Origin of the sequence: Stenotrophomonas sp. PAMC25021 (assembly GCF_004795795.1) — a bacterium.
Taxonomy (GTDB): domain Bacteria; phylum Pseudomonadota; class Gammaproteobacteria; order Xanthomonadales; family Xanthomonadaceae; genus Stenotrophomonas; species Stenotrophomonas muris.
The window spans coordinates 3,111,249-3,167,040 of record NZ_CP039255.1 but is presented as its reverse complement, the minus strand read 5'-3'; the positions used below and the strand labels follow the sequence as shown (position 1 = coordinate 3,167,040).

Sequence of the window (55,792 nt, the reverse complement as noted above, 5' to 3'; positions counted from 1 at the left end):
TCGTGCCGTGGAGGCGGCCAGTTCCGGTTGCCCGCTGCTGGCCAGGAACACGTGCGGCTGTGCACGCGTCACCGCCGGCAGCTGCCGGGATGCTCCGGCCAGCATCGCACCACGGTTCCACCACAGGCTGGGGTCCAGCGCGATATAGCTGTTGAACAGCGTCGGCTCCTGCAGCAGCGTCTCGACCACGAACAGGCCAGCCAGCGACTCACCGATCAGCGCACGCTCGTCTGTGGTCGGGTAGCGCTGGCGTACCTGCGGCATCAGTTCATCGCGCAGGAAGCTGCGGTAGGCCGCCGAGCCACCGATGCGTGGCGCGATCTTCTGGTCCTGCGGGTCGCTGCTGGGGCCGGTCATGTCGCGGCGGCGCTCGGTATTCTCGATGCCGACCAGCAGGAACGGACGCATGCTGCCATTGCCGGTCAGCACCTGCACCAGCCCTGCCACATGCAGGAAATCCTCGCCGATGCCGCCATCGGCCATGTACAGCACCGGCAGCGGCGCCTTCGGATCCAGGCCCCAGGGCTGCGGACGATAGACATTGATGCGGCGGGTCTCGCCCAGTGCCTTCGACTGCACGGTGAAGGTCTCGCCGATCACCAGTGGTGCGGCCGCAGCGGTCGATGCCGGCGGTGCTGCCGGCACGGTGGGAACAGCTGCGAGGCCCGGCCCTGCGGCGGCCAGCAGGATCAGAGCGGAGAGAGCGACGACGCGCATGCGAACTTCCATTTTCGAGAGGACGGCCAGCATAACTGCGCCGGCGCCCTCAACGGCGATCCAGTTCGATCACGGCCTGGCAGGCACGGAGCTGGTCGTCGGCATCGCGTCCGATTCGAACAAGCGCTGCCGCAACCTCTGCTCGTAACTGGGCGCCCGCATCACGTTCGCCGGTGCGGGCGGCGGCTTCGGACAGACGGCCGGTATGGCACGCGGCGAGGTCGTCGCGCAGGCGGAGAGTGCCAGCGCGCAGGGCAGCCACCACATCGGCATCCACCTCGGCCGCGCGCTCACGATCCTGTTCATGTTGTTCCCCCAGTGAGGCCATCGCCTCGCTCCGTTCTTCCTGATCCCGGCGCAACCGCCGTTCGGACTGCACCGCGCCGGCCTGTTGCTCCACATCGGCACGCGCCATCGCGAGGTCGCTGCGATCACCGCGCCAACGCCAGCCAGTCATGAACATCAGCAACGACCACAGCAGCAGCGACGCCATCACCACCAGCATGCGCGGCATGGGTCACTGCTCCGCCAGGCAACGCGCGTGGCGCTGCTGCTGGCGCTCCCACACTCCCCAGCACACGGTGTTGGGGCGGCCGTCGATGCGGGTTGAACAGTCGTAGCCCCCTGCCCGCCTCCACAGCAGCAAGGCATCGCAGGCCTGGTGATACTCACCCTGCAGCAGATGCCGGCGCATCGACGACGCGCGCCAGTTGCCGATGCCGTACTGGTAGAGGAAATCGACATAGACGTCGTACTCGCCCTGGCTGAGCGCCACACCGGGCAGCGACGCGCGGAACTGCCCTTCCTCCCTGGCCAGATGAGCCTGCACGGCATGCAGCGCGCGTACCGGCGTGGTGCGGTCGCCCAGCCTCACCGGCGTGCCATCCTCGCGAACGGTCGAGCCGAAGCCATAGGTGGGCCGGTCATTGCGCGTGGGCACCACTGCGGCGTCGGTGTATCCCTCGCGGTCAACGATGGCGATCAGGCCCGCAGCACTCAGCGCAAGCGCGGCGACCAGGCTGCGTACCGGCAATGTACTGCCGGGCCGGCTCATTCGCGCTCCCTGCGGCGCCATTCGCGCAGCCAGCGCCAGCCCAGATAGGCAATCTGCGCCGCCAGGTAGATGATGGTGAGGACCACGACCAGGCGGTCCAGGGTGATGCCGGCTGCAAGCGCACCGGCGACGGTAACCGGCGGCGCCGACTTGATGGCCGCCGCGCCGGCCGTGCTGATGATTTCTTCTTTCATGATGGGTCCTGGAGGGAATGCAGGCCGCGTCGCATCGACGTGGCCCGAAGAGGTGCCCGCCCCGCTGCCGGCTCGGCACGAGGGTTGTTCCGGTCGGGAGGCGGGCGGAAGATCGGTTCCGCCGCTCATGCGGCCTGGGCGATGCCCTCCATCCAGCCACGTACGCGCTGGAAGCCAAGTTCGACCAGGTTGAGGTAATGCCGGTTGGATACCGGCCGCTGCCCGCTGTTGGCCAGCAGCAGATTCGCCGTTTCGAATCGTTCGACCTTGCGTCGGCCACGCCCGCAGTAGTAGCCGCGCAGCGCACAGGCCATCGCCACGTTGTCACGCGCGACCGCCGTGATGATGTCTTCGATCTGCTGCGCCAGCTGATCGGTTTCCAGAGGCTTGTAGCCCTGGGCCCGCCCCGGCATGTCACCACGATGCTCGATCAGCACCGCCAGCAGGTTGCGCGACTGGAAGCCGAGGTATTCGCAGTCGCGATGCAGCGCATATTCGCCGCCCCAGTGCTCCAGGCGGCTGCGGACATACTCACCGAACGTATCAAGCTGCATGGGTGGCTTCTCCTTTGACGGGCGACGGGGCCGGACCGAACACATCCGGGCGCAGGGATTCGCGGCGCACGGCGCCCGCAGTGGCCAGCTCGATGCGCCGGCACAGGCGCGCGCCGGGCAGCTTGTGGCCGCGGGCGATCATGTAGAGGGTCCGCAGCGCGCAACCGGTCTGGTGGGCCAGGCGGCGCATGACGGGACAGCTGGGGGTGCCGTAGCCCCCTTGGGAGATGGCGTAGTCGATGAGGTTCATGGGCCACACATTACTGCCACGGTAATGGATAGTCAATACCGTTTTGGTCATTTGCTGGATTGGTAATGCAGCGCACCATCTACAGATGGACGCCAGTACCGCTCGCACCCTCAACATGCGCCTCCGCGTGGCCGCCGCCGGCGGCCCGGCCGAGTGGGCCCGCCTGTACGGTGGCACCCGCTGGGCCCAGCCCCAGGTCAGCCAGTGGATTTCCGAGAGCAACCCGAAGAGCATCGGCCATCGGCTTGCGCGCGATCTTGAATCAGTGATGCAGCTTCCACATGGAACGCTGGATCGCGTCGATCAGGACGGAGACGTGTCGCTTCAGTCTCAATCTACGGGACTGGATTTCGAGAAAATGAGCGCTGCGGTCAAGGTGCTTTCGCACTACCTGGAGCTGGTCGGCGATCCACCGGAATGGATCTACGATCCCGTGCTGCTGGAGACCGCATTCATGGTCGTGGACGAGTTCGGTCAGCCCTCTGCACCGGACAATGTGCTCGACCTGACGAAGCTTCTGGCAAGACGGATCAGGGAGGCAAAGGATGACTCACACGCGACTCGAGGAGCTCGCACAGCGGTTGGCCGCTAGGACCCAGGAACTGCGCGGCGAGCGCACCCCGGCGCCGGCATTGCGGGTGGTGGCGGGAGACGCACATGTGGTCCGCGGGGAGAGGCGCATGGACGCGATCATGCGCGAGTGGCATTGCCGCATGATCCGCAACGTACGCCGACGCTGGGGCGAACCCATGCAGCATGTGATCGATCAGGCATGTTGCGGTGTGGTCAACATCGAGCAGCTCGCCGACGACGCACTGATCCAGTTGCACAAGGACATGGAGCGCGCGGAGGAGTGTATCCGCGAGGGCATTTCCTTCCACGACGCCGGGCTGTTGCGCGCGCATTACGGCTGACAGCGTCCCTGGCCGGCCGGAAACGGCCGGTTCTGATGAGATCAATTACCTGAAATTACCTTTATTGTTACCTTAAAGGTAATTTTTTTAAGGTGAGCGACGTGGGGGCAGCAGCGACGGAAGCGGGTGCGCGGAGCGCCGCCTCCCCGCACCCGCTGCCAGCGGGCGCCGGGGAGTCGATAGCACCTGCAACACCGCATCGTTGCAGCGGCGCTTCCCCCATTGCGGAAGTGCTTTGAAGGAAGCAACAAAAAAGGCGCCCCTTGGGCGCCTTCTTGATCGTCAATGCAATGGTGGGCCGTGAAGGATTCGAACCTTCGACCAAAAGATTAAAAGTCTTCTGCTCTACCGACTGAGCTAACGGCCCGATGCATCGCCCGGCCTTTCGGCGGGGTCCGCATTCTACCCTACTTTGCCGGGTCGCGCGAAGTACAGGGGTGTTGCGTGTCCCGGCCAGCGGCCGGCACTACCCGGTCGGGTCAGCCCGCTTAAACCTTCCGGGCCTTCCACGCATCCCATCCATGTTCACCACCCGGAGCCACGGATGCGCCTCACCTGCTGTCTGATCGCCATCCTGCTGTTGCCCTGCACAGCAGTGGCCTCGACGTCCCAGGTCGTCACTGACGACATCGCCCGCTTCTGGGCCACCTATGACGCGGTGCGCGCCGAGCCTGATGCCGAACGCCGCGTGGTGCTGGTCCAGCAACGCTACATCGATCCCGGCAGCCCCGGACTGCATGCACTGATGCAGGTCCGCAACTACACGGCCCGCGAATACGCCGAGGCCATGCAGTCATGGCCACGCTTCTGGACTTCGGTACGGCCGTTGACTGCGAACGCGCAGCAGGCCAGCGCCACGCTGGACCGGGACCTGGACGCGTTCCGCGCGCTCTACCCTGCACTGCGTCCGGCCACCATCACCTACGCGATGGGCGTGCTGCGTACCGGCGGCACCACGTTGGGCGACAAGGTGTTGATCGGGGCGGAGATGGCGCTGGGCGATGAGCGCGTGGACGTAAGCGAGCTGCCCGAGCCGATGCGCGGCCGCCTGCGGATCTTCTACGACAGCCGCCCCGGTGCGAACAACGCGCAGAACAACCTGCACGAGTACGTGCATACCCAGCAGCGCGAGACCACTGGCAGCCTGGCCCAGTACGCAGTACGCGAAGGCGTGGCCGAATACGTGGCAGAGCGCATCAGCGGTCGCCGTCCGGCACTGCCGCTGTACGCCTATGGGCCCGCGCACGAGGCACAAATCCGCACGCGCTTCCTTGCCGAGATGCACGGTGACAGCCTGGACAACTGGCTGTACAACAGCGCGCGCAATCCGTTCGGGGTGAGTGATCTGGGCTACTACGCCGGATACCGCATCGCGCAGGAGTACATGCGCCAACAGACCGACGAGGGGGCCGCCATCGCGCGGATGATCGAACTGGACTACGCCGATCCGGACGCGGTGCGCGGCTTCATCGAGGCATCGGGATGGTTGCAGGCCCGGTAGGTCAAGGAGTGCGAACCAACGGTTCGCACCCACCGGGAGGGGCGGCTTGCACACACCAAGAAGGGGCGGTTCGCACCTGCAGTGAAGCCGGCCAGCGGCCGGCTCTACCAGACGCGGTCAGGCGTACAGCGTGGGGTCGGGCACGCCGGCCTCGGCAAAGCCCTGCGCGCGCAGGCGGCAGGCATCGCAATGACCGCAGGCGGCGCCGTGAGCGTCGGCGTTGTAGCAGGACACGGTCAGGCCGAAGTCCACGCCCAGGCGCACGCCTTCGCTGACGATCTGGCCCTTGCTGAGGAACTGCAGCGGTGCGTGCACCTTGATGCCCGCACCTTCCACGCCCGACTTGGTGGCCAGGTTGGCCAGCGCCTGGAACGCCGCCACGAACTCGGGGCGGCAGTCCGGGTAGCCGGAGTAATCCACGGCGTTGACGCCGCAGAAGATGTCGTTGGCGCCAAGCACTTCGGCCCAGCCCAGGGCCAGCGACAGCATGATGGTGTTGCGCGCCGGCACATAGGTGACCGGAATGCCGGCACCGCCGGCCTCCGGCACGTCGATGTCGTCGGTCAGTGCCGAGCCGCCGATGCTGCGCAGGTCCACGTCCACGGTCTTGTGCGCGACCACGCCCTGGGCCTTGGCCACGCGGGCGGCAGCGTCCAGTTCGGAGGTATGGCGCTGGCCATAGCGCACGCTCAGGGCATGCACGGCGAAGCCCTGTTCCTGGGCCATGGCGATGACGGCGGCTGAATCCATGCCGCCGGAGAGAAGCACGACTGCCTTCTTCATGGGAAAAACATCCGGTTGGGAGGGGAAAGCCAGCACGCTGTCCCGCGCCGGAGTTACATCAGGGAACGCTGCGCCGGCTCATCGGCCCGGCTCGTCGTTCCACAGGATTTTATGCAACTGCATCTGGAAGCGCACCGGCAGCCGGTCTTCGACAATCCAGTCGGCCAGCTGCCGCGCGGTGATCTCGCCCTTGCTGGGCGAGAAGAACACGGTGCAGCGCTGCACCAGGCCGTGCTCGGCGACCATCGCCTTGGCCCAGTCGTAGTCCTCGCGGTTGCAGATGACGAACTTGATCTGGTCGCGGGCGGTCAGCAGCGGCAGGTTTTCCAGGCGGTTGCGGGCGGCTTCGGCCGAACCCGGCGTCTTGATGTCGACGACGCGCGACACCCGCGGGTCCACCGCGCTGACGTCCAGCGCACCGGAAGTTTCCAGCGAGACGTCCATGCCGGCATCGCACAGCTTTTCCAACAGCACCAGGCAGCGCTTCTGCGCCAACGGCTCGCCACCGGTCACGCAGACGTGGCGCACGCCCTGGGCCAGCACCTCGGCCACGATGTCGTCGATATCCCACCAGGTGCCGCCGTGGAAGGCATAGGCGGTGTCGCAGTACTGGCAACGCAGCGGGCAGCCGGTCAGGCGCACGAACACGGTTGGCCAGCCGGCGGTATCGGCTTCGCCCTGCAGCGAGGTGAAGATCTCGGTGATCTTCAGGCGTGGCAGGGGCGACTGCACGATCTCACTGGGCGTGGCGGCGGCGCTGGACGGAGTAACGGCGGTCATGGCGGGTACTTCTTGGTGGGACACGTGGCGGGTGGGCTACCGTGGCCGGTAACGAACGCAGCCGAGCATGGCTCGGCTCTACGAAAACAACCGGGCAGACAGGGCCCGGCGCTGCCGGATCCGGGCGGGTTTGCCGAACCGGAAACGAAAGCAGCCGAGCGTGGGCTCGGCTCTACAGGGCACCTATTGTACGCCGGGTCAGCGGATCTGCTTGCCGAGGCGGATGGACTGCAGACGGTCCTGCGCGGTGCGCGCGGCGTCCGAGCCGGGGTACTGCGCCACGACGGCCTCCAGCGTCTGCTGGGCCTGGTCGACCTTGCCCTCGCCATACTGCGAGAGGCCGACCTTGAGCAGGCCGCCGGCGGCCTTGTCGTGGGTCGGATAGCGCGAGAGCAGTTCGCGGAACTGGGCCTCGGCCATCGGGAAGTTGCGGGTGGCGTAGTAGCTCTCGCCCAGCCAGTACAGCGCGTTCGGCGCGTAGACGCCGTTCGGGTACAGCTGCAGGAAGCTCAGGAACAACTGCGCCGAATCATCGTACTTGCCGGCCTTCAGCGAATCGAAGGCGACGTTGTAGGAGGTGCGCTCGTCGCCGGTGGCGGCAAGACTGCCGGCATCACCATGGACGGAAGGCGGCCGCTCGGAAGTGGCCGCCGCTGCGGGTTTTGCCGGGGCCGGTGCGGCCTTCGGCGCGCTCGCCGGAACGGGCGGCAGGGCCGGGGCGGCATTGCCCCCTTCCAACCGGTTCAGGCGGCTGTCCAGATCCAGGTACTGGTCCTGGGCGGACTGCTTGAGCTGGGCGTTGTCGTGCTGCAACTGCTCGATCGAGGCCTGCAGGCTGGTGACCTGCTGCCGCAGCTGATTGATCTGGTTCAACAGGTCCTGGTTGGCGCTGTTGTTGTACATCTGCTGCTCGAGCGCGCCGACACGGTCGGCCAGGCTCTGTCGCTGTGCATGCGCCGGTGCGGCAGCCACGAGGGCTGCCGCAACGACCAGCATCAGTTTGATGCCAATGCGCATGGATTACTGCGCGGTGTAGACGATTTCGACGCGACGGTTCTGCGACCAGCAGGACTCGTTCGACTCGGTGCAGACCGGACGCTCTTCACCGTAGGACACGACGGTCAGCTGCGAAGCCGAGCCACCGTTGGCCTGCAGGGCCGAGTTGACGCCGTTGCCACGACGCTCACCCAGGGCCTGGTTGTACGCGCGCGAACCGCGTTCGTCGGTGTGGCCCTGCAGGGTGATGCGCGAGGACGGACGGTCACGCAGGTACTTGGCGTGGCAAGCCATGATGGCCTGGAATTCCGGCTTCACGTCTTCCTTGTCCAGGTCGAAGTAGACAACGCGCTGGCGCAGGCAAGCGTCGGTGTCCAGGTCGCCCGGGCCATACAGGCCGGAGGTCGACGGACCGGTCGGGGTGGTGGTGGAGGTGCCGGTGTCGACCGGGGTTGCCGGCTCTTCCTTCACCTTCTTCGAGCAACCGGCCAGGACGGCCACAGACAGCAGGGAAACAAGCAGAACGCGGGTGGACTTGTTCATGGCGATACCTTTGTGGCTCCTAGGCCGATGAGGGGTTCAAGACAGCGAAAATATTAACACTCTTTTAGCGCTGGGTACGGTATGGGGACCATGCCGGTTCGCGCACATCTCCGTCAGCCAGAACCAACCGCTGGCGCACGCGCGCATCGGCGGAAACGGCGTACAGCACACCACGGCCACCCTCGCGGGCGGCGTACAACACCATGCTTGCGTTGGGCGCAAAGCTCGGAGATTCATCCAGCGAACCCGGGGACAGCGTGCTCCAGCGGGGCGAACCCAGCGAGCTGTCCATCATCGCGATCTTGTAGCTGTTGCCCGAGCCCTGCGCAACGGCGATCTTCTTGCCGTCGTAGGACACCGAGGGCTTGGCATTGTAGTTGCCCTGGAAGGTCACGCGCTCGGCACTGCCGCCACCGGCGCCGACCTTGTAGACCTGCGGGCGGCCGCCGCGGTCGGAGGTGAAGTACACCGCGCTGCCATCCGGCGCCCAGGTCGGCTCGGTGTCGATGGCGAAGTGGTTGGTCAGCTGGGTCAGCTGCTTGCTGCCCAGGTCCATCACGTAGATTTCCGGGTTGCCCGAACGCGACAGGGTCAGGGCCAGCTTGCGGCCATCGGGTGAGAACGCCGGGGCGCTGTTGATGCCGCGGAAGCTGGTGACCAGTTCGCGCGCACCGGTGCCGATGTTCTGGATGTAGATCGCCGAATTGCCACGCTCGAAGCTGACGTAGGCCAGCTTGCTGCCATCCGGGCTCCACGACGGCGACAGCAGCGGCTCGGCCGAACGCACGATGGTCTGCGGGTTGTAGCCGTCGGAGTCGGCCACCATCAGCGCATAGCGCATGGCATCGCCCTTGCCGCTGGCGGTCACGTAGGCGATGCGGGTCCAGAAGGCGCCGCGCACGCCGGTGATCTTCTCGTAGATGGCGTCGGCCATCTGGTGGGCGACGTCGCGCATGGCGTTGCCACGGGCGGTCATCGCCAGGCCCAGCAGGCGCTCGCCCTTCGGCACGTCGAACAGTTCGTACTCGACGCGGTAGGCACCGGCACCGGCATCGAGCACGCGGCCGACCACGATGTAGTTCTGCTTCAGCGCGCGCCAGGTGGCGAACTGGATGTCACCGCCACGCACGGGCTTCTCGACGATCTGCGCTTCCGGCAGCGTGCGGAACTGGCCCGAACGCTCCAGGTCGGCGCGGACCACGCCGGCGACGTCGGTCTGCGGAGCGGCCGACGAACCCTGGTAGGGCATCGGCACGATGGTGATCGGCAGGGCGGAGGCATTGCCGCCGATGATGTCGATATCCAGCCCCTTCTGCTGCGCGACGGCAGCAAAGGGCAGCAACAGGGCCGCAAACACGGCAAGCCAGCGAGGCATCTTTTTCATGGAGCGCTCAATAGGGGGAAACCGGAACGAGGGATAACAAAGCGGGAGTGAACCGCTTCGCAATCATGAACCAAGGGTACGTGAATTCCGGGTCAGTTCCAGCCCGTCCTCTCACGCACCGTTAACGTCGTGGCTAACATCGCACCTGCCTGCCCCGGGCACGCCGCCCCTCGGGGCGGTGTTCGACAGCAGCCTGCAGCCTGCCCGGCCGAAACCGAGCACGCCAGAGGCAAGCGCGACATCCGTGGGCAGGAGTGGCCCGAGGCCACCCCTGCCCTGCCCGCCTCAGCGATCCTGGGCGGTAAAGGTGAAGTTGAGCGTACGCGCGAACACCGACTCGAAGCCGCGGTACGGCAGTGGCTGCGCATTGAGCACCGCGGCCTCGATCGAACGCTTGCCGGCCTCGTCATAGGGGCAGTTCGGGCTGACCTTGGCCTGCATCACCGTGCCGCCCGGAATCTGGGTGATGGTGATCTGGCAACGCTGGCCCAGCGGCACCGTATCCGGGCGCACCCACTGCGACAGCACCTTGGCCTGGATCGCTGCGGCGTACTTGGCTGAAAGATCGTCGCTGTTGCCACCACCACCGGCCGCCGGCTGGGAAGCGCCGCTGGAGCCGGCAGCGGCACTGCCTGCGGCATTGCGCGCGGCGGCGACCTCGCGCAGCTTCCGCTCGGCCAGCTTGGCTTCCTTCTCGGCCTGCTCGCGGCGGGCACGGATCTCGGCGATCTTCTTCTGCTTCTCGGCCTCGGCCTTGTCAGCCGCGACGCGCTCCTGCTCGGCCTGCTTCTTCTTCTCGTCCGCTTCCTGCTGCTTGGCCAGGCGCAGCTTCTGCTCCGCTTCTTCCTGGCGCTTGCGTTCGGTCAGGTCGATCTGCTCCTGGCGGCGCTTGGCTTCCTGTTCCTGCTTGGCCTTCTCCTGCGAGATGGCCAGTGCGCTCACCGCTTCCTGGTCCTTGGTGTCCGGCTGCGCAATACGCTCCTGCGCCTGTTGCTGCTGGGGCGTGGGCGCGTCCTGCGGGCGCGGCTCGGGAATCGGCTGCGGCGGCGGAATGGTGTCTTCCGGCACCGGGATCGGCTCGGCGACCGGCGGCGGCAGGTCCTCCAGCTTCTCTGACTGGCGCAGCGCCTGGCGTGCGGCGGACGCCTCGGAGGCGGACAGCGCCAGGCTGGCCTCGACCGAGGGGTCGCCAGCGGCGGCATCGGTGTTGCGCTGGGGCGACCACAGCCAGGCCACGATGAAGACCAGCGCGACCAGCAGGTGCACCAGCAAAGCCAGCGCCAGGGGCAGACCCCAGCCGGGTTCGCGCTGATGCGGGGGTGGCAGGGCGTCAGCGTGCATCGGTGGCCAGGCCTACCTTGTCTACCTTGGCGCGCTTGATCACGTCCATCGCGGCAATGACCTTCTCATAGGCCACGGCGCGGTCGGCGGCGACGATCACGCGCACGCCCTTGTCCTGGGCGGCGATGCCGGCCAGGCGGCCTTCCAGTTCCTCGGCCGACACGGCGGCCGGCTCCTTGGCGTCGGGCAGCTTCAGGCTGAGCTGGCCGTCCTGGCGCACCGAGACGATCACCGGGTCCTGCTTGCTCTCCAGCGCCTTGGCGTTGGACTGCGGCAGGTCGACGTCGAAGCTCAGGGTGAGCAGCGGTGCGGTGACCATGAAGATGATCAGCAGCACCAGCATGACGTCGATGTAGGGAACGACGTTGATTTCCGATTTCAGCTTGCGGCGCTTGCGGCGACCGATGGCAGCGGACATGGCTTGGACTCCCGGGTCAGGCGCTTACTCGTCGCCAGCGCTCTGGCGCTGCAGGATGGAGCTGAACTCTTCGGCGAAGGTCTCGAACCGCACCGACATGCGCTCCACGCGGGTGGTGAAGCGGTTGTAGGCCCACACCGCCGGGATCGCCACGAACAGGCCGATGGCGGTGGCGAACAGTGCCTCGGAGATGCCCGGCGCGACGGCGGCGATACCGGCCTGGGCACCGCTGCTGATCATGTCGTGCATGGTCACCATGATGCCGAACACGGTACCGACCAGGCCCACGTACGGGGCAGTCGAGCCGATGTTGGCCAGCAGCTCCAGGTTGCGCTCGAGCTGGTCCACTTCGCGGGTATAGGTGGTGCGCATCGCGCGCTGCGCGCCTTCAAGCTGCGCACGGCCATCCAGCCGGCGCTTGTCGCGCAGGCGGGTGTACTCGCGGAAACCGGCTTCGAAGATGGCTTCCAGGCCGGTCACGCTGCGGCTGCGGTCGGTGGCTGCGCTGTACAGCTTGCCCAGGTCGGCGCCGGACCAGAAACGGTTCTCGAACTCGTCGGCTTCGCGGGTGGCCTGCTTGAACACGCGGGCCTTGCGGAAAATGATCACCCAGCTGACGAACGAGCCGACCAGCAGCAGCAGCACGATGATCTTCACCGGCAGGCTGGCCTTGGCCATCAGTTCGAGGTAGTTGATGCCGCCGCCGGTGGTGGCCTGGGCAAGGGTCTGTGTCGCGGCGTTGCTGACGTCGGCCGGCAGTGCCTCGGTGACCGTGGCCTGCAGGGCCAGGAGCGTTGCGATCATCCGTTGTTCCTCAATGTTCGGATTCGGGGTGGAGGTGGGGTTGCAGCACGGCAAGGACGGCATCGTCCATGCCACGAGGGCGGAAACTGGCCGCTTCCAGTGCGGCGATGCGGACCTGCGCGGACAGCAGCAGCTCGCCGTCGCGCAGGATCTGCTGGTCGAAGACCATGCTGGCCTTCTTCAGCTGGACCAGGCGGGCAGTCACCTGCAGGGTGTCATCCAGCCGTGCCGGCCTGATGAAATCCATCTGCATCGAGCGCACCGCGAAGACCATCCCTTGCTCGGCGCGCATGCGCTCCTGGCCGTAGCCGAGCGCACGCATCCATTCGGTCCGGGCCCGTTCCATGAAGGCCACGTAGCGGGCGTGGTAGACCACGCCACCTGCGTCGGTATCTTCCCAGTAAATGCGTGTCGGCCAACTGAATCGGGGCTCAACCGACATCGGGAACCTCCGCGAACAGGTCCTGCGGCGGGTTCTTCGGCTTCAGGCCCATGTGCCGGTAAGCCTTGTGGGTGGCCATGCGGCCGCGCGCGGTACGCACCAGGAAGCCCTGCTGGATCAGGTACGGCTCGACCACGTCTTCCAGCGTGCCACGCTCTTCGGACAGCGCCGCGGCCAGCGATTCGATGCCGACCGGGCCGCCGTCGAAGTAGTCGACCAGGGTCTTGAGCAGGCGCCGGTCGAGCTCGTCGAAGCCCTCCGGATCGACCTTGAGCATCTTCATCGCGGCCTGTGCCACGGCCTCGTCGATGTGGCCGCCGGCCTTCACCTGCGCGTAGTCGCGCACGCGGCGCAGCAGGCGATTGGCGATACGCGGGGTGCCGCGCGCGCGGCGCGCGATCTCGCCGGCGCCATCGGCGGTGCAGTCGATGCCGAGGATGCTGGCCGAACGGCGCACGATCCGGGTCAGCTCTTCGACGCTGTAGAACTCCAGGCGCTGGACGATGCCGAAGCGGTCGCGCAGCGGCGCGGTCAGCAGGCCGGCGCGGGTGGTGGCGCCGATCAGGGTGAACGGCGGCAGGTCGATCTTGATCGAACGGGCGGCGGGGCCCTCGCCGATCATGATGTCGATCTGGAAGTCCTCCATCGCCGGGTACAGCACTTCCTCGACCACCGGCGACAGGCGGTGGATCTCGTCCACGAACAGCACGTCGTGCGGCTGCAGGTTGGTCAGCAGTGCAGCGAGGTCGCCGGCCTTCTCGATCACCGGGCCGGAGGTCACCCGCAGGGCCACGCCCAGCTCGTTGGCGATGACGTGGCTGAGCGTGGTCTTGCCCAGGCCGGGCGGCCCGAAGATCAGCACATGGTCGAGCGCGTCGCCACGGGCCTTGGCCGCTTCGATGTAGATCTCCAGCTGCTCGCGCACCGGGGCCTGGCCGAGGTAGTCGGCCAAGCGCCTGGGGCGGATGCTGGCGTCGGCGGCGTCATCCTCGCGGGTGGCGCCGGCGCCGATGATGCGGTCGTCGGTCATGTGCTGATTATGCGGCAAAAGCGTATGGGGTCGGATCCGTTTTCCAGAGGAAAACGGCTCTGACCCCGAACCGGAACACCGGGAACATGGGGTCAGAGCCCTTTTCCTGCGGAAAAGGGATCCGACCCCGCGCGCGTCAGATCTCGACCTGGGCCCCGAGTTCGACCAGGCGGTTGCCCGGAATCCGGAAGAAGCCGGTGGCCGGGGCGGCGTTGCGATGCATCAGCGCGAACAGCTTGTCACGCCAGATCGGCATGCCGCGGTTGGCGGTGGCGACGATGGTCTCGCGGCTGGCGAAGAAGGTAGTGTCCATCGGATCAAAATAGATGCCACCGTGGTCGCACGAGCGCATCAGCGCCAGCGGCACGTCCGGGGTCTCCATGAAGCCGAAGCGCACGTAGACGCGGTAGAACTCGTCACCCACTGATTCGATCTTCAGCCGCTGCCCTTCCATCGCATACGGGATCGGCAGGGTTTCCACGTGCAGGAACACGTTGCGCTCGTGCAGCACCTTGTTGTGCTTGAGGTTGTGCATCAGCGCATGCGGCGCCACGGTCGGGTCGGCGGTGAGGAACACCGCGGTGCCCGGCACGCGCACCGGCGGGGCCAGCATCAGGCCCGGCAGGAAGGTATCCAGGCGGATGCCGTCCTTGCGGATCTCGTCGCGCAGCAGCTCGCGGCCACGGCGCCAGGTGCGCATCATGGTGAACAGGAAGATGCCCAGCACCACCGGGAACCAGGCGCCCTGCAGCAGCTTGGCGCCGTTGGCGATGACGAAGCCGAGGTCGATGATGAAGAACACCACGCACAGCGGCAGCAGCCAGCCACGCGACTTCGGCCACAACGTCCGCGCCACCACGGCCAGCAGCAGGGTGTCGATCAGCATCGTGGCCGACACCGAAATGCCGTACGCCACGGCCAGGTTGGACGAACTGCGGAACGCCAGCACCAGCCCGAACACCATCACCGCAATGCCCCAGTTGATGCCCGGGATGTAGATCTGGCCGATGGTGTCGTGCGAGGTGTGCTTGATGCGCATGCGCGGGATGTAGCCCAGCTGCATGGCCTGGCGCGAGACCGAGAACGCGCCGGTGATGACCGACTGCGAGGCGATCACCGCCGCCATGGTGGCCAGGATGATCATCGGGTACAGCGCCCACGACGGCACTGCCTCGAAGAACGGATTCTTCAGGGCCTCGGGGTGGTTGAGCACCAGTGCGCCCTGCCCCAGGTAGTTCAGCACCAGGCACGGCAGCACGAAGAAGTACCAGGCGTGGCGGATCGGGCGCAGCCCGAAGTGGCCCATGTCCGCATACAGCGCTTCGCCGCCGGTCACCGCCAGCACCACTGCACCGAGAATGAAGATGCCGTGCCAGCCGTGCTCCATGAAGAAGCGGATGCCCCACCAGGGGTTGAAGGCCTTCAGCACCTCGGGCGCATCGACGATGTTGTAGATGCCGATTGCCGCCAGCGACACGAACCAGATTGCCATGATCGGGCCGAACGCCTTGCCGATCTTCTCGGTACCGAAGCGTTGCGCGGCGAACACCGCCAGCAGCACCACCAGGGTGACCGGCACGATGAAGACATGAAGTCCGGGCGCGGCCACCTCCAGGCCTTCGACCGCACTGAGCACGGACATGGCCGGGGTGATCACGCCGTCGCCGAAGAACAGCGAGGCGCCGAAGATGCCGAGGATGCCCACCACATAAGCCGAGCGCGAGCCGTTGCGCAGCGTGCGTTGGGTCAGCGCCATCAGCGCCATGATGCCGCCTTCGCCATCGTTGTCGGCGCGCATGATGATGGTGACGTACTTCAGGGTCACCACCAGGTTCAGCGCCCAGAACGCCAGCGACAGCACGCCCAGCACGGTGTCGTGGTCGCTGTTGAGCCCGTAGTGTGGCGAGAACGCCTCCTTCAGGGTGTACAGCGGGCTGGTACCGATATCGCCGAACACCACGCCGATCGCACCGATGACCAGCGCCAGTCCTCCAGCGGAGGGGGCGTGGCCATGGCCGCCGGGGGCGGCTGCGTGCGGGGTTTGACTGCTGGACATGGGACTCCTGGCGAAGCTCAGGCGGTAGGTTGGGGGAAAGGGACGCGGTTCAGCGCAGCGCGGACTGCAGCGCCTTGCGGATCACGGTGGCCACTTCGTCGCCTTCATTGAAGGCATCGCGGGCCATGCGGGCCGCTTCGGCCGGCTTGTAGCCCAGCTGCTGCAGGGCCACGGTGGCATCGGACAGCGGATCGGCCGGGGCCGGACCACTGCCGGTGGGCAGCGCGCCGCCGGCACCGAACTGGGCCGCGCGGTCACGCAGTTCCAGCACCATGCGTTCGGCGGTCTTCTTGCCGATACCCGGGATGCGGGTCAGCGCGGTGATGTCGCCGGCCTGGACCATGCGCGCGAATTCTTCGACGCTGACACCGGACAGCACGGCCAGCGCGATCTTCGCGCCGATGCCGCTGACCTTCTGCACGTCGCGGAACAGGCGCCGCTCGCCCTCGCGCAGGAAGCCGTACAGCGAGACGCTGTCTTCCTTCTGCGAGTAATGGGTGTACAGGGTGACCTCGCGGCCGAGCTCGGGCAGGTCGTAGAAGGTGCTCATCGGCGCCTCCAGTTCGTAGCCCACTCCGTTCACGTCCACCACCAGCCACGGCGGCGCCTTGTAGGCGACGATGCCGCGCAGTCGACCGATCATTGCGTGCAGCTCCTCATTTGCGGCCCCACGCCTGGCGGGCACTGAGCCCCAGGCGGTTGGCCGTCGCCCTTACGTGGGCATGGGTGATCGCCACCGCCAACGCGTCGGCCGCGTCGGCCTGCAGCTTGGTTTTCAGGTTGAGCATGAGCCCGACCATGTGTTGAACCTGTTGCTTTTCGGCGCCACCGCGCCCGACCACCGCGAGCTTGATCTCGCTGGCGGCGTATTCGTGCACCGGCAGGTCGCGCAGCACCACGGCCGAGATCGCCGCGCCGCGGGCCTGGCCCAGCTTCAGCGCCGAATCGGGATTGCGCGCCATGAACACCTTTTCGATGGCCACTTCATTGGGCTGGTACTCGCGGCACAGATCGGCCAGGCCCAGCACCAGCAGTTTCATGCGCTGCGGGAAGTCGTCGGCGCCCAGCAGCACCAGCGGCTGGTGGTGCACGTAACTGACGCGGCCGGCGGCGTCGACATCGATGATGCCGACCCCGGTCCGCTGCGAACCGGGGTCGATGCCGAGGATGCGGGTCATGCCGCGCTCCTGGCGGGGCGGAACGGGGGGCGCTGGCAGGCGTATGGGCTCATGACTGTCCGCGGTGACCGTTCAACGGCCCGCGCCCAGGCCGTCGAGGACGGCTCAGGCGTAGGCGTCGGCGCCGAGTTCGGCGTTGGAATACACGTCCTGCACGTCGTCCAGGTCTTCGAGCATGTCCAGCAGCTTCTTGACCTGCAGGGCGACCTCGCCTTCGACCTTGATGTCGTTGTCGGCGCGGAAGGTGATCTCGGCGTGGTCGGCGACATGCCCGGCGGCGACCATTGCGTCCTTGACTGCGTTGAACGCGTCAGGGCTGGTGACCACGTCGATCGAGCCGTCATCGGGGTAGACCACGATGTCGTCGGCGCCGGCCTCGATGGCTGCTTCGGTGATGGCTTCCTCGTCGGCACCCGGGGCGAAGCTGAGCACGCCCAGGCGCTTGAACATGAAGGCCACCGAGCCTTCGGTGCCCATGTTGCCGCCGCACTTGCTGAACGCATGGCGGACGTCGGCCACGGTGCGCACGCGGTTGTCGGTCAGGCAGTCGACGATCACGGCCACGCCACCCGGGGCATAGCCCTCGTAGCGGATTTCCTCGTAATCGACGCCTTCCAGTTCACCGGTGGCCTTCTTGATGGCGCGCTCGATCACGTCCTTGGACATGTTCACGGCCAGGCCCTTGTCCACCGCCACGCGCAGGCGCGGGTTGTTGTTGGGGTCGCCTCCACCGCCGCGCGCGGCAACGCCGATCTCGCGGATGATCTTGGTGAAAATCTTGCCGCGCTTCGCGTCGGACGCGTTCTTGCGGGCTTCGATGGAGGGGCCTCTACCCATGGGTGCTACCGTCTGGCTGCTTCAGGATCAAGGCGCGGATTCTACCTGATCGGGCGCTGCAACCGTGTCTAGGCCCGTATTGTTGTAGCGCCGGGCCAATGCTCGGCTCAATGGGCCCGACGGAATGCAGCCGAGCATGGGCTCGGCGCTACAAGGCGGCCCCGCCTGCCCTGCCCCTATGCCGCCGCCGCGTCGCGGCTGTGGTCGAAGTGGCCGTGGCGCAGGAAATGTGCGGTCTGCCGCGCGGCGTCGGGCGACACCACCAGGCCGCTGTGGCTGGTACGCACCACGCAATGGTCGGCCAGGCCCGGCAGGCGGGTCTCGGCCAGGGCCACGGTGCCGTCGGACGCATCGTCGATCGCGCCCAGCAGGCTGCCCAGCCCGTGCGGCACCGAACCGGCGATCAGGCCAACCTCGGCCTTGCCCTGCCAGTCCGGCAGGCCGTCCAGCAGCAGCTCGCTGCTGCGCCCCAGCGCCAGGCCCCAGCCATGATCGGACAACGAGCGCGCGGTACCACTGCCGCGCAGCGGCGAGCCCAGGCAGACCACGCGCTGCACTGGCAGCTGCGGATCGCGGCGCAGCGCCTCCAGTGCCAGCAGTCCGCCCAGGCTGTGACCGACCAGCGACAACGGCCCGGCGTCGGCCAGACGTTCCAGCAACTGCGGCACTGCCACATCGGGGCCACCGAACACCGAGGGATAGCCGAACGCGTGTACCTGGAAACCACGCGCGCGCAGGCGCCAGGCCAGTGGCCCGACCCAGGCACGGGCATTCCAGATGCCATGCAGCAGCAATACGGGGGGAGTCATGCAAACAGCCTGGCGGTCAGCGGGGCAGGAACGTGAGGTGATTGAACACGCGCGCGCGGCAAGCGGCGGTGAACGTCAGGCCGCGCGCGGCGCGCGGCGCAGGATGAATTCGAGGTCCTGGGTGTCGCCGACAGGGAACAGGTACTCGCCGGCCTTCTCGAAGCCGTAGCGGGCGTAGAAGCGCTGCGCGCCGAAGTTCTCCGACCACACGCCCAGCCACAACGTGCGCGGGCCTTCGTGTTCCAGCCAGGCCAGCGCGGTTTCCAGCAGGCGGCTGCCCCAGCCGCAGCTCTGCTGCGTCTTGACCAGGTACAGGCGCTTGAGTTCGCCGTCACCGGGTTTCACATCCGGATGCGGCAGGCCACAGGGGCCGGCGGCGGCATGGCCGACCGCCTCCCCATCCAGTTCCAGCAGCCACACCGCGTAATCGGGGTGGGACAGGATCACGCGCTGGCGCTCGACCGTGTAGGCCTCCTCGAGGAAGGCCTGCAGGTCCTGCGGCGGGTACAGATGGCCGAAGGTTTCAGTGAACGTGCGTGCGGCCAGCGCCGACAGGGTCGGCGCGTCGTCCACAGTGGCGCGGCGGATCGAATACATGCAGGAAGTTGACGTCAGGGCGAAGCGCGGGTCAAGCCTTTCCAGGCGATTCCGCTTCTTCTTCCTCGTCCTCTTCCTCGTATTCCTCTTCGTCCTCGTCCTCTTCTTCCTCGCCTTCCTCGTCCTCGTCGTACTCTTCTTCCTCTTCGTCGTCCTCGTAGTCCTCGACGCCGAAGTCTTCACCGTCCCAACGGCCTTCGCCGTCGGCGACGAAGGTCAGGGCCATCGCGGCCGGATTGGTGCCGACGCGGACCAGCCACCCCCCGAACACGCGTGCACGCTCGGTGACCAGGGTGGCCTCGGAGCCTTCATTGCCCAGCTTTTCCCACTCCAGCGAAAACGCAAACTCGGTCATTGCCTGGATCTCCTGATCAGTTGGTCTTGGGGCGAACCTGGATGTGCACTTCGGCCAGCTGCGCGTCGACGATCGGCGACGGCGCGTCGGTCATCAGATCCTGTGCACCGGTGGTCTTCGGGAACGGGATGACGTCGCGGATCGACTCGGTTCCGGCCATCAGCGCGGCGATGCGGTCGATGCCGAAGGCGATGCCACCGTGCGGCGGCGCGCCGTAGTTCAGCGCGTCGAGCAGGAAGCCGAACTTGGCGCGGGCCTCTTCGGCGCCGATGCCCAGCAGCTCGAACACCGCGCTCTGCATGTCCGGACGGTGGATACGGATCGAACCGCCGCCAATTTCATTGCCGTTGAGCACCATGTCGTAACCGCGCGAGACGGCGGTACGGGCATTGGCGCGCAGGTCGGCGATGTCGTCCACGGCCGGTGCGGTGAAGGGGTGATGCAGGGCGACGTAGCGCTGTTCTTCCTCGTCCCACTCGAACATCGGGAAGTCGGTGACCCACAGCGGTGCCCAGCCGTCGGCGACCAGGCCAAAGTCCTTGCCGGCCTTCAGGCGCAGCGCGCCCATGAAGTCGGAGACCTTGTTGTAGCCACCGGCACCGAAGAACACGATATCGCCGTTGCCGGCACCGACATGGGCCACCAGCGCCGCGAAGCGCTCTTCGCTGAAGAACTTCTGGATCGGCGAGCTGACTTCGCCGTTGTCGGCGATCTTGATGTAGGCCAGGCCCTTGGCGCCGTACTTGGCGGCATGCGCGGCGTACTCGTCGATCTGCTTGCGGCTCAGCGCCGCGCCGCCCGGGATGCGCAGCGCGGCGACGCGGCCTTCGGCATCGTTGGCCGGGCCGGTGAACACGGGGAACTCGCTGTCCTTGACCAGTTCAGCCACGTCGACCAGTTCCAGCGCGATGCGCAGATCCGGCTTGTCCGAACCATAGCGACGCATCGCCTCGGCCCAGGTCATGCGCGGGAAGCTGGCATCCAGCTCGACATCGACCACTTCCTTGAAGATGGCGCGGATCATGTCCTCGACGAAGTCCTGCACATCGCGTTCGCGGACGAAGGCGAACTCCATGTCCAGCTGGGTGAATTCCAGCTGGCGGTCGGCACGCAGGGCCTCGTCGCGGAAGCAGCGCGCGATCTGGTAGTAGCGGTCGAACCCGGCCACCATCAGGATCTGCTTGAACAGCTGCGGGCTCTGCGGCAGGGCGTAGAACTCGCCCGGATGCATGCGCGCCGGCACCAGGAAGTCGCGCGCGCCTTCCGGAGTGGCCTTGGTCAGGATCGGGGTCTCGATGTCCTGGAAGCCCTTTTCGTCCAGGTGGCGGCGCAGCGCCTGCACCAGCTTGATGCGGGTGCGCTGCATGCGCTGCATTTCGGGGCGGCGCAGGTCCAGGTAGCGGTACTTCAGGCGGGTTTCCTCGCCCGGGTTCTCGTGGGCGTGGAACGGCAGCGGGGCGGCCTTGTTCAGCACGGTGATGGCGGTGGCGATCACTTCCACCTTGCCGGTGCGCATCTTGTCGTTCACCGCGTGGCGGGCGCGCACGACGCCCTCCACCTGCAGCACGTCCTCATAGCCCAGCGACGCGGCCACGGCGAACACGTCGGCGTTGTCGACCTCCACGGTCACCTGCACGATGCCTTCATGATCGCGGAGATCGATGAAGCAGACGCCGCCCTGGTTACGGGCCACGTCGGTCCAGCCGGCGAGGGTGACAGTCTGGCCAATCAGGGTCTCGTCGACCAGGCCGCAGAAGTGGGTACGCATGGGGGGAAGCTCCGCTGGAGAACGCCGGCACCGGATGGGGGCCGGAAAGCCTCGTATTCTGCGGCCGAGGCCCCGGCCGGGGCAAATCCGGGCAGTCACGCCGGCTTGATCGCCCCGGTCCCTATAGTCGGGCACCTGCCACCGTATGGGATGCCGCCATGAAATCGTTGTCCCTGGCCACCCTGGCCGTGACCCTGAGCACTCTGGCCGTGCTCGCCCTGCCCTCTGCTCCGGCCGCTGCGCAGGACGGGGTGATCCGCTGCGAAAGCCAGAACAACCGTGAACGTGTCTGCAGCACCGGCTGGCGCAATGCGCAGCTGGTCCGCCAGCTGTCCGGCAGCGCCTGCGACGAGGGCCGCACCTGGGGCAGCCGCAATGGCAGCATCTGGGTCAGCAATGGCTGCCGCGCCGAGTTTGTTGAAGCCCGCGGCGGCTGGGGCGGTGGCAATGGCGGTGGCTGGGGCGGCAACAACGGCCGTCCCGGCGAAACCATCCGCTGCGAGAGCCAGAGCAACCGTGAGCGCAGCTGCCCGGTCGGCTGGCGCAACGCCCGCCTGGTCCGCCAGCTGTCCGGCAGCCCCTGCGATGAAGGCCGCACCTGGGGCGTGCGCAACGGCGCGGTCTGGGTCAGCAACGGCTGCCGCGCCGAGTTCGCCGAGGCCCGCGGCTGGGGCGGCGGCGGTGGCTGGGGCGGCGGCAACAGCAATTATTCGATCACCTGCAGCAGCAACAACAACCGCACGCAGAACTGCGACTGGGATGAGCGCCAGGGCCGGCCGGTGCTGCAGCAGCAGCTGTCCGGCAGTGCCTGCCAGGAAGGCCGCAGCTGGGGCTATGCACGCGGCCAGGTGTGGGTGAGCAACGGCTGCCGCGCACGCTTCAGCGCGCGCTGAGCCCCGGGGTCGGATCCCTGGCCGACGGCCAGGGCTCTGACCCGTGGGTTCATGCAGTGACCGGGTCGGACCCTCCGCAGGAGGGATCCGACCCGAAGATCAGGGTGCTGGCGCCTTCTCGTCGCCCCACGGTGCGGGCGGCAGCTCGACCGGCTTGCTCAGGTCGAACTTCACGCGGAAACGGCGGCCTTCCGGGCGCGTCAGTTCGTAGACGAAAGTCTGGTCGGGGTCGATCTCCATCGCCCAGGTGTTGTGCGTGGAGGCCAGCATGTCGGCACGACGGAACATCGCCACCGAATCGGAGTCGGCTGGGAACCGCTGGCGCTCGGCGGTGCCCGGTGGCGTGCTGTCGCCGCCATAGAGGGTGATCGCGTCGGGGCTACCGTCTTCGTGGCGATGATCGTGTTTCAGGCGCAGGCCGTTTTCGGTGCGGGTCAGCACCCAGGTGCGCGAATGGTCATCCCCCACATGGAAGGGAATCCGCAGTTCATGGGCGGGGTCGGCACAGCCGCGCACATGCATGACCAGGCGCTGGCCGGCGAACGGGTCCTTGCCGGTCGGTGCCGGCGTGTCCTCCACCACCCGGCCCTCATAGGCCTGGCCGCAATGCGCGGCGATGGCAGCCATGAAGGCATCGGCCGGTGCGGTCGCCAGATCATGCGCGACCGTATCGGAACGCTGCGAGCAGGCAGCGAGGCTGAGCAGGAGGGCGGAAGCGGTGACAACGGCAGGCAGTTTCATGCCCCAACCCTAACGGCCATGGCCGACGGGCGCAAACCGCGCGCGGCAACCGGTCAGCGTTCGGCGATGTGAGGTTCCGGCCGCGTCTCGGTGGCCGCTACCGGCGCGGACTCGCCCTCGCCCGCCGGCTCCTGCTCCACCGGATCGACGTCGAAGGGTGTGCGGAACACCAGCGACGGCAACAGTGTGGTCAGTGCGGCGTACAGCAGCAGCGCGCCGAACAGCACCGCCGGAATCTGGAAACGCTCGCGCATGATCGCCGCCAGCACCAGGGTGAAGATCAGGGTCGGGGCCAGCGCCAGCGAGACGCGCAGGCTGCTGCGGAAGCTCTCGCCGAACATCACCCGGCGCTGCAGCCAGACCACGCCGATGCGCAGCGGCAGCACCACCAGGGTGATCACGATGCCCAGCCCCAGCGCCTCGAAACTGAGGGCTTCGCTGGGCACCTTGGTGCCGGCATTGAAGAAATAGAATGGCACGAAGAACGAGGCGAACAGGCGCAGCGCGTGCAGGTTCTCGTGCGAGGCCAGCAGCGGCATGCGCTGGTGCAGCAGGCGCGCGACCAGGCCGGCGATGAACGCGCCCACGAGGTAATACACGCCCAGCAGATAGGTGATGTACGCCGCCACCATGCCGACCATCACCAGCAGCGAGAACTCCGAGCCCGGCGCGTGCGGCGCCACCCAGCGGCCCAGCGCGATGAACAGCAGCGGCAGGCCGATCATCATCGCCAGCAGGGCCAGGCTGGACAGCGCCATGTGGCCCGGGTCGCCGGCCTGCAGCACGATGAACAACGCCGCCAGCGCCAGCAGTTCGCCGGCGATGGCCTTGCTGGTGACCCAGAACCGCTCGTCCTCGCTCAGGCCCAGCCGCGACAGCGAATCCATGATGAAGCCGGTGGAGGGCGTCAGCAGCGCCAGCGCCAGCAGCCCAGCGGCCTGCCATGGCAGCCCCGCATAGCGCCAGGCCAGCCAGCCCACGCCGAACAGCGTGCCGGTACGGATCACCAGGTGCGCCAGCAGCGGCCACATGCCACGCCGCAGCGCCTGCAGATCCACTTCCAGGCCCGCGAACAGGAACAGCGAGGAAATGCCCAGCGTGGCCAGCAGGCCGATCACCGCGTCGTGTGCCTGGTCGCCCAGCCAGAGCATGCCGATGATGCCGAACAGCAGGCAGGTCAACGGTGCCGGCAGGCTGAAGCGCTGCAGTGCGCGCGGGATCACCAGCAGCGCGAAGATCAGCAGCAGGTAGATCAACTCATGGCTCATCGGGGTCTTCCGTGGGGTTCGAACGCGCGCAGGATGCGCGTGCCCGACCGATCCGGCAAGCCATTTCCCAATGACCCCGGTTACCTCATCCGATCATCGCATCGGCCAGCGCCCCCACCCGTGCAAGCACTGCTGCGCGCTGGTCGTCATCGACCGATGCGCCCTGCAGATAGGCGGTGACCACCCACGCGGTGCCGCCCGCATGCGGCCACAGCACGGCGATGTCGTTGCGCGTGTCATCACCGTTGCTGCCGGTCTTGTCCCCCACCCGCCAGCGCTTGCCCAGCCCGGCGCGCAGGCAGGCATCGCCGGTCTGGTTGTCGATGAGCCAATCGGCGAACTGCCGGCGCGATGCAGGCTGCAGGCCATTGCCCACCGCGAAGCGGGCCAGGCTGGTGGCCATCGCGGCCGGGCTGGTGGTATCGCGCGGGTCTCCCTTCGCGAACAGATTCACGTCCGGCTCGTTGCGGTCATTGCGGGTAATGCTGTCGCCCTGCCCGCGCAGGAATGCCGTCAGCGCCGACGGCCCGCCCACCACCTCCAGCAGCAGGTTGGCCGCCGTGTTGTCGCTGGTGGTCAGCGTGCCCCGGCACAGGTCGCGCACGGTCAGATCCTTGCCCACGTGGCGGCGCACCACCGGAGCGTAGGACAGCAGATCCTTCCCGGCGATGGGCACACGGGTGTCGAGCGAAACGCGGCCTGCATCGGCAAGGCTCAGCACATGGGCGACCAGCATCGACTTGAACGTGCTGCACATCGGGAAGCGCTCATCCTGCCGATGCCCGCCGATGCGACGGCCGTTGCCGGTGTTCAGCACGGTGACACCCAGGCGGCCACCGCTGGCTTTCTCCAGCGCGGCGAAATCGGCGGCGCCGGCAATGGCGGCGTTCGCGGCGGGTATGCCAGACGAGGCGGAAACCGGTTGCGCCAGCGCCGGGGCAAGCAGCGAGGACGCAACGGCAGCACCACTGAACTGCAGGAATCGGCGACGGGCGAGCATAGGGGTTCTCCTGGTGACCGCTCGATTATTGGCGCCTCCCCTGCAGCCGACCAGCGCGAAAAATCAAGGCAAGCCATAAGTGGAATTCATGCCTGTCGCGATCAACTCATTGAGATTTACGAAATTCCTCATTGAACGAGTACGATCAGCCATCATCCTGGCTCACGGCTTTTCGATGTTGCACCCTACCCTGCCGCTGAACGCGCTGCGCGCTTTTGAAGCCGCCGCCCGCCACCAGAACTTCACCCGTGCCGCGCTCGAGCTGTGTGTCAGCCAGGCCGCGCTGAGCCATCAGATCCGTGGGCTGGAGGACCGGCTTGGCATCCGCCTGTTCCATCGCCTGCCACGCGGCGTGGCGCTCACCGATGAAGGGGCAGCGCTGTACCCGGTGCTCAACGAAGCGTTCGAGCGCATTTCCGCCAGCATCGCGCGCTATACCGGTGGCCCGGCACGCGAGGTGCTGACGCTGGGCGTGGTCGGTACCTTCGCCACCGGCTGGCTGCTGCCACGGCTGGCGGCGTTCGAAGCCGCGCACCCGGACATCGAGCTGCGCCTGCAGACCCACAACAACCGTATCGACCTGGCCGGCGAAGGGCTGGACCTGGCGATCCGCTTCGGCGATGGCGACTGGCAGGGCCAGGCCTGCACGGCAATCCTCGATGCGCCCTTCGCACCGCTGTGCGCCCCCGCATTGGCGCGGCGGCTGAAGCAACCGCGCGACCTCGCCACACTGCCGTTGTTGCGTTCCTACCGCAGCGACGAATGGCCGCGCTGGTTGCAGGCGGCCGGGGTGAGCGGCGTGGAAGCCCGCGGGCCGGTGTTCGATTCCTCACTGACGGTGGCGATGGCCGCCGCCGGGGGCGCCGGCGTGGCCTTGCTGCCCTTGTGCATGTTCGAGCAGGAACTGGCCGAAGGCCGCCTGCTGCAGCCCTTCGGCACCACCTTGGAGCTGGGCCGCTACTGGCTGACGCGGCTGCGCTCGCGCGCCGAGCGCGAACCAGCCAAGCGCTTCCGCGAATGGCTGCAGGCGCAGGGCACGTAACAAAAAAGGGGACGGAGGGGATTAAGTCGTTTGTGGCACAAACGACTTAATCCCCTCAGTCCCCTTTTTTTTGCGTGATCAGGACTCCAGCAGCTCCATCCACGCCGCTTCGGCTTTCTCCAGCTGCGCGGCGGTGGTTTCGCGGTCACGTCCGATCACCGCCATGCGGGTGGCATCGGCATAGTTGGCCGGGTCGGCCAGCTGGCGGTCGAGCTCGGCCAGCGCGCCCTCCAGTTCGGCCACCTTGGCCTCGGCAGCCGCCAGCTTGTGTGGGTTCACCGGCTTCTTCTGCACCACCTGCGCCACCGGTGCGGTCTTGACCACCACCGGCTCTTCCACCTGCTCCATGCGCGCCTTGGTGCCCTGCGCCTGCGGGCGGGTGCGCAGCCACGCGGCGTACGCGTCCAGGTCGCCATCGAACGGTTCGACCACACCATCGGCCACGCGCCAATAGGTATCGCAGACCAGGCCGATGAGGTGGCGGTCATGCGAGACCATCACGATCGCGCCTTCGAAGGTGGCCAGCGCTTCGGCCAGTGCTTCGCGCATTTCCAGGTCAAGGTGGTTGGTCGGTTCGTCCAGCAGCAGCACGTTCGGCTGCTGCCAGGCGATCAGCGCCAGCGCCAGGCGCGCGCGCTCGCCACCGGAGAAGCCATCAACCGGCTCGAATGCACGATCGCCCGGGAAGTTCCACTTGCCGAGAAAATCGCGGAAGGACTGGTTCGGTGCGTCCGGGGCGATCTCGCGGAAGTGCTCCATCGGCGATTGGCCTTCGTGCAGCGATTCCACGGTGTGCTGGGCGAAGTAGCCGATCTTCAGGTCCGGGTGCGCCATGCGCTCGCCGACGATCGGTGCAAGTTCGCCCACCAGGGTCTTCACCAGGGTGGTCTTGCCCGCACCGTTCGGGCCGAGCAGGCCGATGCGCTGTCCCGCTTCCAGGCCGAAGCCGACGTTGTGCAGGATCACCGCGTCCTTGCCGTAACCGGCCTCGACGTGGTTCAGGCGGATCAGCGAGAACGGCAGCTTGGCCGGCGGCGCGAACTCGATGCGGAACTCGCGCTCGGCGCGCACCGCTTCGGTGCCGGCCAGCTTGGCCAGGCGCTTCATGCGGCTCTGCGCCTGCGCAGCCTTGCTGGCCTGCGCCTTGAAGCGGTCGATGAAGCTCTGCAGGTGGGCGCGCTCGGCCTGTTCCTTCTCGTGCGCGATCTGCTGCTGGCGCAGCTGTTCGGCGCGCTGGCGCTCGAAATCGGTGTAGCCGCCCGGGTAGAGCTTGGCGCCGCCGCCATGCAGGTGCAGGGTGTGGGTGGCCACGTTGTCGAGGAACTCGCGGTCATGCGAGATCAGCAGCAGGGTGCCCGGGTACTTCAGCAGCCACTGTTCCAGCCAGTACACCGCGTCCAGATCCAGGTGGTTGGTCGGTTCGTCGAGCAGCAGCAGGTCGCTGGGCATCATCAGCGCGCGGGCCAGATTCAGGCGCACGCGCCAGCCACCGGAGAACGAGGACACCGCACGGTGGTGCGTCTCGGCAGGGAAGCCGAGGCCGTGCAGCAGCTTGCCGGCACGCGCTTCGGCGTCGTAGGCCCCCATCTCGGCCATCTTGGTGTGCGCGTTGGCCACCGCCTCCCAGTCTTCGCGCGCGGTCGCCTCGGCCTCTTCGGCCAGCACCGCGGCCACCTCGGTATCGCCGCCCAGCACGAAGCTCAGCGCCGGATCCGGCAGCGACGGGGTTTCCTGGGCCACGCTGGCGATGCGCACCTTGCCGGGCAGGTCGACGTCACCCTTGTCGGCCTCCAGCTCGCCCTTCACCGCCGCGAACAGGCTGGACTTGCCAGCACCGTTGCGGCCGACCACACCTACCCGGTAACCGGCGTGCAGGGTCAGGTCGACATTGGACAACAGCAGCCGCTCGCCGCGGCGCAAGGCGAAATTACGAAGGGAGATCATCGGGGGAGGGGTCCATATAACCGGATGGAATGTGCTGGTGAGCACTGTTCCTGCGACGCAATTCTAGCGTTAACGAATACTTGACGCGTCCCGGGATGCGCAGTGGCCGACGTTCCTCTCTCCCACGTCCCCGCCGCGCGCGTCCCGGGGTCCCTTCCTGCCAGCGCTGATCCGGGCTAAATGGTTGCTGCTGCAACGTTTTTTCTGACGCCTGGCATTTGACAGGCACTGAATATCCCGTTAATTGCTGTATTGCGCACCGCAACAACCGCCGTCCGCCTCACGCTCGTGATGTCGATTCCGGTGCCGCCCCCGCCAACCGGAGCCCATCCCGATGACCCGCAAGACCCGCCTGATCGCCGCCGCCGTCGCTGTCGCACTCGGTGGCTCTCCGTTCGTCGCCGCTGCACAGCAGGCCGGCACCGCCGCCAACACCCTGGACACGGTGATCGTCACCGGCACCCGCGTGGCCGACCGCACGGTCGCCGAATCGCAGTCGCCGATCGACATCATCACCCCCGAAGTGCTGCAGTCCACCGGTACCAGTGAACTGGCCACCGCACTGTCGCGCGCCCTGCCCTCGCTGAACTTCCCGCGCCCGGCGCTGACCGACGGCACCAGCGGCGTGCGCCCGGCGCAGCTGCGCGGCCTGTCGCCGGACCAGGTGCTGGTGCTGGTCAACGGCAAGCGCCGCCACACCTCGGCGCTGATCAACGTCAACGGCAGCATCGGCCGTGGCTCGTCGGCGGTGGACATCAACGCGATCCCGATCGCCGCGATCGAGCGCGTGGAAGTGCTGCGCGACGGTGCCTCGGCGCAGTACGGCTCGGACGCCATCGCCGGCGTCATCAACATCGTGCTCAAGGGCAGCGGCAGTGGCGGCAGCCTGGCAGTGGACTACGGCCAGTACTCGGCCGGCGACGGCAACAAGTACCAGCTGTCCGGCGACACCGGCGTCGAGTTCGGCAACGGCCGCGGCCGCGTGCACGTGGCCGGCCAGATCAGCCAGCAGGACGAGAGCAACCGCGCCGGCCCGTACCGCGGCACCACGCCGAACACCGGCAACTTCCCCAGCATCGGCCAGAAGACCTTCATCGTCGGCGACCCGCGCGTGGATGCCACCGCGGCCTCGGCCAACGCCAGCTTCGACTTCAGCGACCACGTGACCGGCTACGCCAGCGCGCTGCTCAGCAACCGCGACATCACCTCGTTCGCGTTCTACCGTTCGCGCAACCACAGCGGGCAGAGCGCGCTGCTGGCGCAGACCTACCCGGACGGCTACGTGCCGGAGATCAACCAGTATTCCAAGGACCGCTCGCTGGTGGCCGGGGTCAAGGGCAACACCGACAACGGCTGGACCTGGGACCTGAGCCTGAACCACGGCGAGAACACCCTGGACTTCCACACCCGCAACAGCATCAACTACAGCCTGGGTGCGACCAGCCCGCGCTCGTTCTACGACGGCACGCTGAAGTACCAGCAGGACATCTTCAATGCCGATCTGACCAAGTCGCTGGACTGGGGCCTGGCCTACCCGGTCACGCTGTCCTTCGGCGGTGAGTACCGCAAGGAGAAGTGGGACCAGAACCCGGGCGAACTGAACTCGTACACCGGCAGCGGCGCGCAGGGCTTCGCGGGCTTCACCCCGACCAATGAAGTGCATGCCGACCGCCACAACTACGCGGTCTATGCCGGCCTGGAAGCGGACCTGACCGACAAGTTCTCGGCCGGCATCACCGGCCGCTACGAAGACTATTCGGACTTCGGCGACCGCTTCTCGGGCAAGCTGTCGGCGCGCTACGCGTTCACCGACAAGGTGGCGCTGCGGGCCACCGCCTCCAGTGGTTTCCGCGCGCCCTCGCTGGCGCAGCAGGGCTACCAGGCGGTGACCAGCCAGTTCCTCAATGGCGTATTCGTCGAGCGCGGCACCTTCCCGACCACCAGCCAGGCCGCGCAGGCGCTGGGCGCCTCGCCGCTGAAGGCCGAGACCTCCACCTCCTACAGCCTGGGCCTGGTGCTGCAGCCGGTCGACCGCCTGTACATCACCGTCGATGCCTACCAGATCGACATCGATGACCGCATCGCACTGTCGTCGAGCATCACCACCAATGCCGCGACCAGCGCGCTGCTGGGCACCCTGGGCCTGCCGCAGGTGACCGCGTTCTCCTACTTCACCAACGGCCTGGATACGCGCACCCGCGGTGTCGACTTCGTCTCCAGCTACACGGTGCCGTTCAGCGCCAGCAGCCTGGAGCTGACCGCGGCATACAGCTACAACGACACCGAAGTGCGCCGCGTTGGCGGCACCCCGCCGGTGTTCGGCACGCTGGGCCTGACCCAGTCGCTGATCGGCCGTGATGAGATCGGTCGCATCGAGGACAGCTACCCGCGCGACAAGGCGATCCTGAGCGGCACCTGGCGTTCGGACCACTGGGAGCTGGGCCTGGCCGCCACCCGCTACGGCAAATTCACCGTGCGCAACTCGGCCACCGCGCTGCGTGACCAGACCTACGGCGACGCCTGGGTGGTGGATGCCTCGGCCAGCTACAAGCCCAGCAGCAACTGGACCCTGACCGTGGGTGCCGACAACCTGCTGGACAAGTACCCGGACCGCACCGAAGACCTGCAGAACTCCACCTTCGGCATGCTGCCGTACAGCAACTACTCGCCGTTCGGCTTCAACGGCGCGTATGTGTACGGGCGGATCAAGTACACCTGGTAAGGGGTAATGGGTGCGCCGGGCCCTGCCCGGCGCTGCTCCACACACCCGCCCGCGGCCTCGGGGCAGGCGCGGCCCTGACCGTATACCGTTGCCAGCTCCTGCACCCGGTTTCCAGGCTGTGCTCTGTTGCACGCGCCTCATAGGTCGTCCCGTGCATAATCAGCGGACCAACGAAGGAGCCGCTCCGTGACGAGAGCCTGCATCACTCGCCGCCATGTGTACGCTGCGCTCGCGTGGGTTGCGCTGGCGGCCCCCCTGTCAGGGTGTTCAGGAGATCACGTGAAACCCAGCTATTCCAAATCGAGCCTTGAGCCGGTCGTCGTCACCCAGCTCTCCGCGTCGAAGCTCCAGGTCCAGTTCAATGAACCGATGGAAAGCATGTATTACGCGGCAGGGATGAGCTATGTCGTGGAAGGGGACACCATGAAAGTCGTTGTTGATCGCTGCCCCATATCCGGCCAATGCACAACCATGCTGCGGCGCGACGTGAAGCCCGGACCTGCTGGCCCGGCCCGTCAGGAAATTCCCTTGATGGCGCCGCGCGTGGTGATGCTGTACGCCGATGGCGAAACACAGATTTTTCCGTAAGGGCATCCCATGAGCGACAAGGTCGTCCTCGGCATCCATAGTCACGTAGACCCCAATACACAGGGGTCGTTCAATCAGTTCGTGGACGGCCACGCCTGGATCTCGGTGACGCGAAACGGCCATACGACGTTCCATGGCCTGTGGCCAGACAACCATCCACTCGTTGAGGACAATGGCCCAGGTTCGGACATCCGCGAAGGCATGGAAGCCCGGGCCACACCTTCGGCCTCACGCTATTACGAATTGACTCCCGAGCAGGTCAAGCGAAGTGACCAGGCCTTGGGCGAAAATGTCACCTGGTCATATGGCAATACCTGCGCATCGTGGGCGACCAGTACCGTGAACAAGGTTACCGGGCAGTCCCTGGATGCAGGCGAACTGCTGTTCACCGATACACCGCGGGAGCTGATCGAGTCCATTCGCAAGGCAGAGCGCGTGCGGCCCACCAGTCCTTCGCAGCCGCAACCGGCAACCGAACGGCCGGAAACCAGCATCCCATCGCTGAGCGATGCCTCGGCATCGCTTCACCAGCAGGCACTCGCCGGCGTCCACGCGCTGGACGCATCGTTGGGTCGCGCATCTGATGAAGCCAGCCAACGCATGGCGGCCAGCCTCACCCAACTTGCCCGGGCACAAGGTCTGGAACGGATCGACCATGTGGTATTGGGCTTGCCGGCTGGTCAGCCCCCAAGGCCGGAGAACGTCTTCGTCATTCAAGGAGCCTTGGATGACCCGGGCCATCTGCGTGCCCACATCAACATTGAAACGGCCCTTCAGCCACCCGTTGCGGAGTCGCTGCGGCAGATTCATCAGTTGGACAAGCAGCTGGCCGCCTCGCCGCAGCAGGCCGAGCCTGCCCTGGAAGAGACCCAGCGCCGGCAGATGGTGTGATCATCGACGGCTACGCCTGGAGCCCCCCATAGGTAGGCACCATTCGGCCCGTCAGGGCCTGCCATCTCTCAACAAGGCTTGATATCTCGCCCGTACAAGCCGCCCACGCAACGATCCGATACGCTGGCCAGGTTTGCCGTATGTGACCGCATCGGTGAAAATCGGGGCATCCCCCGATTGCCTGCGAGTGCCGATGCACCATGACACCGACCTGATCAACATCGTTGCCGTTGGCCTGGGGCTCGCCTTCATCTTCGGCGCGCTGGCCAACAAGCTCCGCTTGTCTCCCCTGGTCGGTTACCTGGTTGCTGGCATCTGCGTAGGCCCGTTCACCCCCGGCTTCGTCGCCGACCAGGCGCTGGCCAACCAGCTGGCCGAACTGGGCGTGATGCTGCTGATGTTCGGCGTCGGCCTGCACTTCTCGCTGAAGGACCTGATGGCGGTCAAGGCGATCGCCATTCCCGGCGCCATCGGCCAGATCGCGGTGGCCACCCTGCTCGGCTGGGGCGTGGCCTCGCTGATGGGCTGGCCCGCCATCCATGGCGTCATCTTCGGTTTCTCGCTGGCCACCGCCAGTACCGTGGTGCTGCTGCGGGCGATGGAGGAACGCCGCCTGCTGGAAACGATGCGTGGCAAGATCGCGGTCGGCTGGCTGATCGTGGAAGACCTGGCCTGTGTGCTGGCGCTGGTGATGATGCCGGTGATGGCCGGTGTGTTCGGTCCTGACGCGGCCAAGGAATCGCACTCGCTCGGCAGCGTGCTTGCCGACATCGGCTGGACCTTCGTGCAGCTGGGCCTGTTCGTGGCGGTGATGCTGGTGGTCGGTCGGCGGGTCATCCCGTGGATCCTCGAGCGCATCGCCGGTACCGGTTCGCGTGAGCTGTTCACCCTGTCGGTGCTGGCGATCGCGCTGGGCGTGGCGTTCGGCTCGGCGATGCTGTTCGGCGTCTCGTTCGCGCTGGGCGCGTTCTTCGCCGGCATGCTGCTCAACGAATCGGAGCTGAGCCACAAGGCCGCGCATGATTCGTTGCCGCTGCGCGATGCGTTCGCGGTGCTGTTCTTTGTGTCGGTCGGCATGCTGTTCGACCCCAACATCCTCGTCCAGCATCCGTGGCAGGTGCTGGCCACCGTCGCCATCATCATGTTCGGCAAGTCGGCGGCGGCATTCTTCATCGTGCGTGCGTTCGGCCACCCGACCAGCACCGCGCTGACCATCTCGGCCAGCCTGGCGCAGATCGGCGAGTTCGCCTTCATCATCGCCGGCCTCGGCGTGGCGCTGCAGATCCTGCCGAAGGAAGGCCAGTCGCTGGTGCTGGCCGGCGCGCTGGTGTCGATCATGCTCAACCCGCTGGTGTTCGGCCTGCTGGACCGTTGGCAGGCCAAGCAGGAGCAGTCTCCGCAGGTACCCGAGCCGCCCGAAGCGATCGGCCCGTCGCGCGACCTGCATGACCACGCCATCGTGATCGGTTACGGCCGCGTCGGCAGCGAACTGGCGCAGGTGCTGCGCGACCGTGGCGTGCCGGTGCTGGTGATCGATGACAACAAGGAACACGTCGAGCAGGCACATGCCAAGGGCCTGGCGGCGATCCGCGGCAGTGCCGCCGCCGACCGGGTGCTGGCCGAGGCCCATCCGGAGCGCGCCAAGATCGCGGTGCTGGCGATTCCGCAGCCGCTGGAAGCCGGTGAGGCGCTGGCCAAGCTGCGGGCGATCAATCCGGACCTGACCCTGCTGGCGCGCGCGCACAGCGATGCCGAGGTGAAGCATCTGCTGGAGCACGGCGCCGATGGCACGGTGATGGCCGAGCGCGAGCTGGCGTATTCGCTGGCGGAGATGATCATGTCCACGCCGCCGTACCGGAACCTGGGGCAGCACAGCATTCCGGTGGTGTGAGGGGTGTGCGTGCGGCAGGGCTTGCAGCCCTGCACCTGCCGAAACAACGGCAACGGCAAAAGCGGGCATAGCGTGGGATGGCGGGGTGGGTCCGATTGCGGGAGACGCCGTAAACCCTTCCATGGGGGCTTGGCCGCGGCATCCATGCCGCGGACACTCCCGCAACCGGACCCACCCCGCCTTCGACAGTTCCCCGCTGCTGTTGGTGGATGTCGACCTTGGTCGACACGGCGGCGCGCGGGGTCAGATCCGTTTTCCAAAGGAAAACGGATCTGACCCCGGAAACAAAAAATCCCCGGTCGACCCGCATCGACCGGGGATCTGGATCGCCACGTTGCCACGCCTTGGAGAGGCAGTTCCACCGTAACCCATCGCGGTGCCGGCGGTGATCGCCTGTGGCGATGACGACCAAGCGCGCAGCTATCAGGCGCCGGCCAGGGCCTGTTCCAGGTCCGCGCGCAGGTCGCCAATGTGCTCGATGCCGATCGACAGCCGCACGGTGTCCTCGCTGACACCGGCCTTGGCCAGCTCCGCTGCATCCAGCTGGCGATGCGTGGTCGAAGCCGGATGGGTGGCCAGTGACTTCGCATCCCCCAGGTTGACCAGGCGGGTGAACAGCTTCAGCGCATCGAGGAAGCGGGCGCCGGCCTCGCGCCCACCGGGCAGACCGAAGGTCAGTACGCCCGAGCCGTGTCCACCCAGATAGCGCTGCGCGGCGGCATGCTCGGGGTCGTCGGCCAGTCCGGCGTAGCGCACCCAGGCTACCCTGGCATGCGCCTTCAGGAACTGCGCAACGGCCAGCGCATTGGCATTGATGCGTTCCATGCGCAGGGCCAGGGTCTCGATGCCCTGCAGGATCAGGAACGCGTTGAACGGCGACAACGCAGCGCCCGTATTGCGCAGCGGCACCACCCGCGCGCGGCCGATGTAGGCCGCTGGCCCCAGGGCTTCGGTATAGACCACGCCGTGGTAACTGGGGTCGGGCTGGTTGAGCCGTGCGAAGCGTTGGGGCTGTGCGGTCCAGTCGAAGTGGCCGGAATCGATGATCGCGCCGCCCAGGCTGTTGCCGTGTCCCCCGAGGTATTTGGTCAGCGAATGCACCACGATGTCGGCGCCGTGCTCGAACGGGCGCAGCAGGAACGGCGTGGCCACGGTGTTGTCGACGATCAGCGGCACCCCGGCGGCATGCGCGACCTCGGCGATGGCGGCGATGTCGGTGACATTGCCGCGCGGGTTGCCGATGGATTCGACGAACACCGCCTTGGTGCGTTCGTCGATCAGCGCGGCGAACGCGGCCGGGTCGGCCGGGTCGGCGAAGCGCGCCTGGATGCCGTACTGCGGCAGCGTGTGCGCCAGCAGGTTGAGGCTGCCACCGTAGAGCGCACTGGAGGCGACGATGTTGTCGCCGGCCTCGGCGATGGTCTGGATGGCATAGGTGATCGCGGCCTGCCCCGAGGCCAGCGCCAGCGCGCCGATGCCGCCTTCCAGCGCGGCCAGGCGCTGCTCCAGCACGTCGGTGGTGGGGTTCATGATGCGCGTGTAGATGTTGCCCGGAACCTTCAGGTCGAACAGGTCGGCGCCGTGCTGGGTGTCATCGAAGGCATACGCCACGGTCTGGTAGATCGGCACCGCCACCGCGCGGGTGGTCGGGTCGGGACGGTAACCGCCGTGCACGGCCAGGGTTTCCAGTTGCCACTGCGGGTCGCTCATTGCACCAGGCTCCATCCGGGAAACCGCCACCATAGGCCAGCCAGGGCCGCCTGCTGAAAGCCGCTGGCGATGACGTCCGTACCCGCGGTTATCAGGTTGGCCGCGATTCAGGCAGTCGTCATGGGGCGTTGCTAGGCTGCGCCGCCGGGCGCTCCTGCCTGGGAACGGAGGCCCCACGCATGCAGCCATCCCCCTGGACTCCCCCTGCCAGCAGTTCGCCCACGTCGGTCCTGCTGGTGGAGGACGACCGTCGCCTGGCCGAACTGGTCAGCGACTATCTCCACGAACATGGCTTCGCCGTGCAGCACGTGGCACGCGGCGACCTCGCCAGCGCCGCCTGCCGCCAGCATGCACCGGAACTGGTGGTGCTGGACCTGATGCTGCCCGGCCTGGGGGGCATCGATGTGTGCCGGCAGATCCGCAGCTTCTCCGATGTGCCGATCCTGATGTTGACCGCCTGTGAGGACGACATCGAGCAGGTGCTGGGCCTGGAATCGGGTGCCGATGACTATGTGCACAAGCCGATCGAGCCACGCCTGCTGCTGGCCCGCCTGCGCGCCCTGCTGCGCCGCCGCCACGGCAGCAGCAATACCGGCACGCCCAGCCGGCTGATGCATGGTGAGCTGCTGATCGATCGCATGCAGCGCGAGGTGCACCTGCACGGCCAGCCGGTCGAGCTGGGCACCACGGAATTCGAGATCCTGTGGCTGCTGGCCAGCCAGCCGGGGCAGATCCTGTCGCGCGACCAGATCCTGCAGGCGGTGCGCGGCATCGGCTTCGACGGTCTGGACCGCAGCGTCGACGTCTGCATCGGCAAGCTGCGCCGCAAGCTCGGCGACGATGCGCGCGAACCGCGGCGGATCAAGACCGTGTGGGGGCGCGGCTACCAGTTCAATCCTGCGGCCTGGTCGGAATGAAGCGGCTGTTCCTGTGGCTGTGGTTCATCACCGGCGCCTGCTTCCTGGTGTCGGTGTTCTTTCTCAACCACATCCTGGATGGCATCTACACGCCCGTGCAGGATCGCGTGTTCGTGCAGCAGGTGCGCGGGCAGGTGTACGCCCTGCGCAGTGGCCTGGCCGGCCTGGACGCCGTCCAGCAGCGTGAGCGCCTGCAACAGTGGCAGCCACACTACGGCATCGCCCTGACCCTGCTCGACAAACCTCCCGCGCTCGACGCGCAGGAACAGGAGGCCGTGAAGGCCGATGGCTTCGTCGTGCGCGATCAGTACCAGCAGGTGCTGCTGCCCATCGACGGCATCGGCGGCCGCTGGCTGCACCTGCGCCTGCCCGGCGCGGTGCAGATGACGACGTACATGACCATCGCCGCCTACCTCAGCATCCTGCTGCTGGTGGGCGCCAGCCTGTATGCCTGGGTGCGCCTGCTCTGGCGCGACCTGGAAGCACTGCGCCGGCACGCCGACCGCATCGGTTCCGGCGACCTGCAGGCACGTGCGCAGGTTTCGCCCCGCTCGCAGATCCGGGTCATCGTCGAACACTCCAACCGCATGGCGGCACGCGTGGCCGAACTGGTGCAGCGCCAGCGCGACCTGACCCATGCCATTTCGCACGAACTGCGCACGCCCATCGCGCGCGTGGCCTTCGGCCTGGACCTGATGCAGGACAGCGATGACCGCGAACGCCGCGCACGGCTGGCGCAGGGCCTGCACGGCGACCTGGCCGAGCTCAACCGGCTGGTCAGCGAACTGCTGGCCTACGAACGGCTGGAGCATCCCAGCGAGGGCGAACCGATGCAGCGCATCGAAGCCAACGACTGGCTCCAGGCCTGCCTGGCCGATGCCCGCCGCGATGCCGAACGTGCCGGCATTGTCCTGCGCGTGCAGCCCAGCGCGTTGCCGCGAGTGGATGCCGAGCCACGCCTGTTGCAGCTGGCGCTGAGCAACCTGGTCGGCAATGCGCTGCGCCACGCGCGTTCGCAGGTGGAGGTCTCGCTGGTCGGTATCAGCGGCCGCGCCTGCCTGCGCGTGGACGATGACGGCCCGGGCATCGCCGAAGCCGATCGGGAGAAGGTGATGCGCCCGTTCACCCGCCTGGACGACAGCCGCAGCCGCGATACCGGCGGCTTCGGCCTGGGCCTGGCCATTGTCGGCCGCATTGCAGCCCGCCACGGCGGCGAGCTGCGCATCAGTCGCGCCACGCTGGGCGGCGCACGCCTGGAAATGCACTGGCCGCTGGCTGCCAGCTGAACGCCCAAGGGCGCGATTACAGTTGATTACAACTCCCGCACAACTGCGGACGGATCGGTCGCCGGCATATCGCCACGCTGGCAACCCTGCAGCACTCGCCGGATGCGCGCGCTGCTTTCCTCCCATTGCCGAGAGTTTCCATGTCCCAGCTTCGCCGTTCCCCCGCCCTGCTCTGCCTGGCCGTGTTGCCGCTGTTCGCCGCCCCGATCGCCCACGCCAAGGATGACCACTGGACCTTCGAGCTCGCCGCCGGCGGCGGCGTGGCACCGCGCTACAGCGGCAGCGAGGAGTATCGTGCGACGCCGTCGCTGTCCTTTGATGTCACCTCGCCGGGGGGATGGTTTCTGGGCACCAGTGGCATCGGCTGGGGCACCTCCCTCGGCGAGCACACGCGCGTGCGTGCCTATGTCGGCGCCAGCGGCATCCGCAAGGACAAGGACTCGCTGCTGGGCGGTTCGGACTTCCTGCGCGGCATGGGTGATATCGATACCCGTCCCCTGGTCGGCGTCTCGGCTGGTTATACGCTGGGCGAAGCCGTGCTGAGCGGCTCCTGGCAGTTCACCCGCAAGGACGAGGACAAGGCCGAGAACGGCCTGGCCACCCAGCAGATCCATCTGAACCTGAGCATGCCGCTGTTCGACCTGGCCGGTGGCGTGGTCAGCGGCAGTGTTTCCACCGACTACGGCAACCGCGGCTACATGCAGACCTGGTACGGCGTCAGCCCGGAACAGGCCAAACGCACGGGCTTCGCCGAGCACAGGCCGAAGGCCGGCCTGGTCAGTGCCGGTGTCGGCCTGAAGTGGAGCCACCGCGTGGGCCGCAACGGCAACTGGTACATCTCGGCCGAAGGCACGCGCCTGCTCGGCGATGCGGCCAACAGCCCGATCGTGCAGAAGGCAGACCAGTTCGGGCTGATGAGCGGTTACACCCACCGCTTCTGATGCATGAAGGGCGCCGCTGGGCGCCCTTTCCCTCTGCGGTCAGCGGCAGGCCGGTGCGTCGCCGTTGCCGCACAACCCGACCTCGCGCAGCCAGCCGATCCACTGCACGACGTCCTCCTTCTCCGGCTCGGAGCGGAACGACTTCTGCACGGTGTGGAAGCCCTGCCTGCCCTGCACGCCCTTGATCCAGGTGAACTCGGGCTTGCCTGTCCCCGGATTCCGCGGGCAGCTGAGCATCAGCAGGGCGAAGGGCCGTCCCCCTTCTTCACCTTCGCGGATCCAGTGGCTCTGCGCCGCCGGACAGGCGATGCGCCACCCCGCCTCGATGATGCCGAGGAACTCACGCGGACTCACATGGCCACTGTTCGGCGCATCGTTGACGGTGACCATGTCGGTCCAGTCGTGCACGGTCTGGCCCTGTGGCACGTACTCGGTGATGCGGTTGCCTTGAGCGTCGGTGCTCTGGTGGGCCTGCTGGTAGCCCTTCATCGGGGGCAGCTGGACCTGTTCGGCGGCCGCGGCGTGTCCACAAACAGCAGCCAACGCCAGCGTCATGCAGAGTGAAGCCCTGCGGGCAACGTCCATGCGGTTCTCCTCATCCTTGCGAAAGTGAAACAGGACCATCGTGCGCTGCCAAGGCTCGGATGGCGCCCCAGCCATGGCCGGGGCGCCACCGGTTCAAGCCTTGGCGAACACCAGGCGACCACCGTCGTTGCCGACTTCGATGGTATCGCCGTTGACGAAGGCGCCGGACAGGATCTGCTGCGCCAGCGGGTTTTCCAGCTGCGACTGGATCGCACGCTTCAACGGGCGCGCGCCGTACACCGGATCGAAGCCGACGTTGCCGAGCAGGTCGAACGCCGCATCGGAGACCGCCAGCTTCAACCCGCGCTCGGCCAGCCGCTTCTCAAGCCCGCGCATCTGGATGCGCGCGATCTGCTTGATCTGCTGCTTGTCCAGCGGGTGGAACACCACGATGTCGTCCAGGCGGTTGATGAACTCCGGACGGAAGTGCGCCTGCACCACGCCCATCACCGCTGCCTTCATCTGCGTGTAGGCCTCCGGGCTGTCGTCGGCGCTCATGTCCTGGATCTGGTGCGAGCCCAGGTTCGAGGTCATCACGATGACGGTATTGCGGAAGTCCACGGTGCGGCCCTGGCCATCGGTCAGGCGGCCATCGTCCAGCACCTGCAGCAGGATGTTGAACACATCCGGATGCGCCTTCTCCACTTCGTCCAGCAGGATCAGCGAATACGGGCGACGGCGCACCGCCTCGGTCAGGTAGCCGCCTTCCTCGTAGCCCACGTAACCCGGGGGGGCGCCGATCAGGCGGGCGACGCTGTGCTTCTCCATGAATTCGCTCATGTCGATGCGGATCATCGCGTCGGCGCTGTCGAACAGGAATTCGGCCAGCGACTTGCACAGCTCGGTCTTGCCGACGCCGGTCGGGCCGAGGAACAGGAACGAGCCGGCCGGACGGTTCGGATCGGACAGGCCTGCACGCGAACGGCGCACGGCATCGGAGACGACCTTGATCGCTTCCTCCTGGCCGACCACACGGTTGTGCAGCACTTCTTCCATGCGCAGCAGCTTGTCGCGCTCGCCTTCGAGCATCTTGTTGACCGGAATGCCGGTCCAGCGCGACACGACCTCGGCGATCTCCTCGTCGGTGACCCGGTCCTGCACCAGCTTGAAGTCCTTGTGCTCGGCTTCCTGGGCCGCGGCCAGCTGCTTTTCCAGCTGCGGCAACAGGCCGTACTGGATCTCGCTCATCTTGGCGAAATCCTGGCGGCGCTGCGCGGCTTCCAGTTCCAGCTTGGCCTGCTCGACCTGCTCCTTGATCTTGGTGGCGCCCTGCAGCGCAGCCTTCTCCGACTTCCAGATTTCATTGAGGTCGGAGAACTCGCGCTCCAGCCCGTCGATGTCGTTCTCCAGGTCGGCCAGCCGCTGCCGCGAGGCTTCGTCCTTTTCCTTCTTCAGCATCTCGCGCTGGATCTTCAGCTGGATCACCCGGCGTTCCAGGCGATCCAGCTCCTCCGGCTTGGAGTCGATCTCCATGCGCAGGCGCGAGGCCGCCTCGTCCATCAGGTCGATGGCCTTGTCCGGCAGCTGGCGATCGGTGATGTAGCGGTTGGACAGCGTGGCGGCGGCCACGATGGCCGGGTCGGTGATCTCCACCCCGTGGTGCACGGCGTACTTTTCCTTCAGCCCGCGCAGGATCGCGATGGTGTCCTCCACCGACGGCTCACCGACGAACACTTTCTGGAAGCGGCGCTCCAGCGCAGCGTCCTTCTCGATGTACTTGCGGTATTCGTCCAGCGTGGTCGCACCGATGCAGTGCAGCTCGCCGCGTGCCAGCGCCGGCTTCAGCATGTTGCCGGCATCCATCGCGCCGTCGGCCTTGCCCGCGCCGACCATGGTGTGCAGTTCATCGATGAACAGGATGATCTGGCCTTCGTTCTTGGCCAGATCGTTGAGTACACCCTTCAGGCGCTCCTCGAATTCGCCGCGGAACTTGGCCCCGGCGATCAGCGCGCCCATGTCCAGCGACAGCACGCGCTTGCCGCGCAGGCCCTCGGGTACTTCGTCGTTGATGATGCGCTGGGCCAGCCCTTCCACGATCGCAGTCTTGCCCACGCCGGGTTCGCCGATCAGCACCGGGTTGTTCTTGGTCCGGCGCTGCAGCACCTGGATGGTGCGGCGGATTTCCTCGTCACGGCCGATCACCGGGTCGAGCTTGCCGCTCTCGGCCCGCGCGGTCAGGTCGATGGTGTACTTCTCCAGCGCCTGCCGCTGCTCCTCGGCATTCTCCGACTGCACGTTCTCGCCGCCACGCAGCTTGTCGATCGCCGCCTGCAGGCGCGTCTTGTCGACACCGGCGGCGCGCAGCGCCATGCCCAGCGTGCCGCCATCGTCCAGCGCCGCCAGCACGAACCACTCGCTGGCAATGAAGGCGTCCCCGTGCTGCTGCGCCAGCTTGTCGGTCTGGTTCAGCAGGCGCCCCAGATCGTTGCCCATCGAGACGTTGCCGGCTTGGCCGGATACCTTGGGCAGTGCGTCCAGCGCCTCGGTCAGGCGCTCGCGCAGCACCGGCACGTTCACCCCGGCCTGGGCCAGCAGCGGGCGCGTGCTGCCACCCTGCTGGTCCAGCAGCGCGCTGAACAGGTGAACCGGTTCGATGATGCTGTTGTCGCGGCCCACGGCCAACGACTGTGCGTCTGCCAGCGCCTGCTGGAAACGCGAGGTGAGCTTGTCCATCCGCATTGCGAATCCTCATCGGTCATCAGGGCCGGCCTGGGCCGGCAATGCTGGAAAGATGCGGTTGCCCCACCCGGTTTCAAGGGTGGCTGCGACTGCACCCCGGGGCCAGTCAGCCTGCGGCCAGCATGCCGGAGCGCGTGTGGTCGGCGCGTTGATCCCGATCAGTTCCGTACGGTGGACGGGCTCAGCGGGTGATCGCGCTGCGGATCGCCCGCAGCTGCTGCTTGATCGCCCGCGCCTGTGCAGGATCCATGCGTAGCAGGGCCTTCTGCCCGATCGAGCGTGACTGCAGGGCGGGATCGACGAAGCGATAGCGGCCGCGTTCATCGCGCTGCACCAGCGGCGACTGGGCCAGTTCCGGGGTGTCCAGCAGGTGGTCGATCACCATGACCAGGCGGTCGTTGAAATAACCCTCGGGCCGGCCAAGGTCGGCATAGGCCTGCTGGATCAGCGGATAGAAGCGCTTGTAAGCGGTAGCCGTTGCCGCCGGGTCCAGCGCAGTGAACGCCAGTACGTAAGGCGCATAGCGTGCCGCATTGCTGGCGGCGATGCGTTCGCCGCCTTCGCCCGTATCGACCTGCAGATTGCCCGGCAGCGGCCGCGCGGCCAGCGCGGTCGGCGGCACGCTGGGCTTGTCCAGGTTGTCGACCTGGGTGACCAGGCGCTGGATCAGGTGATCACGCAGCAGCAGGGTCAGCGGTCCCTCGCCCTGGAACAGCTGGCTCAGTGCGCCCCAGGCCGCGGCATCGCTGTCAGCCAGTTTCGGCAGCGCCGGGTCGGCGGCGGCCTCAGTATCCAGCGGATGCCTGATCGATGGTGGTGCTGGCGCGGGCTCTGCGGCCGCCTGCGGTTGTGCCGGTGCACTGGTACTGGCAGGGCTTGATTGCACCGGCACCGGGACACCGTCGGCCAGGCTCTTCAGCTGATCGCGGAACAACCAGCCGCCCGCGCCGCCGATCACCACCACACCCAACACCCAGGGCCAGACCGCCTTTCCACTCTGCATGATGCAGCACCTCGTTTCACACGCAATGGAGAAGGTGTGACCCCATCGATTGCAGCCGGTTCCCCGCCTGTTCCGCTGCCGTTCGGGTTGAGACCTGCAGCAAGGCCGCGCTCACGTCTGCTTTGCGCCACCCGCGCGAGGCTAGGAGTCCTGTCCCGTGGAGACTCTGCCATGCAGTACGCGCTGTACTACTGGACCGGCATCCAGGGCCGTGGCGAGTTCGTGCGCCTGGCGCTGGAAGATGCCGGCGCCGACTACATCGACATGGCGCGGGTGCACGGCGATGCGGTGATGCAGCCGTTTCTGGAGGGTCGCAACGAAGGGGCACAGCCCTTTGCGCCGCCGTTCCTGAAGGCCGGCCGCCAGGTCATCGCGCAGGTCGCGGCGATCCTGGATTTCCTCGGCCCGACGCTGGACCTGGTGCCGCAGGCCGCATCGCGGCGGATGCAGGCGCTGCAACTGCAGTTGACCATCGCCGACCTGGTAGCCGAGGTGCACGACACCCACCATCCGATCGCCGCATCGAAGTACTACGAACAGCAGAAGACCGAGGCCAGGGCACGAGCCGCGTCACTGCGCAGCGAGCGCCTGCCCAAGTTCCTCGGCTATTTCGAGCAGGTGATGGCCGCCAACGGTGGCCGCCATGCACTGCGCGAGCACTCCTATGTGGATCTGTCACTGTTCCAGCTGCTGAGCGGGCTGGACTACATGTTTCCGCGCCGCATGCAGGCGCTCGGCCCCACCCTGCCCCGGCTGCGCGCGCTGCAGGAACGAGTGGCGAAACGACCCAACATCGCCGCCTATCTGGCGTCTGAGCGGCGGTTGCCGTTCAACACCAACGGCATCTTCCGCCATTACCCGGAACTGGACGCCGAACGGTAGTGCCGGCCGCTGGCCGGCAGAGCGCGCTGTGATCATTCGCCGCCTGCAACACGCCCCTGTAGAGCCGAGCCATGCTCGGCTCAGAGCAGCCGAGCGCAGGCTCGGCTCTACAAAGCACCAGAAGTGGAAGGAGCGGTAACGCCGGGCCATGCCCGGCGTCACCAGTCAATGATCGGTGCGATCATCCAGCGGTTTCACCGGCTGCTTCTGCAGCGACAGCAGGCCCAGCAGCAGCGCCAATGCCACGTAGGCGCCGGCGAACTGCAAGCTGATGATGCGTGCCAGCCCGTCCAGATCCCACGGCAGGTAGATGCCGCCACGCGGGTCCACCGAATGGATCAGGCCGAACAGGGTCAGCACCGCCGCCACCAGCAGGAAGCCGCAGGCACGGCGCAGGCGGCCATCGACCATCGCGGCTACCGCCGAGATCCACAGCATCGAGGTGATGATGAAGCCGTTGCCGAGGGTGAAAATCACCGCCAGCTCGGGCAGGCCATGGCCGTCGAGCTTGGTCAGCAGCTGCGGCAGCTGGTCCGGTGCGATCCAGCCGGGCGCCTTGATCGCCAGCAGGTAGGCCACCGACGGCAGGAAACCGAACACCATCGCGCCGGTATGGTGGCGCGGCGTGGCCTGGAAGGCCTGGGTGGTGATGTCGATGGCCACGTACACGATGATCGGTGCCAGCACCGCCAGCGGCAGCCACTGCACCAGCCCGGAGATGATGCCGAGCATGCCGCCGATGCCGACGAACAGGCCGGTCAGCAGCGTGTAGCCGCTGCGCGCGCCCATGTGCTTGTAGGCCGGCTGGCCGATGTACGGCGTGGTCTGCGCGACACCGCCACAGACGCCTGCCACCAGCGTAGCCACCGCCTCCACCAGCAGGATGTCGCGGGTGCGGTAGTCATCGCCAGCCGCGCGTGCGCTCTCAGACACATTGATGCCGCCGACCACCATCAGCAGGCCGAACGGCAGCAGCAGCGGCAGGTAGGTCATCGCCGTGGGCAGGCCCTCAAGGAAGCCCAGCGTCGGCAGCGGCAGCACCACCTGCGGCGGCACCCATTCCGGCACATGGAAGCCGGGCGCGCCCAGCCCGGCCAGTCCAAGGCCGTAATACAGCACGGTGCCGAACACGAAGGCCAGCAGCACGCCCGGGCCACGCACCGGCAGCTTGCCCTTGGCGATCAGCACATACAGCAGCAGGCCCAGCGTGGTGAAGCCGACCAGCGGCGAGCGCAGCGTTTCCAGCAGCGGCAGCAGGCCCATCAGCACCAGCGCGATGCCGGCGATGGAACCCAGCAGCGCAGCTCGCGGCAGTGCGCGGGTGACCGCTTCACCGAAGAACGACAGCACGAACTTGAGCACGCCCATGATGACCAGCGCGGCCATGCCCAGCTGCCAGGTGGCGATGCCCGCAGCATGCGGATCCATGCCCTGCTGCTTGAAGGCGAGGAAGGCCGGGCCGAGCACCAGCAGGGCCATGCCGATGCTGGTGGGGGCATCCAGGCCGAGCGGCATGGCGGTGACATCGTCGCGGCCGGTACGTGCCGCCAGCCGGCGCGCCATCAGGGTGTACAGCAGGTTGCCGACCAGCACGCCAAAGGCGGTGCCGGGGAACATGCGGCCGAACACCACGTCGGCGGGGAACTGGAAGATCCCGACCAGGGCCATGGCGATGAAGCCGAGGATGGAGAGGTTGTCGACGACCAGGCCGAAGAAGCCGTTGAAGTCGCCGGCGACGAACCAGCGACGCGGTACGGCGGAAGCGGGAGCGGACATGGAAGGGGCGGTGGGGGTGGGGAGCGCCGATGGTAGGCCCAGCGGGGCCGGCGCGCCAATTCCGTCGTGGAATGATGGGTTCCAGCCAACGGCGGGGCCCCTCGTGGCTGGTCGCGGGTAGAGTCGACTGTTAGTCGACCGGCATTGCGAGTTCGGCCGGTCGGGGGGCTGCGCAGGACACGCCGTAAATCCCCAGACCGGCCCAGCCGCTGGCGGCTGTGCGTTCGGGCCTTGCGAAGCAGTGCTTCGCAAGCAAAGCGCCCTCACCCACGGGGGCTCGATGGCGCCATCCATGGCGCCAACGGTCCTGCGCAGCCCACCCGACCGACCCCTGACAGTTTCCTGCGCGCGGCAGCCACGGAAGAAGATCAAAAGATCCAAAGCCAAGGCAGGCTCTCGCTGCAGTGCCGAGCCCATGCTCGCCCGCTGTACGCGAAGGCTCTGAGCCGAGCATGGCTCGGCTCTACAGAAGATTATTTCGATCATTCGTTCGTTCATCCACGCATGGCGTGGATCTACCGTGTCGACCAAGGTCGACACCTACCACACGGATGGCCGCCGTTGCTTCTGAGCGGCCGGCACTACCGCGGGTGCAGGGCGCAGCCCTGCATCGACCAACCCTCTACTTCTTCAGGAAGTTGTCCACCAGCAGATGCTTCACGTCGTCGAAGCGGCCGTTCAACACTGCCTTGGCCGCGTACAACGCCGTACCGGCCACCTGCTTGGCCTCGATCTGCGGCGGCATCACCAGCTCCGCGCGGCTGGTATGCACGTCCAGCAGCGCCGGGCCGCGCTGGGACAGCAAATCCAGCACCGCCTCTTCCAGATCCTCGCTGCGGGTCACCGTGCGGCCGTGGAAGCCGATGACCTCGGCCAGGCGGCCGAAGTCCGGGTTCTTCAGGTCGGTGTAGTTGTCCAGCAGGCCCTCCACCTTCTGCTCCAGCTCGACGAAGTTCAGCGAACCATTGTTGAACACCACCACCTTGATCGGCAGGTTCTCCTGCACTGCCGTGAGCAGGTCACCCAGCAGCATCGCCAGGCCACCATCACCGGACAGCGAGATCACCTGCCGGCCGGGGAAGGCCTTCTGCAGGCCCAGCGCCTGCGGCATCGCGTTGGCCATCGTGCCGTGCAGCAGGCTGGTCAGCGTGCGGCGGCGGCCGTTGACGCGGATATGGCGCAGCACCCACACCATCGGCGAACCGCCGTCGGCGGTGAACAGCGCATCGTCGCTGGCATGCCTCGACAGCAATGCCGTCAGGTGCTGCGGATGGATCAGTTCACCCTCGCCCGGTTGTTCTTCCTGTTCGCGCTTCTTCAGCGCCTTGTCGCGATGCCCGATGCACTCGTCCAGGAAACTGCTGTCCTCGCGCGGCGGCAGCATCGGCAGCAGCGCGTCCAGCGTCGGTGCGATGTCACCGACCACGCCGAGGTTCACCGGGTGGCGGCGGCCGAGGTGGCTGCCATCGCGGTCGACCTGGATGATCGTGGCCTTGTCCGGGTAGAACTGGCCCCAGGCGAAATCGGCGCCGAGCAGCAGCAGCGTGTCGCACTCCATCAGCGTGTGGAAGCCGGATTCGATGCCGAAGATGCCGGTCATGCCCATGTTGTACGGGTTGTCCGGCTCGACGAAATCCTTGGCGCGCGAGGTATGCGCGATGGGCGCCTGCAGGCGCCGGGCCAGCTCCAGCAGCTGCGCGTGCGCGCCCTGGCAACCGGCACCGGCATAGATGCCGATGCGCTTGCCCTGCCCCAGCAGTTCGGTGATGCGCTGCAGCTCGGCATCGGACGGGCGCAGCACCGGCTGGGTGTAGTGCACCGAGAACGGCACATCGTGCTTCACCTCGGCCTGGCTGATGTCGGCCGGCAGGATCACCACCGCCACGCCACGGCGGCTGATCGCGGCCTGGCAGGCCAGGGCCACGACGCGCCGCGCCTGCTCCGGGCTGTGCACCTGCTCGCAGAACACCGAACAACTGGCATACACCGCCTTGAAGTCCACTTCCTGCGGAAATTCCATGCCCAGCTCACTGGTCACCACCTGGCTGGCGATCAGTACCATCGGTGCACGGTTGCGATTGCTCTCGAAGACGCCGTTGATGAAGTGCAGGCCACCGGGACCACAAGAACCCGCACAGGCGGTCAACTCGCCGCTCACCAGCGAATCGGCGCCGGCAGCGAAGCCGGCCACTTCTTCGTGGCGCACATGTACCCAGTCGATTTCACTGCGGTGCAGGGCATCGGTGACGTGATTCAAGGTATCGCCAACGATGCCGTAACAGCGGCGGACGCCCGCCTGCTGCAGGGTATCGACAACGATCTCGGCAACGCGCTTGCTCATCGGATACATCCTCGAGGGGAGAGCATCCGAGGCTAGACCCGAAGAAGTGATGCCTCCGTGGGCAAGGCGCACATCACCTCGATAGGCAAACTACCGGCGGAGATCGAGTCAATCGTTGACGTTGATCCAGCCCTCCACCGCGCCCTGCTTCGGGTTGCGGTAGCGCAGCTTCACCCAGCCATCCTGTTCATCCAGCATCTCCACGCGGTCTCCCTGCACCAGGTAACGCCTGGTGCTGGATGCGCCGGGTCGATCGAACAGGAACAGCCGCGCGGGTACCACGGTGGCCTGCTGGCCACGCAACGGTCCATCCGGCGGTGCACCCAGGCCATCGGCGATGGCACTTTCCAGCACCCGGCCGGCGGCATCATAGGTGCGCCAGACCGCCAGCGGGCCCTGCTCGCCGGTCTGTTCCCACTGCAGCGCGGCGTTCAACGTATCGCCCAGCATCAGCACGCTCTCGGCGCGGTACAGATAGAGCTTCGCGCCTGCAAACCGGTACTGGTCGGTGTACCACATCGGGCCGCTGCGGCAGCTGCTGGTCAGCGTGCGGCTCGGACGGTCGACCGCCAGCCCCATCAGGTCACCGCAACTGTCCTTGCCGTGGGTGTCGGCCTGCAGCGCGCGGAACCCGGCACTGGCCGGATCGAAGCGGTACACCGTCACCGCTTCGTTGACCATGCCCATCGAGGCGCGCGCGACCAGTTCCGGGTAGCCATCGAAATCGACATCTTCGAGCGACCATCGCGAATTGCCGTCGGCATCGGCCGCGCCCTCAAGCGTCTGGCGCTTGCCTGACGGTGACAGCTGCACCGCGATGCTGCCGTCCTGCTGCGGATCGGCATGCGCCTGCACATGCGCGGCCACCTGGAAGCGCAGCGTTTCTCCGTCGTCCCCACCCGCCTGCGCCGTCGGTGCCAGTACGCCTGCCAATGCCAGGCCCAGCAGGCATTCCCTGTAGTTCATCATTGCTCCCTGCAGCACCGCGGCGGCACCTTCAACTCAGAACGATACCTCGACCGGCTGCCGCGACCACAGCACCGACTGATGCCTGGTCTGCTGCTTCCACGCCAGGCGGATCGCCTCGATGTCGGCGCGGCGCTGCGGGGTGTCCTCGTGCAGCACCACCAGCACCTTGGTGCGCAGGCGGTTGGGCGCGGCATCGCCGCGGAACAGCCACTGGCCGTAGGCATCAAACACGGTCAGGCCGTCCGGGAAGCGCGGCGTTACTTCCTTGTCAAGGAAGGCGCGCCACTGCGCGTCGCTGATGGTGTCGGCCTGCGGGCGGTTGCCGGCCCCCTGCTCCTCGCCTACGCCGAAGTACAGCTCGCTGCGCACCCAGCCATGGCCGGCGGAAGGGCGGGCGGCATCGCCCTTCAGTTCGGCGGTGGTGGCCGTGGCATAGGCGCTGGGCGCCTGCGAAGACAGGCTGGCGCAGCCACTGGTGGCCAGCAGCACGGCGAAGACGAGGCCAAGGTGTTTCATCGGTACAGCTCCGGGGAAGGGGGACAGGGCAAGCCGGCAGCGTACAGCGCCACCGGCCCGGCGTGCTGATGCCAACCGGGCATCAGCTCATGCCGGACCGGCAGGGACTTGCATCGGCACCGGCCATCACGCGAAGATAATATATCGCTTCATCCGGATGGATGTAAGTGAAACTATCTCCCCCCTTCCCCGTCGTCGTTGTTGCTGGAGCCCTCCATGTCCGCCCGCCTGCCCGCGTCGCCGCTCGGCCTCGCCATCGCCCTCGCGCTTTCCTCCGCTGCCGTCCCGGCCCTGGCCCAGGACGCCACCAACCTGGACACCGTGATCGTCACCGGCACCCGTGCCGCAGACCGCACCGTGCTCGAATCCACCTCGCCGGTGGATGTGCTCACCGCCGAGGACATCCGCAAGGCCGGCGTGGTCAACGGTGAACTGGGCAGCGCGCTGCAGGCGCTGCTGCCGTCGTTCAACTTCCCGCGCCAATCCAACTCCGGTGGCGCCGACCACGTGCGCGCCGCACAGTTGCGTGGCCTGTCCCCCGACCAGGTGCTGGTGCTGGTCAACGGCAAGCGCCGCCACCACACCGCGCTGGTCAACACCGACAGCAAGATCGGCAAGGGCACCACCCCGGTCGATTTCAATGCGATCCCGGTCAGCGCGATCAAGCGCATCGAAGTGCTGCGCGATGGTGCCGGTGCGCTTTACGGATCGGACGCCGTGGCCGGCGTGATCAACGTGATCCTCGACAACGGCGGCGACGGTGGCGAGATCGAGGCCAGCTACGGTGCCAACCACACCGACCTCAAGCCGATCGGCCGCACCCTCACCGACGGCCAGACCGGCAACGTCAGCGCCAAGGTCGGTACTTCGCTGGGCGAGGACGGCGGCTTCCTGCGCGTCGGCCTGGAATACAAGCACCGCAACGGCACCAACCGCGCCGGCTTCGACCAGATTCCGCCGTGGGACCAGACGCCGGACAACCTGGCGCTGCAGGGCAAGCGCAACTATGTGCTGGGCGATGGCAAGAGCAAGGACATCAACCTGTGGCTGAACACCGAGATTCCGGTGGGCCAGACCTCGACGTTCTACGCGTTCGGCACCTTCAACCAGCGCGATACCGAAGGCGCCAACTACTTCCGCTATCCCGATGGCGATGCCAACTGGAAGCAGGTCTATCCGAACGGCTACCGACCGATCTCCGAAGGCGAGAACCGCGACGTACAGGCCGTGGCCGGCGTGCGCGGCCAGTGGGGCGAATGGAGCTACGACAGCAGCCTGGATTACGGCCAGAACGACTTCACCTACCGCCTGCGTGATTCGCTCAACGCATCGCTGGGCCCGACCAGCCCGACCCGCTTCAAGACCGCCGACTACGAGTACGCGCAGACCGTGGGCAACCTCGATCTGAGCCGCGTGTTCACCCAGAGCGACAGCATCAGCCACACGCTGGGCCTGGGCGTGGAAGCGCGCCATGAGCGCTACCAGACCCGCCCCGGCGACCCGGCCAGCTATGCGGCGGGCCCGTACACCGACCGCCCGACCGGCTCGCAGGCCGGTGGCGGCCTGACCCCACAGGACGCCGCCACCCTGTCGCGCGACGTGGCCAGCGCCTATGCCAGCCTGTCCAGCCAGTTCGGCGAGAAGTTCTCCACCGACCTGGCCGCGCGCTACGAGCACAACGACGACTTTGGCGGCGAACTGACCGGCAAGCTCGGCCTGCGCTACGAATTCACCCCGGCGTTCGCACTGCGCGGTGCCATCTCCAACAATTTCCGCGCTCCGTCGCTGGCGCAGATCGGCTACGAATCCACCTCCACCGGCTACAACGCCGGCGGCCAGCTGGTGCAGGGCCGGCTGCTGTCGGTCAACAATCCGATCGCGCGTGGCCTGGGTGCGCAGAACCTGAAGCCGGAGAAGTCGATCAACACCTCGCTGGGCTTCACCAGCCGCATCGGCGAGCATTTCGACCTGTCGCTGGACTTCTTCCAGATCGATATCGACGACCGCATCGCGCTGTCGGAGAGCATCACCGGCGATGCGCTGACCGATTACGTGGCCGCCAGCTACGGCGTCAGTGGCCTGCAGAGCGCCAGCTTCTTCGTCAATGCCGCCGATACCCGCACCCGTGGCGCCGAGCTGGTAAGCAACTGGCGGCAGTCGCTGGGCGATGGCCAGCTGCTGCTGACCGGCACCTACGCCTACACCAAGACCACGCTGAAGAATGTGCTGGCCACGCCGGCGCAGCTGCGCGCGCTGAACCCGGACTACGTACTGTTCGGCATCGAGGAGACCAACACCCTGACCGATGCCACCCCGCGCACGCGTGGCAGCTTCTCGGCCGCCTGGAGCAACGACCACTGGTCGCTGAGCACCCGCGTGAACCGTTACGGCAGCGCCACCCGGGTGTTCAACTTCGGTGATGGCTACATCCCGCGCCAGACCTACCAGGCCGAATGGCAGCTGGATGCCGAAGTCGAGTACCGCATTACCCCGCAATGGAGCGTGGCCATCGGCGGCCAGAACCTGACCGACAACTACCCGGATCGATCCAACAGCGATATCCACTACTTCGGCAACCTGCCGTACGACGTGCTGTCGCCGATCGGCAGCAACGGCGCGTACTACTACGGCCGCGTCCGCTATACGTTCTGATCGCATTGGGTGGGTGCGGACCGTTGGTCCGCGCTGTTTGGGCTGGATGCAGGCTGACCTGCCGTGCCGACCAACGGTCGGCACCCACCGAAGCTGATCCGCAGCCTGCCCTCGACCCCACGTACACGCTCAGGCTGGCAGGCTGGTCGTCATGGCTGAACCGCTCCCCCTGCGTCCGCCACCGCCATTGCTGGACGACGCCTGTGCGTTGTTCCTCGATGTCGATGGCACCCTCATCGAATTCGCTGCACGACCGGATGCCGTGCAGCTCCTGCCGGATGTGCGCGAAGCCATCGGCCGCATCAGTGACCGCCTGGAAGGCGCCGTGGCACTGGTCAGTGGCCGACCGCTTGAACAGCTGGACCAGCTGTTCGCTCCCCTCCAGCTGCCTGCCGCCGGCCTGCATGGGCACGAACTGCGCGGCGAGGACGGTCGTGTGCTGCGCGACGAGCACGACGACGACACCGCCGAGTGGCTGCACGCGCTGCACCAGCAGGCGATGCGCTTTGCCCACGGCCATCCCGGCGTGCTGGTGGAAGACAAGGGCGTCGGCCTGGCCCTGCATTGGCGCGGTGCGCCGCACGCGGCAAGTGATGTGCGCGCCTTCGCCGATCGCCACGTGCGGGGCCGCGCCAGCTACCGCCTGCAACCCGGCGACCATGTGGTCGAGTTCGTGCCCGTCGGCACCGACAAGGGCCGTGCCGTGCGCCGGATGATGCAGTACCTGCCCTTCCGCGGCCGCCTGCCGGTGTTTCTCGGTGACGACCTCACCGATGAATTCGGCTTCGATGCCGCCAACAGCCAGCATGGCTGGAGCGTGCTGGTGGGTGAACGTGAACCCAGCGCGGCGGTGTTCGCGCTGCCCGACATACGCAGCGTGCACGCCTGGCTGCGTGAGAATGCCTATTGACCCGGCCACCCCCCACGGCCGCAACCGAGATGTACCGCGTGATGACCCAACCCGATCTTGATCTGGGCGTGGTCGGCAACGGCAGCTTCGGCGCCCTGGTCGACAAACGTGCCCGCGTTGCCTGGAGCTGCCTGCCCACCTTCGACGGCGACCCTACCTTCTGTGCGCTGCTCGGCCCCAACCAGCAGACCGGTGGCGACTTCGCCATCGAGCTGGAAGACTTCGCCAGCAGCGAGCAGGAATACCTCACCAACACGGCGATCCTGCGCACGGTGCTCCGCGACGCGCACGGCGGCGAACTGGAAATCCTGGATTTCGCCCCCCGCTGGCGGCAGAACGACCGCTTCTACCGGCCGGTCAGCCTGATCCGCCAGGTGCGTCCGCTGGCTGGCAGCCCGCGCATCACCGTGCGTGCGCGCCCGCTGGCCGACTGGGGCGCACGCGTGCCAGAGTCGACCTGGGGCAGCAACCATGTGCGCTGGATCCTGCCGGAGCACGTGCTGCGGCTGACCACCGATGTGCCGGTGCGCTTCGTGCGCGATGGCCTGCCGTTCGTGCTCAACCATCCCATCCACCTGATCCTGGGCGTGGATGAGTCACTCAACCGGTCGATCAGCGGCTACGTGCAGGAAGCCTTCCAGCGCACCCGCGACTACTGGCGCGAATGGGTGCGCTACCTGTCCATTCCACTGGAGTGGCAGGACGCGGTCATCCGCAGTGCGATCACGTTGAAGCTGTGCCAGTACGAGGACAGCGGCGCGATCATCGCGGCGATGACCACTTCCATTCCAGAAGCACCCGGCAGCGTGCGCAACTGGGACTACCGCTACTGCTGGCTGCGTGACGCAGCTTTCGTGGTGCGGGCGCTGAACCGTCTCGGCGCAACGCGCACGATGGAACAGTTCCTCGGCTACATCTTCAACCTGGCCACCACCGACGGCACGCTGCAGCCGCTGTATGGCATCGGCTTTGAAGCCAAGCTGGACGAAGACGAAGTGCCCAGCCTGTCCGGTTATCGCGGCATGGGCCCGGTACGCCGCGGCAACCTGGCCTGGGTGCAGCGCCAGCACGATGTCTACGGCAGCGTGGTGCTGGCCTCCACGCAGCTGTTCTTCGACCGCCGCCTGCAGGATCCCGGCGACGCGCACACCTTCGCCCGCCTCGAACCGCTGGGCGAACAGGCCTTCGCCCTGCATGACGTGCCCGATGCGGGCCTGTGGGAGTTCCGTGGCCGCACCGAGGTACACACCTACACCAGCGCGATGTGCTGGGCCGCCTGCGACCGCCTGTGCAAGATCGCCGTGCGCCTGAAGCGCGATGACCGTGCACACTACTGGCGCGAGCGCGCCGACACCATCCATGCGCGCATCATGGCCGAGTCCTGGAATGAGGAACTGGGCCACTTCACCGATACCTTCGGCGGCCATCGCCTGGACGCCTCGCTCCTGCTGCTGGCCGACATCGGCTTCATCGATGCGATGGACGCCCGCTTCATCGCCACCGTCGATGCGATCGGCCGCGACCTCAAGCATGGCAATTCGCTGTACCGCTATGTCGCGCCGGATGACTTCGGCGAGCCGGAGACCAGCTTCACCATCTGCACGTTCTGGTACATCGATGCGCTGGCGGCGATCGGGCGCATGGACGAGGCGCGCGAGATGTTCGAGCTGCTGCTGAAGCAGCGCAACCACCTGGGCCTGCTGTCGGAGGATCTGGCCTTCGACAGCGGCGAGGCCTGGGGCAATTTCCCGCAGACCTATTCGCACGTCGGCCTGATCACTGCCGCGATGCGCCTGTCGCGGTCCTGGCAGGAGGCATCGTGAGTCGTCTGGTGGTGGTTTCAAATCGTGTGGCCGTACCCGGCGAGAACCGCGCCGGCGGCCTGGCTGTCGGCCTGCTGGCCGCCCTGAAGGAACGCGGCGGCCTGTGGTTCGGCTGGAGCGGCAAGACGGTAAAGGACGGCAGCGGCACGCTGCACCGGCAGAAAGACGGTGACATCGACTACGTCACCATGGACCTGAGCAAGCGCGAGGTGGACGGCTACTACAACGGCTTTGCCAACCGCACGCTGTGGCCGCTGCTGCACTTCCGCCTGGATCTGGTCGACTACGACCGTGCCACCCGCGAGACCTACCACAAGGTCAACGCACTGTTCGCCGACAAGCTCGCGCCCTTGCTGCGCGAGGATGACATCGTCTGGATCCACGACTATCACCTGATCCCGCTTGGCGCATTGCTGCGCGAGCGTGGCATCGGCTGCCGCATCGGCTTCTTCCTGCACATCCCGATGCCCTCGGCCGACCTGCTGCAGGCGATGCCCGACCACCTGCGGTTGTTCTC

General features: G+C 67.0%; 53 protein-coding genes and 1 tRNA gene (2 of these 54 only partly in view). 17 read left to right on the top strand and 37 right to left on the bottom strand.

All coding sequences use genetic code 11. The features are described from left to right. From E5790_RS14750 to E5790_RS14725, 6 genes are all read right to left on the bottom strand, one after another. A protein-coding gene (locus E5790_RS14750) for an alpha/beta hydrolase-fold protein (protein WP_100450488.1) crosses the window boundary here: on the bottom strand, positions 1-717 show its 5' portion. 147 nt of this gene lie to the left of the window's left edge; only the first 717 of its 864 coding nucleotides appear in the window; it begins with the start codon at positions 715-717; its stop codon lies beyond the left edge, outside the window. Positions 718-766: 49 nt separating this feature from the next. Next, positions 767-1,231, bottom strand: a complete 465-nt coding sequence (locus E5790_RS14745; protein WP_014648116.1) for a lysis system i-spanin subunit Rz — start codon at positions 1,229-1,231, stop codon at positions 767-769. Positions 1,232-1,234: 3 nt separating this feature from the next. After that, a complete protein-coding gene (locus tag E5790_RS14740; RefSeq protein WP_014648117.1) occupies positions 1,235-1,771 on the bottom strand; it encodes a glycoside hydrolase family protein in 537 nt (178 codons plus the stop codon). Beyond that, positions 1,768-1,965 (bottom strand): hypothetical protein, encoded by a 198-nt coding sequence (locus E5790_RS14735; protein ID WP_014038210.1) that lies wholly within the window; start codon positions 1,963-1,965, stop codon positions 1,768-1,770. The genes E5790_RS14740 and E5790_RS14735 overlap by 4 nt, the downstream gene beginning before the upstream one ends. 125 nt (positions 1,966-2,090) lie before the next feature. Beyond that, positions 2,091-2,519 (bottom strand): hypothetical protein, encoded by a 429-nt coding sequence (locus E5790_RS14730; RefSeq protein WP_014038211.1) that lies wholly within the window; start codon positions 2,517-2,519, stop codon positions 2,091-2,093. Beyond that, positions 2,509-2,769: a YdaS family helix-turn-helix protein gene (locus E5790_RS14725; RefSeq protein WP_032958958.1), complete on the bottom strand. Its 261-nt coding sequence runs from the start codon at positions 2,767-2,769 to the stop codon at positions 2,509-2,511. Before E5790_RS14725 ends, E5790_RS14730 begins: the two co-directional genes overlap by 11 nt. Positions 2,770-2,854: 85 nt before the next feature. Here E5790_RS14725 and E5790_RS14720 point away from each other — a divergent pair, with 85 nt between their 5' ends. Both E5790_RS14720 and E5790_RS14715 read left to right on the top strand, forming a co-directional pair. Next, complete coding sequence (locus E5790_RS14720) at positions 2,855-3,361, top strand: hypothetical protein (protein WP_041863715.1); 507 nt, start codon at positions 2,855-2,857, stop codon at positions 3,359-3,361. An 88-nt stretch (positions 3,362-3,449) separates the two neighbouring features. Continuing rightward, the gene (locus tag E5790_RS14715; protein ID WP_032958956.1) at positions 3,450-3,683 is read left to right on the top strand and encodes a hypothetical protein; all 234 of its coding nucleotides are present in this window, start codon (positions 3,450-3,452) and stop codon (positions 3,681-3,683) included. Positions 3,684-3,974: 291 nt separating this feature from the next. On the opposite strand, the gene E5790_RS14710 is transcribed toward E5790_RS14715, so the two are convergent. Beyond that, positions 3,975-4,050: transfer RNA gene (locus E5790_RS14710), tRNA-Lys, on the bottom strand. 177 nt (positions 4,051-4,227) lie between these two features. Here E5790_RS14710 and E5790_RS14705 point away from each other — a divergent pair. Continuing rightward, positions 4,228-5,184 (top strand): DUF2268 domain-containing putative Zn-dependent protease, encoded by a 957-nt coding sequence (locus E5790_RS14705; protein WP_049440334.1) that lies wholly within the window; start codon positions 4,228-4,230, stop codon positions 5,182-5,184. A 117-nt stretch (positions 5,185-5,301) separates the two neighbouring features. On the opposite strand, the gene queC is transcribed toward E5790_RS14705, so the two are convergent. From queC to aspS, 18 genes are all read right to left on the bottom strand, one after another. Then, positions 5,302-5,967, bottom strand: a complete 666-nt coding sequence (queC, locus tag E5790_RS14700; RefSeq protein WP_032958954.1) for a 7-cyano-7-deazaguanine synthase QueC — start codon at positions 5,965-5,967, stop codon at positions 5,302-5,304. Between the two features lie 78 nt (positions 5,968-6,045). After that, positions 6,046-6,747, bottom strand: a complete 702-nt coding sequence (gene queE, locus E5790_RS14695) for a 7-carboxy-7-deazaguanine synthase QueE (RefSeq protein WP_046432157.1) — start codon at positions 6,745-6,747, stop codon at positions 6,046-6,048. A gap of 198 nt (positions 6,748-6,945) precedes the next feature. Next, complete coding sequence (gene ybgF / locus E5790_RS14690) at positions 6,946-7,764, bottom strand: tol-pal system protein YbgF (RefSeq protein ID WP_111206112.1); 819 nt, start codon at positions 7,762-7,764, stop codon at positions 6,946-6,948. Positions 7,765-7,767: 3 nt separating this feature from the next. Next, entirely contained in the window at positions 7,768-8,286 is a 519-nt protein-coding gene (gene pal / locus E5790_RS14685; protein WP_014648158.1) for a peptidoglycan-associated lipoprotein Pal, read from the bottom strand. A gap of 64 nt (positions 8,287-8,350) precedes the next feature. Continuing rightward, positions 8,351-9,670: a Tol-Pal system beta propeller repeat protein TolB gene (gene tolB / locus E5790_RS14680; RefSeq protein ID WP_014038220.1), complete on the bottom strand. Its 1,320-nt coding sequence runs from the start codon at positions 9,668-9,670 to the stop codon at positions 8,351-8,353. A 285-nt stretch (positions 9,671-9,955) separates the two neighbouring features. Next, on the bottom strand, positions 9,956-11,011 hold the full coding sequence (gene tolA / locus E5790_RS14675; RefSeq protein ID WP_111206113.1) for a cell envelope integrity protein TolA: 1,056 nt from the start codon (positions 11,009-11,011) through the stop codon (positions 9,956-9,958). Further along, positions 11,001-11,429: a protein TolR gene (gene tolR, locus E5790_RS14670; protein ID WP_006438804.1), complete on the bottom strand. Its 429-nt coding sequence runs from the start codon at positions 11,427-11,429 to the stop codon at positions 11,001-11,003. The genes tolA and tolR overlap by 11 nt, the downstream gene beginning before the upstream one ends. Positions 11,430-11,453: 24 nt before the next feature. After that, on the bottom strand, positions 11,454-12,233 hold the full coding sequence (gene tolQ / locus E5790_RS14665) for a protein TolQ (protein WP_005410752.1): 780 nt from the start codon (positions 12,231-12,233) through the stop codon (positions 11,454-11,456). A 10-nt stretch (positions 12,234-12,243) separates the two neighbouring features. Continuing rightward, complete coding sequence (ybgC, locus tag E5790_RS14660) at positions 12,244-12,675, bottom strand: tol-pal system-associated acyl-CoA thioesterase (protein WP_111206114.1); 432 nt, start codon at positions 12,673-12,675, stop codon at positions 12,244-12,246. Then, on the bottom strand, positions 12,665-13,705 hold the full coding sequence (gene ruvB, locus E5790_RS14655) for a Holliday junction branch migration DNA helicase RuvB (protein WP_049440336.1): 1,041 nt from the start codon (positions 13,703-13,705) through the stop codon (positions 12,665-12,667). The genes ybgC and ruvB overlap by 11 nt, the downstream gene beginning before the upstream one ends. A 136-nt stretch (positions 13,706-13,841) precedes the next feature. Then, positions 13,842-15,761, bottom strand: coding sequence for a potassium transporter Kup (locus E5790_RS14650; RefSeq protein WP_014648162.1), 1,920 nt, complete (start codon positions 15,759-15,761; stop codon positions 13,842-13,844). Positions 15,762-15,810: 49 nt separating this feature from the next. Continuing rightward, on the bottom strand, positions 15,811-16,404 hold the full coding sequence (gene ruvA / locus E5790_RS14645) for a Holliday junction branch migration protein RuvA (protein ID WP_014648163.1): 594 nt from the start codon (positions 16,402-16,404) through the stop codon (positions 15,811-15,813). Between the two features lie 13 nt (positions 16,405-16,417). Next, a complete protein-coding gene (gene ruvC, locus E5790_RS14640; protein WP_014648164.1) occupies positions 16,418-16,939 on the bottom strand; it encodes a crossover junction endodeoxyribonuclease RuvC in 522 nt (173 codons plus the stop codon). Between the two features lie 105 nt (positions 16,940-17,044). After that, a complete protein-coding gene (locus tag E5790_RS14635) occupies positions 17,045-17,776 on the bottom strand; it encodes a YebC/PmpR family DNA-binding transcriptional regulator (RefSeq protein WP_014648165.1) in 732 nt (243 codons plus the stop codon). Positions 17,777-17,952: 176 nt separating this feature from the next. Further along, complete coding sequence (locus E5790_RS14630; RefSeq protein WP_032958946.1) at positions 17,953-18,585, bottom strand: alpha/beta fold hydrolase; 633 nt, start codon at positions 18,583-18,585, stop codon at positions 17,953-17,955. A gap of 75 nt (positions 18,586-18,660) precedes the next feature. After that, entirely contained in the window at positions 18,661-19,182 is a 522-nt protein-coding gene (locus E5790_RS14625; protein WP_014648167.1) for a GNAT family N-acetyltransferase, read from the bottom strand. A gap of 31 nt (positions 19,183-19,213) precedes the next feature. After that, positions 19,214-19,537 carry a hypothetical protein gene (locus tag E5790_RS21985; protein WP_014648168.1) on the bottom strand — a complete coding sequence of 108 codons (324 nt, stop codon included), beginning with the start codon at positions 19,535-19,537 and terminating at the stop codon, positions 19,214-19,216. 16 nt (positions 19,538-19,553) lie between these two features. Then, positions 19,554-21,305: an aspartate--tRNA ligase gene (gene aspS, locus E5790_RS14615; RefSeq protein WP_111206115.1), complete on the bottom strand. Its 1,752-nt coding sequence runs from the start codon at positions 21,303-21,305 to the stop codon at positions 19,554-19,556. 158 nt (positions 21,306-21,463) lie between these two features. Between aspS and E5790_RS14610 the strand changes: the two genes are divergently transcribed. Further along, positions 21,464-22,198, top strand: coding sequence for a DUF3011 domain-containing protein (locus tag E5790_RS14610; RefSeq protein ID WP_111206116.1), 735 nt, complete (start codon positions 21,464-21,466; stop codon positions 22,196-22,198). Between the two features lie 99 nt (positions 22,199-22,297). Here the strand turns inward: E5790_RS14610 and E5790_RS14605 are convergent, their stop codons facing one another. From E5790_RS14605 to blaL2, 3 genes are all read right to left on the bottom strand, one after another. Beyond that, positions 22,298-22,939: a hypothetical protein gene (locus tag E5790_RS14605; protein ID WP_014648171.1), complete on the bottom strand. Its 642-nt coding sequence runs from the start codon at positions 22,937-22,939 to the stop codon at positions 22,298-22,300. Positions 22,940-22,992: 53 nt separating this feature from the next. Then, positions 22,993-24,207 (bottom strand): cation:proton antiporter, encoded by a 1,215-nt coding sequence (locus E5790_RS14600; protein ID WP_032958940.1) that lies wholly within the window; start codon positions 24,205-24,207, stop codon positions 22,993-22,995. Positions 24,208-24,292: 85 nt separating this feature from the next. Continuing rightward, a complete protein-coding gene (blaL2, locus tag E5790_RS14595) occupies positions 24,293-25,207 on the bottom strand; it encodes a L2 family extended-spectrum class A beta-lactamase (RefSeq protein WP_049440342.1) in 915 nt (304 codons plus the stop codon). A gap of 175 nt (positions 25,208-25,382) precedes the next feature. Here blaL2 and ampR point away from each other — a divergent pair, with 175 nt between their 5' ends. After that, complete coding sequence (gene ampR, locus E5790_RS14590) at positions 25,383-26,249, top strand: LysR family transcriptional regulator AmpR (RefSeq protein WP_049440344.1); 867 nt, start codon at positions 25,383-25,385, stop codon at positions 26,247-26,249. 78 nt (positions 26,250-26,327) lie between these two features. Here ampR and E5790_RS14585 read toward each other — a convergent pair whose 3' ends face one another. Then, positions 26,328-28,193, bottom strand: coding sequence for an ABC-F family ATP-binding cassette domain-containing protein (locus E5790_RS14585; protein ID WP_014648175.1), 1,866 nt, complete (start codon positions 28,191-28,193; stop codon positions 26,328-26,330). A 334-nt stretch (positions 28,194-28,527) separates the two neighbouring features. On the opposite strand from E5790_RS14585, the gene E5790_RS14580 reads away from it, so the two are divergent. From E5790_RS14580 to ybaL, 4 genes are all read left to right on the top strand, one after another. Continuing rightward, positions 28,528-30,915, top strand: a complete 2,388-nt coding sequence (locus tag E5790_RS14580) for a TonB-dependent receptor (protein ID WP_014648176.1) — start codon at positions 28,528-28,530, stop codon at positions 30,913-30,915. Between the two features lie 279 nt (positions 30,916-31,194). Next, entirely contained in the window at positions 31,195-31,503 is a 309-nt protein-coding gene (locus E5790_RS14575; protein WP_005418535.1) for a hypothetical protein, read from the top strand. 9 nt (positions 31,504-31,512) lie between these two features. Further along, positions 31,513-32,394 (top strand): XVIPCD domain-containing protein, encoded by an 882-nt coding sequence (locus E5790_RS14570; protein WP_111206118.1) that lies wholly within the window; start codon positions 31,513-31,515, stop codon positions 32,392-32,394. A gap of 193 nt (positions 32,395-32,587) precedes the next feature. Next, positions 32,588-34,285 (top strand): YbaL family putative K(+) efflux transporter, encoded by a 1,698-nt coding sequence (ybaL, locus tag E5790_RS14565; protein WP_041863753.1) that lies wholly within the window; start codon positions 32,588-32,590, stop codon positions 34,283-34,285. A 423-nt stretch (positions 34,286-34,708) separates the two neighbouring features. Here the strand turns inward: ybaL and E5790_RS14560 are convergent, their stop codons facing one another. Further along, the gene (locus E5790_RS14560) at positions 34,709-35,995 is read right to left on the bottom strand and encodes an aminotransferase class V-fold PLP-dependent enzyme (protein WP_049440347.1); all 1,287 of its coding nucleotides are present in this window, start codon (positions 35,993-35,995) and stop codon (positions 34,709-34,711) included. 179 nt (positions 35,996-36,174) lie between these two features. On the opposite strand from E5790_RS14560, the gene E5790_RS14555 reads away from it, so the two are divergent. The 3 genes from E5790_RS14555 (at position 36,175) to E5790_RS14545 (ending at position 39,139) form a co-directional block, all read left to right on the top strand. Continuing rightward, positions 36,175-36,912, top strand: a complete 738-nt coding sequence (locus E5790_RS14555) for a response regulator transcription factor (RefSeq protein ID WP_014648178.1) — start codon at positions 36,175-36,177, stop codon at positions 36,910-36,912. Beyond that, positions 36,909-38,198, top strand: a complete 1,290-nt coding sequence (locus tag E5790_RS14550; protein ID WP_049440348.1) for an ATP-binding protein — start codon at positions 36,909-36,911, stop codon at positions 38,196-38,198. Before E5790_RS14555 ends, E5790_RS14550 begins: the two co-directional genes overlap by 4 nt. 140 nt (positions 38,199-38,338) lie before the next feature. Further along, on the top strand, positions 38,339-39,139 hold the full coding sequence (locus tag E5790_RS14545) for a MipA/OmpV family protein (protein WP_014648180.1): 801 nt from the start codon (positions 38,339-38,341) through the stop codon (positions 39,137-39,139). A 39-nt stretch (positions 39,140-39,178) separates the two neighbouring features. Here the strand turns inward: E5790_RS14545 and E5790_RS14540 are convergent, their stop codons facing one another. The 3 genes from E5790_RS14540 to E5790_RS14530 form a co-directional block, all read right to left on the bottom strand. After that, positions 39,179-39,724 carry a hypothetical protein gene (locus E5790_RS14540; RefSeq protein WP_227864321.1) on the bottom strand — a complete coding sequence of 182 codons (546 nt, stop codon included), beginning with the start codon at positions 39,722-39,724 and terminating at the stop codon, positions 39,179-39,181. 93 nt (positions 39,725-39,817) lie between these two features. Continuing rightward, positions 39,818-42,403: an ATP-dependent chaperone ClpB gene (gene clpB, locus E5790_RS14535; RefSeq protein WP_111205396.1), complete on the bottom strand. Its 2,586-nt coding sequence runs from the start codon at positions 42,401-42,403 to the stop codon at positions 39,818-39,820. Positions 42,404-42,584: 181 nt separating this feature from the next. After that, positions 42,585-43,406, bottom strand: a complete 822-nt coding sequence (locus tag E5790_RS14530; RefSeq protein WP_111205397.1) for a DUF3014 domain-containing protein — start codon at positions 43,404-43,406, stop codon at positions 42,585-42,587. Between the two features lie 171 nt (positions 43,407-43,577). Between E5790_RS14530 and E5790_RS14525 the strand changes: the two genes are divergently transcribed. Next, complete coding sequence (locus E5790_RS14525) at positions 43,578-44,288, top strand: glutathione S-transferase (protein ID WP_053495831.1); 711 nt, start codon at positions 43,578-43,580, stop codon at positions 44,286-44,288. 165 nt (positions 44,289-44,453) lie between these two features. On the opposite strand, the gene E5790_RS14520 is transcribed toward E5790_RS14525, so the two are convergent. From E5790_RS14520 to E5790_RS14505, 4 genes are all read right to left on the bottom strand, one after another. Continuing rightward, a complete protein-coding gene (locus tag E5790_RS14520) occupies positions 44,454-46,064 on the bottom strand; it encodes a hypothetical protein (RefSeq protein ID WP_111205398.1) in 1,611 nt (536 codons plus the stop codon). Between the two features lie 622 nt (positions 46,065-46,686). Further along, on the bottom strand, positions 46,687-48,405 hold the full coding sequence (locus tag E5790_RS14515; protein WP_111206587.1) for a thiamine pyrophosphate-dependent enzyme: 1,719 nt from the start codon (positions 48,403-48,405) through the stop codon (positions 46,687-46,689). 108 nt (positions 48,406-48,513) lie between these two features. Continuing rightward, positions 48,514-49,371: an SH3 domain-containing protein gene (locus E5790_RS14510; protein ID WP_111206618.1), complete on the bottom strand. Its 858-nt coding sequence runs from the start codon at positions 49,369-49,371 to the stop codon at positions 48,514-48,516. Between the two features lie 36 nt (positions 49,372-49,407). Continuing rightward, positions 49,408-49,890 carry a DUF3574 domain-containing protein gene (locus tag E5790_RS14505; RefSeq protein ID WP_032957546.1) on the bottom strand — a complete coding sequence of 161 codons (483 nt, stop codon included), beginning with the start codon at positions 49,888-49,890 and terminating at the stop codon, positions 49,408-49,410. Between the two features lie 216 nt (positions 49,891-50,106). Here E5790_RS14505 and E5790_RS14500 point away from each other — a divergent pair, with 216 nt between their 5' ends. The 4 genes from E5790_RS14500 to otsA all read left to right on the top strand — a co-directional run. Continuing rightward, positions 50,107-52,542 (top strand): TonB-dependent receptor, encoded by a 2,436-nt coding sequence (locus tag E5790_RS14500; RefSeq protein WP_111206589.1) that lies wholly within the window; start codon positions 50,107-50,109, stop codon positions 52,540-52,542. Positions 52,543-52,693: 151 nt separating this feature from the next. Further along, positions 52,694-53,452, top strand: a complete 759-nt coding sequence (gene otsB, locus E5790_RS14495; protein ID WP_014648189.1) for a trehalose-phosphatase — start codon at positions 52,694-52,696, stop codon at positions 53,450-53,452. A gap of 41 nt (positions 53,453-53,493) precedes the next feature. Then, positions 53,494-55,275, top strand: coding sequence for a glycoside hydrolase family 15 protein (locus tag E5790_RS14490; RefSeq protein ID WP_111206620.1), 1,782 nt, complete (start codon positions 53,494-53,496; stop codon positions 55,273-55,275). Further along, a protein-coding gene (otsA, locus tag E5790_RS14485) for an alpha,alpha-trehalose-phosphate synthase (UDP-forming) (protein WP_014648191.1) crosses the window boundary here: on the top strand, positions 55,272-55,792 show its 5' end (the start). The gene runs 844 nt beyond the window's last position; the window shows 521 of its 1,365 coding nt (coding positions 1-521); it begins with the start codon at positions 55,272-55,274; its stop codon lies off the right edge, out of view. Before E5790_RS14490 ends, otsA begins: the two co-directional genes overlap by 4 nt.

Coding starts and splice junctions, on each gene's coding strand:
- E5790_RS14600 (WP_032958940.1), bottom strand. CDS start 24,207: ATGAGCCATGAGTTGATCTACCTGCTGCTGATCTTCGCGCTGCTGGTG.
- E5790_RS14630 (WP_032958946.1), bottom strand. CDS start 18,585: ATGACTCCCCCCGTATTGCTGCTGCATGGCATCTGGAATGCCCGTGCC.
- E5790_RS14515 (WP_111206587.1), bottom strand. CDS start 48,405: ATGAGCAAGCGCGTTGCCGAGATCGTTGTCGATACCCTGCAGCAGGCG.
- E5790_RS14635 (WP_014648165.1), bottom strand. CDS start 17,776: ATGGGTAGAGGCCCCTCCATCGAAGCCCGCAAGAACGCGTCCGACGCG.
- E5790_RS14730 (WP_014038211.1), bottom strand. CDS start 2,519: ATGCAGCTTGATACGTTCGGTGAGTATGTCCGCAGCCGCCTGGAGCAC.
- E5790_RS14505 (WP_032957546.1), bottom strand. CDS start 49,890: ATGAAACACCTTGGCCTCGTCTTCGCCGTGCTGCTGGCCACCAGTGGC.
- E5790_RS14610 (WP_111206116.1), top strand. CDS start 21,464: ATGAAATCGTTGTCCCTGGCCACCCTGGCCGTGACCCTGAGCACTCTG.
- E5790_RS14745 (WP_014648116.1), bottom strand. CDS start 1,231: ATGCCGCGCATGCTGGTGGTGATGGCGTCGCTGCTGCTGTGGTCGTTG.
- tolA (WP_111206113.1), bottom strand. CDS start 11,011: ATGCACGCTGACGCCCTGCCACCCCCGCATCAGCGCGAACCCGGCTGG.
- E5790_RS14625 (WP_014648167.1), bottom strand. CDS start 19,182: ATGTATTCGATCCGCCGCGCCACTGTGGACGACGCGCCGACCCTGTCG.
- E5790_RS14510 (WP_111206618.1), bottom strand. CDS start 49,371: ATGAACTACAGGGAATGCCTGCTGGGCCTGGCATTGGCAGGCGTACTG.
- E5790_RS14605 (WP_014648171.1), bottom strand. CDS start 22,939: ATGAAACTGCCTGCCGTTGTCACCGCTTCCGCCCTCCTGCTCAGCCTC.
- blaL2 (WP_049440342.1), bottom strand. CDS start 25,207: ATGCTCGCCCGTCGCCGATTCCTGCAGTTCAGTGGTGCTGCCGTTGCG.
- E5790_RS14550 (WP_049440348.1), top strand. CDS start 36,909: ATGAAGCGGCTGTTCCTGTGGCTGTGGTTCATCACCGGCGCCTGCTTC.
- ybgF (WP_111206112.1), bottom strand. CDS start 7,764: ATGCGCATTGGCATCAAACTGATGCTGGTCGTTGCGGCAGCCCTCGTG.
- E5790_RS14520 (WP_111205398.1), bottom strand. CDS start 46,064: ATGTCCGCTCCCGCTTCCGCCGTACCGCGTCGCTGGTTCGTCGCCGGC.
- E5790_RS14545 (WP_014648180.1), top strand. CDS start 38,339: ATGTCCCAGCTTCGCCGTTCCCCCGCCCTGCTCTGCCTGGCCGTGTTG.
- E5790_RS14650 (WP_014648162.1), bottom strand. CDS start 15,761: ATGTCCAGCAGTCAAACCCCGCACGCAGCCGCCCCCGGCGGCCATGGC.
- E5790_RS14735 (WP_014038210.1), bottom strand. CDS start 1,965: ATGAAAGAAGAAATCATCAGCACGGCCGGCGCGGCGGCCATCAAGTCG.
- tolQ (WP_005410752.1), bottom strand. CDS start 12,233: ATGATCGCAACGCTCCTGGCCCTGCAGGCCACGGTCACCGAGGCACTG.
- E5790_RS14715 (WP_032958956.1), top strand. CDS start 3,450: ATGGACGCGATCATGCGCGAGTGGCATTGCCGCATGATCCGCAACGTA.
- aspS (WP_111206115.1), bottom strand. CDS start 21,305: ATGCGTACCCACTTCTGCGGCCTGGTCGACGAGACCCTGATTGGCCAG.
- E5790_RS14560 (WP_049440347.1), bottom strand. CDS start 35,995: ATGAGCGACCCGCAGTGGCAACTGGAAACCCTGGCCGTGCACGGCGGT.
- E5790_RS14570 (WP_111206118.1), top strand. CDS start 31,513: ATGAGCGACAAGGTCGTCCTCGGCATCCATAGTCACGTAGACCCCAAT.
- E5790_RS14720 (WP_041863715.1), top strand. CDS start 2,855: ATGGACGCCAGTACCGCTCGCACCCTCAACATGCGCCTCCGCGTGGCC.
- E5790_RS14740 (WP_014648117.1), bottom strand. CDS start 1,771: ATGAGCCGGCCCGGCAGTACATTGCCGGTACGCAGCCTGGTCGCCGCG.
- E5790_RS14540 (WP_227864321.1), bottom strand. CDS start 39,724: ATGGACGTTGCCCGCAGGGCTTCACTCTGCATGACGCTGGCGTTGGCT.
- E5790_RS14580 (WP_014648176.1), top strand. CDS start 28,528: ATGACCCGCAAGACCCGCCTGATCGCCGCCGCCGTCGCTGTCGCACTC.
- E5790_RS14725 (WP_032958958.1), bottom strand. CDS start 2,769: ATGAACCTCATCGACTACGCCATCTCCCAAGGGGGCTACGGCACCCCC.
- ampR (WP_049440344.1), top strand. CDS start 25,383: ATGTTGCACCCTACCCTGCCGCTGAACGCGCTGCGCGCTTTTGAAGCC.
- E5790_RS14525 (WP_053495831.1), top strand. CDS start 43,578: ATGCAGTACGCGCTGTACTACTGGACCGGCATCCAGGGCCGTGGCGAG.
- E5790_RS21985 (WP_014648168.1), bottom strand. CDS start 19,537: ATGACCGAGTTTGCGTTTTCGCTGGAGTGGGAAAAGCTGGGCAATGAA.
- E5790_RS14500 (WP_111206589.1), top strand. CDS start 50,107: ATGTCCGCCCGCCTGCCCGCGTCGCCGCTCGGCCTCGCCATCGCCCTC.
- E5790_RS14585 (WP_014648175.1), bottom strand. CDS start 28,193: ATGATCTCCCTTCGTAATTTCGCCTTGCGCCGCGGCGAGCGGCTGCTG.
- tolB (WP_014038220.1), bottom strand. CDS start 9,670: ATGAAAAAGATGCCTCGCTGGCTTGCCGTGTTTGCGGCCCTGTTGCTG.
- queC (WP_032958954.1), bottom strand. CDS start 5,967: ATGAAGAAGGCAGTCGTGCTTCTCTCCGGCGGCATGGATTCAGCCGCC.
- clpB (WP_111205396.1), bottom strand. CDS start 42,403: ATGCGGATGGACAAGCTCACCTCGCGTTTCCAGCAGGCGCTGGCAGAC.
- ybaL (WP_041863753.1), top strand. CDS start 32,588: ATGCACCATGACACCGACCTGATCAACATCGTTGCCGTTGGCCTGGGG.
- ybgC (WP_111206114.1), bottom strand. CDS start 12,675: ATGTCGGTTGAGCCCCGATTCAGTTGGCCGACACGCATTTACTGGGAA.
- E5790_RS14705 (WP_049440334.1), top strand. CDS start 4,228: ATGCGCCTCACCTGCTGTCTGATCGCCATCCTGCTGTTGCCCTGCACA.
- E5790_RS14530 (WP_111205397.1), bottom strand. CDS start 43,406: ATGCAGAGTGGAAAGGCGGTCTGGCCCTGGGTGTTGGGTGTGGTGGTG.
- E5790_RS14490 (WP_111206620.1), top strand. CDS start 53,494: ATGACCCAACCCGATCTTGATCTGGGCGTGGTCGGCAACGGCAGCTTC.
- pal (WP_014648158.1), bottom strand. CDS start 8,286: ATGAACAAGTCCACCCGCGTTCTGCTTGTTTCCCTGCTGTCTGTGGCC.
- otsB (WP_014648189.1), top strand. CDS start 52,694: ATGGCTGAACCGCTCCCCCTGCGTCCGCCACCGCCATTGCTGGACGAC.
- ruvC (WP_014648164.1), bottom strand. CDS start 16,939: ATGACCCGCATCCTCGGCATCGACCCCGGTTCGCAGCGGACCGGGGTC.
- queE (WP_046432157.1), bottom strand. CDS start 6,747: ATGACCGCCGTTACTCCGTCCAGCGCCGCCGCCACGCCCAGTGAGATC.
- E5790_RS14555 (WP_014648178.1), top strand. CDS start 36,175: ATGCAGCCATCCCCCTGGACTCCCCCTGCCAGCAGTTCGCCCACGTCG.
- tolR (WP_006438804.1), bottom strand. CDS start 11,429: ATGTCCGCTGCCATCGGTCGCCGCAAGCGCCGCAAGCTGAAATCGGAA.
- ruvB (WP_049440336.1), bottom strand. CDS start 13,705: ATGACCGACGACCGCATCATCGGCGCCGGCGCCACCCGCGAGGATGAC.
- ruvA (WP_014648163.1), bottom strand. CDS start 16,404: ATGATCGGTCGACTGCGCGGCATCGTCGCCTACAAGGCGCCGCCGTGG.